57 protein-coding genes (1 of these 57 only partly in view) are annotated in these 56277 nt (G+C 72.7%); 36 read left to right on the forward strand and 21 right to left on the reverse strand.

Translation table 11 applies throughout. The features are described from left to right. The coding region (locus ACFY2B_RS31495) for a maltotransferase domain-containing protein (protein ID WP_390766465.1) at window positions 1–574 on the reverse strand (574 nt) is incomplete at its 3' end. A gap of 69 nt (window positions 575–643) precedes the next feature. Further along, the gene (locus ACFY2B_RS31500; protein WP_390766466.1) at window positions 644–943 is read right to left on the reverse strand and encodes a DUF5133 domain-containing protein; all 300 of its coding nucleotides are present in this window, start codon (window positions 941–943) and stop codon (window positions 644–646) included. Window positions 944–1245: 302 nt separating this feature from the next. On the opposite strand from ACFY2B_RS31500, the gene ACFY2B_RS31505 reads away from it, so the two are divergent. Together ACFY2B_RS31505 and glgX are read left to right on the forward strand one after the other, a co-directional pair. After that, window positions 1246–1758 (forward strand): pep a2, encoded by a 513-nt coding sequence (locus ACFY2B_RS31505; protein ID WP_390766467.1) that lies wholly within the window; start codon window positions 1246–1248, stop codon window positions 1756–1758. 23 nt (window positions 1759–1781) lie between these two features. Continuing rightward, window positions 1782–3902, forward strand: coding sequence for a glycogen debranching protein GlgX (glgX, locus tag ACFY2B_RS31510; RefSeq protein ID WP_390766468.1), 2121 nt, complete (start codon window positions 1782–1784; stop codon window positions 3900–3902). A 149-nt stretch (window positions 3903–4051) separates the two neighbouring features. On the opposite strand, the gene ACFY2B_RS31515 is transcribed toward glgX, so the two are convergent. Then, window positions 4052–4861, reverse strand: coding sequence for a VOC family protein (locus ACFY2B_RS31515; protein ID WP_390766469.1), 810 nt, complete (start codon window positions 4859–4861; stop codon window positions 4052–4054). Window positions 4862–4988: 127 nt separating this feature from the next. Here ACFY2B_RS31515 and ACFY2B_RS31520 point away from each other — a divergent pair, with 127 nt between their 5' ends. Next, window positions 4989–5303, forward strand: coding sequence for an ANTAR domain-containing protein (locus tag ACFY2B_RS31520; protein ID WP_390766470.1), 315 nt, complete (start codon window positions 4989–4991; stop codon window positions 5301–5303). 30 nt (window positions 5304–5333) lie between these two features. Here ACFY2B_RS31520 and ACFY2B_RS31525 read toward each other — a convergent pair whose 3' ends face one another. After that, window positions 5334–6122, reverse strand: a complete 789-nt coding sequence (locus ACFY2B_RS31525) for an RNA polymerase sigma factor SigF (RefSeq protein ID WP_390766471.1) — start codon at window positions 6120–6122, stop codon at window positions 5334–5336. Between the two features lie 348 nt (window positions 6123–6470). Here ACFY2B_RS31525 and ACFY2B_RS31530 point away from each other — a divergent pair, with 348 nt between their 5' ends. From ACFY2B_RS31530 to ACFY2B_RS31545, 4 genes are all read left to right on the forward strand, one after another. Continuing rightward, complete coding sequence (locus tag ACFY2B_RS31530; RefSeq protein WP_390766585.1) at window positions 6471–6899, forward strand: MarR family winged helix-turn-helix transcriptional regulator; 429 nt, start codon at window positions 6471–6473, stop codon at window positions 6897–6899. Continuing rightward, entirely contained in the window at window positions 6896–7756 is an 861-nt protein-coding gene (locus ACFY2B_RS31535; protein ID WP_390766472.1) for an ABC transporter ATP-binding protein, read from the forward strand. The genes ACFY2B_RS31530 and ACFY2B_RS31535 overlap by 4 nt, the downstream gene beginning before the upstream one ends. Next, window positions 7716–8576 (forward strand): ABC transporter permease, encoded by an 861-nt coding sequence (locus tag ACFY2B_RS31540; protein ID WP_390766473.1) that lies wholly within the window; start codon window positions 7716–7718, stop codon window positions 8574–8576. Before ACFY2B_RS31535 ends, ACFY2B_RS31540 begins: the two co-directional genes overlap by 41 nt. A 211-nt stretch (window positions 8577–8787) precedes the next feature. Next, window positions 8788–9312 carry a hypothetical protein gene (locus ACFY2B_RS31545; RefSeq protein ID WP_390766474.1) on the forward strand — a complete coding sequence of 175 codons (525 nt, stop codon included), beginning with the start codon at window positions 8788–8790 and terminating at the stop codon, window positions 9310–9312. Between the two features lie 31 nt (window positions 9313–9343). On the opposite strand, the gene hemC is transcribed toward ACFY2B_RS31545, so the two are convergent. The 5 genes from hemC to ACFY2B_RS31570 form a co-directional block, all read right to left on the reverse strand. Continuing rightward, complete coding sequence (gene hemC / locus ACFY2B_RS31550) at window positions 9344–10279, reverse strand: hydroxymethylbilane synthase (protein ID WP_390766475.1); 936 nt, start codon at window positions 10277–10279, stop codon at window positions 9344–9346. 176 nt (window positions 10280–10455) lie between these two features. Further along, complete coding sequence (locus ACFY2B_RS31555; protein WP_390766476.1) at window positions 10456–11232, reverse strand: NPP1 family protein; 777 nt, start codon at window positions 11230–11232, stop codon at window positions 10456–10458. 124 nt (window positions 11233–11356) lie between these two features. Next, a complete protein-coding gene (locus tag ACFY2B_RS31560; RefSeq protein ID WP_390766586.1) occupies window positions 11357–12310 on the reverse strand; it encodes an ATP-dependent DNA ligase in 954 nt (317 codons plus the stop codon). 460 nt (window positions 12311–12770) lie between these two features. Beyond that, window positions 12771–13577 (reverse strand): DUF2690 domain-containing protein, encoded by an 807-nt coding sequence (locus ACFY2B_RS31565; RefSeq protein ID WP_390766477.1) that lies wholly within the window; start codon window positions 13575–13577, stop codon window positions 12771–12773. A gap of 193 nt (window positions 13578–13770) precedes the next feature. Further along, complete coding sequence (locus ACFY2B_RS31570; protein WP_390766478.1) at window positions 13771–14241, reverse strand: SH3 domain-containing protein; 471 nt, start codon at window positions 14239–14241, stop codon at window positions 13771–13773. Window positions 14242–14475: 234 nt separating this feature from the next. Here ACFY2B_RS31570 and ACFY2B_RS31575 point away from each other — a divergent pair, with 234 nt between their 5' ends. The 3 genes from ACFY2B_RS31575 to ACFY2B_RS31585 all read left to right on the forward strand — a co-directional run bounded on the left by ACFY2B_RS31575 (window position 14476) and on the right by ACFY2B_RS31585 (window position 18125). Beyond that, window positions 14476–15000, forward strand: a complete 525-nt coding sequence (locus tag ACFY2B_RS31575) for a MarR family winged helix-turn-helix transcriptional regulator (RefSeq protein WP_390766479.1) — start codon at window positions 14476–14478, stop codon at window positions 14998–15000. Between the two features lie 260 nt (window positions 15001–15260). After that, complete coding sequence (locus ACFY2B_RS31580) at window positions 15261–15728, forward strand: peroxiredoxin (RefSeq protein WP_390766480.1); 468 nt, start codon at window positions 15261–15263, stop codon at window positions 15726–15728. Between the two features lie 54 nt (window positions 15729–15782). Next, window positions 15783–18125 (forward strand): SpoIIE family protein phosphatase, encoded by a 2343-nt coding sequence (locus ACFY2B_RS31585; protein ID WP_390766481.1) that lies wholly within the window; start codon window positions 15783–15785, stop codon window positions 18123–18125. Here ACFY2B_RS31585 and ACFY2B_RS31590 read toward each other — a convergent pair whose 3' ends face one another. Both ACFY2B_RS31590 and ACFY2B_RS31595 read right to left on the reverse strand, forming a co-directional pair. Beyond that, window positions 18126–18737 (reverse strand): DNA polymerase ligase N-terminal domain-containing protein, encoded by a 612-nt coding sequence (locus ACFY2B_RS31590; protein ID WP_390766482.1) that lies wholly within the window; start codon window positions 18735–18737, stop codon window positions 18126–18128. Between the two features lie 202 nt (window positions 18738–18939). Continuing rightward, a complete protein-coding gene (locus tag ACFY2B_RS31595) occupies window positions 18940–19773 on the reverse strand; it encodes an aldo/keto reductase (protein WP_390766483.1) in 834 nt (277 codons plus the stop codon). Window positions 19774–19857: 84 nt separating this feature from the next. Between ACFY2B_RS31595 and ACFY2B_RS31600 the strand changes: the two genes are divergently transcribed. After that, window positions 19858–20832, forward strand: a complete 975-nt coding sequence (locus ACFY2B_RS31600; protein ID WP_390766484.1) for a TauD/TfdA dioxygenase family protein — start codon at window positions 19858–19860, stop codon at window positions 20830–20832. A 1-nt stretch (window position 20833) separates the two neighbouring features. Here the strand turns inward: ACFY2B_RS31600 and ACFY2B_RS31605 are convergent, their stop codons facing one another. Together ACFY2B_RS31605 and ACFY2B_RS31610 are read right to left on the reverse strand one after the other, a co-directional pair. Beyond that, the gene (locus tag ACFY2B_RS31605) at window positions 20834–21862 is read right to left on the reverse strand and encodes an LLM class flavin-dependent oxidoreductase (protein ID WP_390766485.1); all 1029 of its coding nucleotides are present in this window, start codon (window positions 21860–21862) and stop codon (window positions 20834–20836) included. A 162-nt stretch (window positions 21863–22024) separates the two neighbouring features. Further along, entirely contained in the window at window positions 22025–22411 is a 387-nt protein-coding gene (locus tag ACFY2B_RS31610; RefSeq protein ID WP_390766486.1) for a DUF4440 domain-containing protein, read from the reverse strand. A gap of 263 nt (window positions 22412–22674) precedes the next feature. On the opposite strand from ACFY2B_RS31610, the gene ACFY2B_RS31615 reads away from it, so the two are divergent. Continuing rightward, the gene (locus ACFY2B_RS31615) at window positions 22675–25068 is read left to right on the forward strand and encodes a M4 family metallopeptidase (protein WP_390766487.1); all 2394 of its coding nucleotides are present in this window, start codon (window positions 22675–22677) and stop codon (window positions 25066–25068) included. Between the two features lie 65 nt (window positions 25069–25133). Here the strand turns inward: ACFY2B_RS31615 and ACFY2B_RS31620 are convergent, their stop codons facing one another. The 3 genes from ACFY2B_RS31620 to ACFY2B_RS31630 form a co-directional block, all read right to left on the reverse strand. Then, a complete protein-coding gene (locus ACFY2B_RS31620; protein WP_390766488.1) occupies window positions 25134–26333 on the reverse strand; it encodes a glycoside hydrolase family 64 protein in 1200 nt (399 codons plus the stop codon). Between the two features lie 153 nt (window positions 26334–26486). Then, on the reverse strand, window positions 26487–27242 hold the full coding sequence (locus ACFY2B_RS31625) for a dienelactone hydrolase family protein (protein WP_390766489.1): 756 nt from the start codon (window positions 27240–27242) through the stop codon (window positions 26487–26489). 124 nt (window positions 27243–27366) lie between these two features. Further along, window positions 27367–27987 (reverse strand): L-threonylcarbamoyladenylate synthase, encoded by a 621-nt coding sequence (locus tag ACFY2B_RS31630; RefSeq protein ID WP_390766490.1) that lies wholly within the window; start codon window positions 27985–27987, stop codon window positions 27367–27369. Window positions 27988–28336: 349 nt separating this feature from the next. On the opposite strand from ACFY2B_RS31630, the gene ACFY2B_RS31635 reads away from it, so the two are divergent. The 16 genes from ACFY2B_RS31635 (at window position 28337) to hypE (ending at window position 45304) form a co-directional block, all read left to right on the forward strand. After that, window positions 28337–29842 (forward strand): helix-turn-helix domain-containing protein, encoded by a 1506-nt coding sequence (locus ACFY2B_RS31635; RefSeq protein ID WP_390766587.1) that lies wholly within the window; start codon window positions 28337–28339, stop codon window positions 29840–29842. A 454-nt stretch (window positions 29843–30296) separates the two neighbouring features. Then, complete coding sequence (locus ACFY2B_RS31640; protein WP_390766491.1) at window positions 30297–32066, forward strand: hydrogenase maturation protein; 1770 nt, start codon at window positions 30297–30299, stop codon at window positions 32064–32066. Window positions 32067–32134: 68 nt separating this feature from the next. Next, a complete protein-coding gene (locus ACFY2B_RS31645) occupies window positions 32135–33223 on the forward strand; it encodes a hydrogenase expression protein HypE (RefSeq protein ID WP_390766492.1) in 1089 nt (362 codons plus the stop codon). A gap of 87 nt (window positions 33224–33310) precedes the next feature. Next, window positions 33311–35095 carry a nickel-dependent hydrogenase large subunit gene (locus ACFY2B_RS31650; protein ID WP_390766493.1) on the forward strand — a complete coding sequence of 595 codons (1785 nt, stop codon included), beginning with the start codon at window positions 33311–33313 and terminating at the stop codon, window positions 35093–35095. Continuing rightward, entirely contained in the window at window positions 35092–35640 is a 549-nt protein-coding gene (locus ACFY2B_RS31655) for a hypothetical protein (RefSeq protein WP_390766494.1), read from the forward strand. The genes ACFY2B_RS31650 and ACFY2B_RS31655 overlap by 4 nt, the downstream gene beginning before the upstream one ends. After that, complete coding sequence (locus ACFY2B_RS31660; protein ID WP_390766495.1) at window positions 35637–36290, forward strand: DUF5947 family protein; 654 nt, start codon at window positions 35637–35639, stop codon at window positions 36288–36290. Before ACFY2B_RS31655 ends, ACFY2B_RS31660 begins: the two co-directional genes overlap by 4 nt. Further along, window positions 36287–36967, forward strand: coding sequence for a DUF6084 family protein (locus ACFY2B_RS31665; RefSeq protein ID WP_376533728.1), 681 nt, complete (start codon window positions 36287–36289; stop codon window positions 36965–36967). Before ACFY2B_RS31660 ends, ACFY2B_RS31665 begins: the two co-directional genes overlap by 4 nt. Continuing rightward, window positions 36964–38388 (forward strand): hypothetical protein, encoded by a 1425-nt coding sequence (locus ACFY2B_RS31670; protein ID WP_390766496.1) that lies wholly within the window; start codon window positions 36964–36966, stop codon window positions 38386–38388. Before ACFY2B_RS31665 ends, ACFY2B_RS31670 begins: the two co-directional genes overlap by 4 nt. Further along, entirely contained in the window at window positions 38385–38921 is a 537-nt protein-coding gene (locus tag ACFY2B_RS31675) for a hydrogenase maturation protease (RefSeq protein ID WP_390766497.1), read from the forward strand. The genes ACFY2B_RS31670 and ACFY2B_RS31675 overlap by 4 nt, the downstream gene beginning before the upstream one ends. Window positions 38922–38958: 37 nt before the next feature. Next, entirely contained in the window at window positions 38959–39060 is a 102-nt protein-coding gene (locus ACFY2B_RS31680; protein ID WP_390766498.1) for a DUF6893 family small protein, read from the forward strand. Window positions 39061–39238: 178 nt separating this feature from the next. Further along, window positions 39239–39634 carry a hydrogenase maturation nickel metallochaperone HypA gene (locus ACFY2B_RS31685; protein ID WP_390766499.1) on the forward strand — a complete coding sequence of 132 codons (396 nt, stop codon included), beginning with the start codon at window positions 39239–39241 and terminating at the stop codon, window positions 39632–39634. Window positions 39635–39636: 2 nt separating this feature from the next. Continuing rightward, a complete protein-coding gene (gene hypB, locus ACFY2B_RS31690; protein ID WP_390766500.1) occupies window positions 39637–40389 on the forward strand; it encodes a hydrogenase nickel incorporation protein HypB in 753 nt (250 codons plus the stop codon). Further along, a complete protein-coding gene (hypF, locus tag ACFY2B_RS31695; RefSeq protein ID WP_390766501.1) occupies window positions 40386–42785 on the forward strand; it encodes a carbamoyltransferase HypF in 2400 nt (799 codons plus the stop codon). The genes hypB and hypF overlap by 4 nt, the downstream gene beginning before the upstream one ends. 35 nt (window positions 42786–42820) lie before the next feature. Next, window positions 42821–43123, forward strand: coding sequence for a HypC/HybG/HupF family hydrogenase formation chaperone (locus tag ACFY2B_RS31700; RefSeq protein WP_390766502.1), 303 nt, complete (start codon window positions 42821–42823; stop codon window positions 43121–43123). Beyond that, window positions 43120–44244, forward strand: a complete 1125-nt coding sequence (gene hypD, locus ACFY2B_RS31705) for a hydrogenase formation protein HypD (RefSeq protein WP_390766503.1) — start codon at window positions 43120–43122, stop codon at window positions 44242–44244. Before ACFY2B_RS31700 ends, hypD begins: the two co-directional genes overlap by 4 nt. Further along, window positions 44237–45304 carry a hydrogenase expression/formation protein HypE gene (gene hypE / locus ACFY2B_RS31710; RefSeq protein ID WP_390766504.1) on the forward strand — a complete coding sequence of 356 codons (1068 nt, stop codon included), beginning with the start codon at window positions 44237–44239 and terminating at the stop codon, window positions 45302–45304. Before hypD ends, hypE begins: the two co-directional genes overlap by 8 nt. Before the next feature lie 19 nt (window positions 45305–45323). On the opposite strand, the gene ACFY2B_RS31715 is transcribed toward hypE, so the two are convergent. Next, on the reverse strand, window positions 45324–45791 hold the full coding sequence (locus ACFY2B_RS31715; protein ID WP_390766505.1) for a hypothetical protein: 468 nt from the start codon (window positions 45789–45791) through the stop codon (window positions 45324–45326). A 521-nt stretch (window positions 45792–46312) separates the two neighbouring features. Between ACFY2B_RS31715 and ACFY2B_RS31720 the strand changes: the two genes are divergently transcribed. Then, window positions 46313–46753, forward strand: coding sequence for an Lrp/AsnC family transcriptional regulator (locus ACFY2B_RS31720; protein WP_390766506.1), 441 nt, complete (start codon window positions 46313–46315; stop codon window positions 46751–46753). Window positions 46754–46808: 55 nt separating this feature from the next. On the opposite strand, the gene ACFY2B_RS31725 is transcribed toward ACFY2B_RS31720, so the two are convergent. Further along, window positions 46809–47927 (reverse strand): PP2C family protein-serine/threonine phosphatase, encoded by a 1119-nt coding sequence (locus tag ACFY2B_RS31725; protein ID WP_390766507.1) that lies wholly within the window; start codon window positions 47925–47927, stop codon window positions 46809–46811. Window positions 47928–48193: 266 nt separating this feature from the next. Between ACFY2B_RS31725 and ACFY2B_RS31730 the strand changes: the two genes are divergently transcribed. Continuing rightward, window positions 48194–49108: a GNAT family N-acetyltransferase gene (locus ACFY2B_RS31730; RefSeq protein WP_390766508.1), complete on the forward strand. Its 915-nt coding sequence runs from the start codon at window positions 48194–48196 to the stop codon at window positions 49106–49108. A gap of 44 nt (window positions 49109–49152) precedes the next feature. Beyond that, window positions 49153–49491 (forward strand): hypothetical protein, encoded by a 339-nt coding sequence (locus ACFY2B_RS31735; RefSeq protein WP_390766509.1) that lies wholly within the window; start codon window positions 49153–49155, stop codon window positions 49489–49491. Window positions 49492–49793: 302 nt separating this feature from the next. Here the strand turns inward: ACFY2B_RS31735 and ACFY2B_RS31740 are convergent, their stop codons facing one another. Beyond that, window positions 49794–50681, reverse strand: coding sequence for a Gfo/Idh/MocA family protein (locus ACFY2B_RS31740; RefSeq protein ID WP_390766510.1), 888 nt, complete (start codon window positions 50679–50681; stop codon window positions 49794–49796). Window positions 50682–50848: 167 nt separating this feature from the next. On the opposite strand from ACFY2B_RS31740, the gene ACFY2B_RS31745 reads away from it, so the two are divergent. Then, window positions 50849–51667, forward strand: a complete 819-nt coding sequence (locus ACFY2B_RS31745) for an SAM-dependent methyltransferase (RefSeq protein ID WP_390766511.1) — start codon at window positions 50849–50851, stop codon at window positions 51665–51667. 56 nt (window positions 51668–51723) lie between these two features. Here ACFY2B_RS31745 and ACFY2B_RS31750 read toward each other — a convergent pair whose 3' ends face one another. Beyond that, window positions 51724–52644, reverse strand: a complete 921-nt coding sequence (locus ACFY2B_RS31750; RefSeq protein ID WP_390766512.1) for a helix-turn-helix domain-containing protein — start codon at window positions 52642–52644, stop codon at window positions 51724–51726. A 118-nt stretch (window positions 52645–52762) separates the two neighbouring features. Continuing rightward, on the reverse strand, window positions 52763–52993 hold the full coding sequence (locus tag ACFY2B_RS31755; protein ID WP_376533710.1) for a DUF397 domain-containing protein: 231 nt from the start codon (window positions 52991–52993) through the stop codon (window positions 52763–52765). Window positions 52994–53194: 201 nt separating this feature from the next. Here ACFY2B_RS31755 and ACFY2B_RS31760 point away from each other — a divergent pair, with 201 nt between their 5' ends. From ACFY2B_RS31760 to ACFY2B_RS31775, 4 genes are all read left to right on the forward strand, one after another. Further along, window positions 53195–53746, forward strand: coding sequence for a hypothetical protein (locus ACFY2B_RS31760; protein WP_390766513.1), 552 nt, complete (start codon window positions 53195–53197; stop codon window positions 53744–53746). 125 nt (window positions 53747–53871) lie between these two features. Beyond that, on the forward strand, window positions 53872–55638 hold the full coding sequence (locus ACFY2B_RS31765; RefSeq protein WP_390766514.1) for an ABC transporter ATP-binding protein: 1767 nt from the start codon (window positions 53872–53874) through the stop codon (window positions 55636–55638). Between the two features lie 113 nt (window positions 55639–55751). Further along, window positions 55752–55988: a DUF5133 domain-containing protein gene (locus ACFY2B_RS31770; protein ID WP_390766515.1), complete on the forward strand. Its 237-nt coding sequence runs from the start codon at window positions 55752–55754 to the stop codon at window positions 55986–55988. Between the two features lie 156 nt (window positions 55989–56144). Next, window positions 56145–56277, forward strand: partial view of a hypothetical protein gene (locus ACFY2B_RS31775; protein WP_390766516.1) — the 5' portion only. It continues 86 nt past the right edge of the window; the window shows 133 of its 219 coding nt (coding positions 1–133); it begins with the start codon at window positions 56145–56147; its stop codon lies beyond the right edge, outside the window.

Below are 56277 nucleotides of genomic sequence, written 5' to 3' on the forward strand. Positions count from 1 at the left end.
GGAGGGGCAGCGGGTCGGAGGCGGTGACCAGTTCCCGTAGCGGGTGGCGGGCCAGGACCTCGTCCACCTCCGGCGCCAGCGCCGCCCCCAGCCGCTCCCGCAGCGGGAGCGAGTCGTCGTCCAGGGACCGGGCGGCGGCCAGCACCCGGGCCCGGTCGGGCCCCTCCGGCACCCCGGCGGCGGCCCGCGCGTACAGCTCCGCGCCCTCCTCCAGGACCAGCCCCGTGTCGATGCCCGCCGGGATCTTGACACCCGCGACGCGCCGCCAGGTGCCCACGGGATCGCTCCAGCCCTCCACGTGGTAGGTCCAGTGGCCCATCGCGTCCGGGGTGACGTCCGCGCCCCAGCGGTCCGTGCCGGGGGCCAGCTCACGCATCGGCGTCCACGGACCGCGCCGGCCCAGCGGGTCGGTGAGCACCACGTTGGCGCCGAGGGCGTCATGGCCTTCGCGGAAGACGGTCGCGGAGACCTGGAACGTCTCCCCGACGACCGCTTTCGCCGGGCGCCTGCCGCACTCCACGGCCGGCCGGACGTCGCGTACCGGGATGCGGCCGATGGCCGGAGTCGCCTGCATGGGTCTCACCTCCGCCGTGCGTGAAGCCGGGCCCCGGGCCCGGCTGTGGATCCGGTGAACCGGGGAACTTCAGTGCCTCGCCACCCTGGAACGCCGCCCCGCCGGCGGCGCCCGCCGGACCCCGCCCTTGTGCCGTGGACGCGCGCCCCGCTCGCGCGGCCGGCCCTCCGTGCCGCCGCGCAGATAGTGTTCGGCGGCGTCCGCGGCCTCCCGGGCGCAGCGCTTGCCCATGAGTACGCAGAGGGTGTGGCCCGAGTCCTCGAACATGGCCCGCGCCGCCCGGTCGGACGGCGCCGCGAGCATGGCGCGTTCCCACGTCCGGTACCGCCGCAACTGCCTGGCCACCTCGGCCTCAGCGGGTAGCAGCATGGCCCTGTTCACCCTCCACGCTCTCGACTGGGCGCGTCTCCCGACGGTCGGGTGGACTCCGGGCACGGAGTGGCACGGGTCCGTTACGGCGATCGAGGCATTTCACTAATGGTGCACGGACGGACACGCAGCGTCTTGTTGGTTCTTCAACCACCCGGATGCGCTCGTGTTGCACGAATGGCGTAGTGCGGCCACTGTGGATCTGACTCAGAAGCGACCAGCGCTCGACGCTCCGTGATCGGGGCCCATGCCCATGGGGGGCGGTGACGAGCGGAGTCTCGCCGGCGAGGGAGCAAGCGACGATGAAGACCGCAGTGCCCTGCTACTACCACCTCGACGTGGAAGTCAGCCCCGAGCGTGTGGGTCAGGTCAGCCGGATCCTGGCCGCCCATCTCCGCCACTGGGACCTGGAGAACCTGGTGGCCCCCGTCCGCAGCGGCGCGGAACTGCTGCTGCGCGCCATCGACGAACACGCCACGGACAAACGCGCGTCGATCGAGATGTGGTGGAACGGTCAGCACCTCATCACGGCCGTCGGCGACGACGACCGTGATCTGCGTCCCGACCTGGATCTGCGGGCCTGCCTGGCACGCATCGCGGCGATGAGCGACGGCTGGGGGTGCTGTGCGTCGGAGACCGGCAGCAAGATCATCTGGTTCTCGCAGCGCGCCCGCGCCGGCGAACGCGTCCCGCTGGTGCCGACCGCCCCGGCCCCCAGCCTGCGCCACATGCGCAAGGTGCCACGCGCCATGCAGGTCCCCGCCCTGGCCACCCCGGCGGTCGCCGCGCAGGCCGCCCTGGCGGGCGCCCGGTGACGGCGAAGCGGTCCCGGAAAGGGGTGCCCGTGTGGAGCGGGCACCCCTACCCGTTGGGCGCCGCCTTCGACGGGCAGGGCACCAACTTCGCCCTCTTCAGCGAGGTCGCCGAACGCGTCGACCTCGTCCTGGTCGACGACGCGGGCGCCGAGACCCGGGTTCCGCTGACCGAGGTCGACGGGTTCGTGTGGCACGGTCATGTGCCCGGCGTCGGTCCGGGCAGGCGCTACGGCTACCGGGTGCACGGACCCTGGGACCCCGGCCTCGGCCACCGGTGCAACCCGGCGAAGCTGCTCCTCGACCCGTACGCACGCGCCGTCGACGGGCAGATCGACAACCACCCCTCGCTCTACGAACGCGCCCCCTCCGGCCCGGCCCCCGCCGACAGCACCGGACACTCCATGCTGGGCGTGGTGACCGACCCGTACTTCGACTGGGGCGAGGACCGCCCGCCGGGACGGCCGTACGCGGAGACCGTCATCTACGAGGCGCACGTACGCGGACTGACCCGCACGCACCCGGACGTCCCGGAGCGGCTGCGCGGCACCTACGCGGCGCTCGCCCACCCGTCGGTCGTCGAGCACCTGACCTCGCTGGGCGTGACCGCCGTCGAGCTGATGCCGGTGCACCAGTTCGTGCAGGACGGCGTGCTCCAGGACCGCGGACTGTCCAACTACTGGGGCTACAACACGATCGGCTACTTCGCGCCGCACAACGGCTACGCCGCGTTCGGCACCCGCGGCCAGCAGGTCAACGAGTTCAAGGCGATGGTGAAGGCGCTGCACGCGGCCGGACTCGAAGTGATCCTCGACGTGGTCTACAACCACACCGCCGAGGGCAACGAGCGCGGCCCCACGCTCTCCTTCCGCGGCATCGACAACGCCTCCTACTACCGCCTCGTGGACGGCGACTGGGCGCACTACTACGACACCACCGGCACCGGCAACAGCCTGCTGATGCGGCACCCCTACGTGCTCCAGCTGATCATGGACTCGCTGCGGTACTGGGTCACCGAGATGCACGTCGACGGCTTCCGCTTCGACCTCGCGGCGACCCTGGCCCGGCAGTTCCACGAGGTGGACCGGCTGTCGGCGTTCTTCGACCTGATCCAGCAGGATCCGGTGATCAGCCGGGTCAAGCTCATCGCCGAGCCCTGGGACCTGGGGGAGGGCGGCTACCAGGTCGGGAACTTCCCGCCGCTGTGGTCGGAGTGGAACGGCAAGTACCGGGACACCGTGCGGGACTTCTGGCGGGCCGAGCCGGGCGCGCTCGGCGAGTTCGCCTCGCGGCTCACCGGCTCCTCGGACCTGTACGCGCACAGCAGGCGGCGCCCCCGGGCCAGCGTCAACTTCGTGACCGCGCACGACGGTTTCACCCTGCGCGACCTCGTCTCGTACAACGACAAGCACAACGAGGCCAACGGCGAGGGAAACCGGGACGGCGAGAGCGTCAACCGGTCCTGGAACTGCGGAGTCGAAGGGGAAACCGACGACCCGGCCGTCCTCGAACTGCGCGCCCGCCAGCAGCGCAACTTCCTGGCCACGCTGCTGCTGTCGCAGGGCATCCCGATGCTGTGCCACGGCGACGAACTCGGCCGCACCCAGGGCGGCAACAACAACGCCTACTGCCAGGACAGCGAGGTGTCCTGGATCGACTGGCGGCTCACCGGCGCGCAGCGCGGCCTCGCGGACTTCACCCGGTACGTCGTCGGCCTGCGCGCCGCCCACCCCGTCCTGCGCCGGCGCCGCTTCTTCCGCGGTGACACGGCCACCCATGCCGGACAGCCGCTGCCCGACCTGGTGTGGCTGCTGCCCGACGCACGCGAGATGACCGACCGGGACTGGCAGCGCTCCGACGCGCACTCGGTCGGTGTCTTCCTCAACGGCGACGCCATCGCCGAACACGACCCCTACGGGCGGCGGGTGATCGACGACTCGTTCCTGCTGCTGCTCAACAGCTACTGGGAACCGGTCGGCTTCCGCCTGCCCGACGCCGCCTACGGCGAGCGCTGGACCACCCTGATCGACACCGCCGACCCCGACGGCATCCCGGACGAACGAGAGCGGAAGGCGAACACCGGACTGCGCGTGGAGGCCCGCAGCCTGGTACTCCTGTCCAGGCCCTCCCGCACCCCCACCGACTGAACCCGCCCCTCCGACCGCCCCTGCCCCCGACAGGCGCGCCCCGCCAGGGGCGCGGGGAACTGCGCGCCCAGCCACGATGCGCCCGCAGCCGAACACGAACCAACCACGCCAGGCGCCGCCCCACCCCACCCCAAAAGCGGAGCGCACCGTCACCGCTCACGCCGAGAGGTCACCGTGAACTGCGCCCCGTCCGGATCCCGCAGAATCGCCTCGGCCTCCTCCTCACGCAGCACGCTGCCCCCGTGTCTCTCCGCGTCCCGGCAGCAGGCCGCCACGTCGGCCACGAAGAAGTGGATCTGCCAGTGCGGCCGGACCGTGGGATCGGGCGCGGCCTCCACCGCGCCCGAGTCGATGCGCGCCACGACCGCACCCCGGCTGCGCAGCACGACCTCGCCGCCCTCGTACTCCACCTCGCAGCAGCCGGAGCGGTCCGAGGTCCAGTCGAGGATCTCACCGTAGAAGAGGGCCGCGTCGAACGCGTTGCGGGTGTGCAGCCGGATGAAGGTCGGTGCCGCCCGGCGCCACGACTCCCAGTTGGAGACCAGGTCGCCCGCCCAGATCCCGAAGGTCGCTCCGTCCCGGTCCGCGAGCAGCGCCGCCCGCCCCGGCGGCAGGGACAGCGGCCCGACCGCGGCCGTGCCACCGCGCTCCCGGGTCCGGCTCGCGACCACGTCCGCGTCCCGAACGGCGAAGTACGGCGTCCATGCCACCGCCATGTGCCACATGGAGGCGACCGCGGCGATCCCGGCGACCGGCACCCCGTTCGCCAGCGCGATCCGGAAGTGTTCGCCGAGCCGGACGCCACGCCACTGCCAGCCCAGCACCGCCGAGTAGAAGGCGGTCGTGGCGTGCAGGTCGCGGCTGGTCAGACTCACCCAGCACGGCGCACCGAACACGGAGCGGGTGGAGATGACGTTCTTCTTCTCCGGTCCGCCGGGGAGGGTCGTGTCATGGTTCATCGCGGTCGCGTCCTGATCTCGTGGACCGATGGACACCGGTCTGCCACCAGTGTCCAACCGGAGGCCGATCCCGTGCCTGTCGAGCACCCCGGTGGCAGGGGGCCGGTCGGGTGACGACGATGGATGGATGGGTGACCACGAACCTGACCGGTTCCTGGAGCTGCAGGAAGAAGTCGATCAGCTGAAGGAAGCCGTCACCTCCCACGCCGTCGTGGACCAGGCGATCGGCATGGTGGTCGCGCTGGGCCGGGTCACCCCCGACGAGGGATGGGCCGTGCTGAAGGAGGTCTCGCAGCACACGAACATCAAGCTGCGCCAGGTCGCCGAACTCATCCTCGTCTGGGGGCGTACGGGAGACATGCCCTCGGAGATCGGCACCGAACTGGAGGACGCGCTCGACCGGTACGGGCCGACCCAGATCCCGGGGGCACCCGTGGAGTGAGCCCCGGCCCGCGGGCCGGTCCGGCCGGGCTCAGCCCGGCTCGGAGAGCAGTTCCTCGCGCAGCCGGTCGCAGCAGCCGCTGATCAGCCGGGAGACGTGCATCTGCGAGATGCCGAGCTGACTGGCGATCCGGCTCTGCGTCATGCCGCGGAAGAACCGCAGGTACAGGATGGTGCGCTCGCGCTCGGGCAGCGCTTGCAGACAGGGCCGTACGGCCGCCCGGTCGACGACCAGGTCGAATCCCGGATCCGGCCCACCGAGGGTGTCGCCGAGACAGTGGCCGTCCACGCCGGGCGTCTCCGCGTCCAGCGACAGCGCCGAGAAGCACTCCAGGGCCTCCATGCCCGTGCGTACCTCCGCCTCCGTCAGCCGAGTGTGCTCGGCGATCTCGGCGATGGTGGGCATCCGCCCCGCCGTCGCCAGCTCCTTCACGGCACCGCGCACCCGGTTGCGCAGGTCCTGGACCCGGCGCGGCACGTGCAGGGTCCACATGTGATCGCGGAAGTGGCGTTTGATCTCGCCGGTGACGGTCGGCACCGCGTACGCCTCGAAGGCGCGGCCGCGCGCCGGATCGTAGTGGTCGACGGCCTTGACCAGGCCCAGCGACGCCACCTGGTACAGATCCTCCAGCGCCTCGCCGCGGCCACGGAAGCGGACGGCGATGCGTTCGGCCATGGGCAGCCAGACCTGGACCAGTTCGTCGCGCAGCGCCCGGCGCCGCGGGCCCTCGGGCAGTGCCGCGAGCCGTTCGAAGGCGGCCGCGGTGTCCGGAGCGTCATCGTGCGGATGGGACTTCGCCCTGGTGGTGGTACCCGTCATGGGTGCGCACCTCCCTCAGCGTGCCGGATGGACGGACAGCGTGGGGAGACGCGCGTTCGGACCGATCGGAGGGTTCCGGGGCGGTCCGGAGCACCATCCCCCACGGACGTGCCTCCTGTCCGAAGCACTTCCCTCCCGATTCCCGTCACCCGGCACGACCAAACAAATCAGCCTAAAGAGTGATAAAAGGTGCGGCTCTCTTGACTTGCCCTTGGAGTTTTCGTGGGAGAAATACCTCTGTAGCAGAGATAATCTTTCTGCGTGGAAACGGATCACCCAGAAACGGATCGCCCGGAAACGAATCACGAGCAGGCGGACCGCGCCGCGGCAGAGTGCCTCTCCGAGGAGCTGGGCAGCGCTCTGGGCGGGATCCAGCGACTGATCCGGCGCCGGCTGCGGAGCGGGACGAGCGGCCCCCGCCTGCGCGGTGCCGAGGTGGAGCTGCTCCGCCTGGTCGAGACCCGGCCAGGCATCGGCATCAAGGAGGCCGCCCGGGAACTGCACCTGGCGGGCAACTCCGTGTCAACCCTGGTCAACCAGCTCGTCAAGGACGGCCATCTGGTCCGGGAGACCGACCCGTCCGACCGGCGGGCCGCCCGCCTGCGGCTCACCGAGGCGGCCGGCAACCGGCTGCGCGACTGGCAGCGCCGCCGGGTCGCCCTGGTCGACCGGCACGTCTCCCGCCTGACCGAGGCGGAGCGCGACGCCCTGCGCGCCGCGCTCCCGGCCTTGCGCAGGCTGGCCGTCACCCTGCACGAGGAGGCAGAGGAAACATGACGCGCGACACCATCGCCGGCCCCGCCGAGGCCATCACCTGCACCGGACTCACCTACACCTTCGGTGAGACCAAGGCGGTGGACGGGCTCGACCTGTCCGTGGGGGAGGGCGAGGTCTTCGGGCTGCTCGGCCCCAACGGCGCCGGAAAGACGACGGCGATCCGCTGCATCATCACACTCCTGCCGGTGTCCGCCGGCATGGTCCGGGTCTTCGGCCACGATCCGGCCGCCGAACGGATGGCGGTGCGCCGCCTGCTCGGCTACGTCCCCCAGCAACTGTCCGCCGACAGCAGCCTCACCGGCCGGGAGAACGTCGCCCTGTTCGCCAGGGTCTTCGACATCCCCCGCCGCGAGCGCGCCGAACGGGTCGCCCAGGCGCTGGCCGCCGTCGACCTCGCCGACGCCGCCGACCGGCTGGCGCGCACCTACTCCGGCGGCATGGTCCGCCGGCTGGAACTGGCCCAGGCCCTGGTCAGCGCGCCCCGGCTGCTGATCCTCGACGAGCCGACGATCGGTCTCGACCCGATCGCCCGCACCAGCGTGTGGGAGCACATCAACGCCGTCCGTGCGGTCACCGGCATGACCGTCCTGGTCACCACCCACTACATGGACGAGGCCGACCAGTACTGCGACCGCATCGGCCTCATGCACCGCGGCCGCGTCCAGGCCCTCGGCACCCCGGCCGAACTGCGGCAGGGGCTCGGCGAACGCCGTCGCGCCGAGGGCGCGCCGGCCACGGACACGCTGCCCACGCTGGAGGACGTCTTCCGGGACGTCGCGGGCAGCGGTCTCGACGACCAGTCAGGAGGTTTCCGCGATGTCCGAAGCACCCGCCGCACCGCCGGCCGTCTCGGCTGACCGAGCGCTCGACGCCGGCACCAGTCTGCTGCTGCGCCCGCCGCAGCCCCGCGCCGGCTGGCGGCTGCTGCCCGCCCGGGTCGTCGCGATGTGCGCCGTCGAACTGCAGAAGCTGGCCCACGACCGCACCGAGCTGTACACCAGGGCGATCCAGCCCGCCCTGTGGCTGCTGATCTTCGGCCAGACGTTCACCCGGATCCGGGCGATACCCACCGGCGGCATCCCCTACATCGACTACATGGCGCCCGGCATCATCGCCCAGTCCGCGATGTTCATCGCCATCTTCTACGGCATCCAGATCATCTGGGAACGGGACGCCGGCATCCTGAACAAGCTCCTGGTGACCCCGACCCCGCGCTCGGCACTCGTCACCGGCAAGGCGTTCGCGTCCGGCGTGAAGTCCCTGATCCAGGCCGTCGTCGTCATCGTCATCGCCGCGCTCCTCGGGGTCGGGCTCACCTGGAACCCGCTGAAGCTGCTCGGCGTCGCGCTGGTCGTGATCCTCGCCTCCGCCTTCTTCTCCTGCCTGTCGATGACCATCGCGGGCATCGTGCTGAGCCGGGACCGGCTGATGGGCTTCGGGCAGGCGATCACGATGCCGCTGTTCTTCGGCTCCAACGCCCTCTACCCGGTGTCCGTCATGCCCGGCTGGCTCCAGGCGGTCAGCAAGGTGAACCCGCTCAGCTACGAAGTCGACGCCCTGCGCGGCCTGCTGCTGGGCACCTCGTCCCACGTGGCCCTCGACTTCGGGGTCCTGGCGGTCGCCGGCGCCGCCGGCATCACCGCGGCCTCGTCCCTGCTGGGCCGACTGGCCCGCTGATCCGTCCGGCCGCGCCGATCTTGCGTCCGACGTGATGTACGGCACGCACGGCCGGGCACCCCGCCACCCGCCGCGGGGGATTCCTCCTGTCCAACGCTTGATCAATGATCAAAGGGTGCGAATCGCCTGGCCAAGGCGCATTCCGCTCATTTGACAGTGTGCTCAGCGCACAGATAGACAGCAGCTCTCCGGGGTGGTCGAGAGGGGCACTGTGTACGAGCCGAACGTGGTCGGGGACTGGCACGAGTACGACGAGCATGCCGGTCTGCGGGTCCGCGTCCACCGTCTGGAGGCGGTGGAGCCCCCGCACGGACGCGACGAGGCAGCCGCCGGGCTGACGTACTTCAGTGTCCGGGTGACCGTCGAGAACCGCGGCGAACAGCACTGCTCCGTACAACTGGAGGACGGCCAGCTCGACGTCCGGATCGGCCCCGACGGGGAGGGCGCGTTCGTCGACTGGCGGAACTCGCGGTTCATCGAGGGTTTTGACGTCTATCCGCTGCGCCGTGCCACGGCCGTGCTGTACGCGGCCGGTCAGGAGGCGTGCCTGTCACAGGTGGACGTCCAGGTGCAGCTGCGGGTCGACGACGAGTGGACCGACCGCCGGCTGTGGACGGGCGGCATCGGACTGGCGGAGGGGCCGGCCGCGGCCCCCGCGGCCGGTGCCGCACCGGGCGGCCTGGCTCATCAGGTGACCGTGTTCCTGCGGGACCAGGCGGAGCCGGACACCGCCTGAGCGGCGTCCCGGCGATCCGGTGCGGGTGCGGTCAGTGCGGGATGCCGTCGATGATCTCGCGGGCGCCCTGCCGCAGCAGGGACACCGCGACCGAGGTGCCCAGCGTGGCGGGATCGAGCCGGCCGGCCCACTCGTGGGCGTTCAGCCGGGTCTTGCCGTCGGGGGTGAACACGCAGGCCCGCAGGGACAGCTCGCCGCCCCGGTCCGCGTGCGCGTGACCGGCGATCGGGCTGTTGCAGTGGCCTTGCAGGACATGCAGGAACATGCGCTCCGCCGTGGCCTCGCGGTGGGTGTCCGGGTCGCCGAGCGCGCCGACGGCGTCGATCAGGCCGGTGTCGTCCTCGCGGCACTGCAGGGCGAGGATGCCCGCGCCGATCGGCGGCATCATCGTCTCCGGCGACAGCACCTCGCTGATCACGTCGGACCGCCCGATCCGTTCGAGACCGGACACCGCCAGCAGCAGCGCGTCGGCCTCTCCGGCAGCGAGCTTCGCCAGCCGCCGGTTGGCGTTGCCGCGGAACGGCACGCACTCCAGGTGCGGGTGGGTGGCGGCCAGCTGGGCGATGCGGCGCACCGCGGAGGTGCCGACGCGGGTGCCCGCCGGGAGTTCGTCGAGGGTGAGGCCGTCCGGATGGACGAGGGCGTCCCGGATGTCGTCGCGCTTCAGGAACGCGGCGAACACCGTGCCCGCCGGCAGCGGCCGGTCGGCCGGCACGTCCTTGACGCAGTGCACCGCGAGATCGGCCTGACCTGCCAGCAGAGCGGCGTCCACTTCCTTGGTGAACGCACCCTTGCCCTCGACCTGGGAGAGGACGCCCAGCCACTTGTCACCGGTCGTCTTCACCGGTACGACCTCGGTGCGCACCTGCGGATACCGCGCCGTCAGCTCGGTGCGGACGCGTTCCACCTGGGCCAGCGCCATCGGTGAGTCACGGGAGACGATACGGATGAGTTCCGGGACGGCCATGGAGACACGATAGACCCTCCTGGCGGGCTCCCCTGCCCGCCGGCCGCCGGGCGAGGCGGCACCCGGCCACGGACGTGGGCGTGGGCCGGGCGGATTCGGGCGCCGCGCGAGAACGTCCCGCCCGGCCAGGCCCTGGCTCCCGCCCGGACGGGAGCCAGGACCCGCCGACCGGACGCTCAGGCGTTCGGGTCGAACGCGATACCGGACGGCTTGGCCGAGGCGAGGTGCGAGGCGAAGGCGCTGTCCTTCAGGCCGAAGTTGGCGCTGCCGAAGTCGTACGCGCTCAACTTGTCGCGCAGGCCCGCCGGGTAGCCGTTCCAGCCGACCAGCGGCGGATACTGCCAGGTGCCCTTGTGGTTCTCCGGCGGCTCGTCGTTGGTGTTGGCCAGCCGGAAGCAGTGGGTGCTCGCACCGTCCTTGTGGTAGACGATCTTCGCGTGCGTGCCCTCGAAGCGGACCTCGGAGGCCGGGTGCACGGTGAACGAACCGTGGTTGGACGTCGACACGTACTGCACCTGGCCGTTCTGCACCCACACCGCGACGTGCTCCCAGTCGTGCCGGTGGCCGCCGAGACTGATGCCGGGGATCGCCTGGTCCTTCTCGAAGTACAGGCCGTACAGGTAGGCGCACCAGCCGTTGTTGCACTTGTAGCGCGAGTACGTGTTGGTGTCGTCCAGGTCGGAGGCGTCGCGGCAGTTGCCGTTGAGGGCGCCCGTCGGGTTCAGGCCGGGGTTGACGGTGCCGTCCGGGCCGATGGCGGCCGTCGAGTAGCAGCCGTCGGTGTCGTAGTCGAAGGCAGGCTGGAACGTGAACTCCGCCGCCTCCGCGTTGGCGGGCAGCGCCGGCGGCGGGGCGGCGAAGGCGACGGCGGGGAAGGCGATCACGAGGGCGGCGGCACCGGCCAGCCCGGCCAGCCAGCGCCCGGGCCCGGTACGGAACGTCCGTGACGACACTGCGTCCTCCAACTGCGATATGAAGTGGGGGAGTTCAGGATCCTGGCCGCCCGGCACCTTGCCAAGACGGCCCGGGCGTCCCGGTGGTGAAGCCCCGCCCAACACTTGCCTCCCGGCACTCCCGTCACTCGGCGTCGCCGGGCAGGTCGGCCGCCGACTCCTCGGGCGCGAGGTCCGGGCGCAGCCGGTACCAGGACGGCTGGCGCAGCAGCCCCGACCGGGTACGGGTGCTGTAGCCGACCTCGCCGACCAGCCGGGGCAGCACCCAGTGGGCCCCGGCGATCCGCGGGACCGGGTCGAAGGGGCACACGCCGGTCTCCGCGGCCCGCAGCAGCGCGGCCAGTTCCGTCCGTTCGGCGTCGCTCCAGCCGGTGCCCACCCCGCCGACGTAGCGCAGCCGCCCGGCGGCACGCTGACCCACGAGCACCGCGCCGGGCAGGCCCGCGAGCCGCCCCTTGCCGGGCAGCCAGCCGCCGACGACGACGTCAGCGGTGCGCAGGTTGCGGATCTTGATCCAGGCGCGGGAGCGCACGCCCGGTTCGTACACCGAGTCCAGCCGCTTGCACACCAGCCCCTCCAGGCCGTGCTCCCGGGTGGCGCGCAGCGCCTCGGCGCCGTGCCCGACGACGGCGGCCGGGGTGGACCAGTGCGGTCCCTCCAGTCCCGACTCCGTCAGCAGGCTCCGGCGCTGCGCGTACGGCAGCGTGAGCAGGGGACGGTCCAGGTGCGGCAGGTCGAACAGCACGAGGTGGACGGGGACCTGGGCCGCCCGGCGCGCCGCCCGGGCCGGGGCGTGCGCCAGACCCATGCGGCTCTGCAGCAACTGGAAGTCGGCGCGCCCGTGTTCGTCGAGGGCCAGTACCTCGCCGTCCAGGATCGCCGGGATCGTGCCCAGGGCACCGGCCAGCGGGCGCAGTTCGGGATAGGCGCCGGTGATGTCCTCGCCCGAGCGGGCGCGCAGCAGGAGGGTGCCGTCGCCGGGCAGGTAGGCCATGACGCGCTGGCCGTCCTGCTTGGTCTCGTAGGCCCAGCGGGAGTCCTGGGCGGCGGGCGGCAGCTTGCCGGGAGTGGCGAGCATCGGCGGGATCACCGGGAGGGTCGCGGTCACGGCAGAAGGTGTCGACCGCGCCCCGTGCGCTCACGCGCCTTTCCCCGCCGGTTCCCCTGAACGGGCCCGGCTCGGTGCCGCCTCCGGCGCTCCGCCGGGCCGGGAGGGTGCCTCGGGTGCGGCGCCGGGGCGGTCTCCCGGCCCGGCGCCGCACCCGAGGACGGCGCCGGCCCCCGTCCCCACGGGTCCGGCACCCGGGACCGCCGCCGCTCAGGACGGCCCCGGCTTCGGGACGCCCACGGCGGAGCTGCCGTGGGCGGGCGCGTCGGCTCTGCTGTCCGGCCCGGCGGGAGCCCGTGCGCCGGGCGGGCAGGGGATCCACCGCGGAAGGAAACCCCCTGCCCGGAGGTGTCTTGCGTGAGTCAGGCAACCCTATGTGGCTTACTTGAGTCAAGCAAGCGAATGCTCCCGCTCGGGCGGTCGGGATCGGTCATCGCGGCGCCGGGAGGTCCGCGTCCTCCCCGGGTTCCTCGGCGTACAGGCCCGTGCAGGCCAGTCTGCCGTCCACCTCCGCGCACGCCTCCACGCCCCGGGCCGACGGCACCGCGAGCATCGGGCTGGTGTACCCGGCGGGGTCCGCGGCCGAATAGGTCGCCGACAGCACGTCCTGGCCGGCCCGCACGGACACCTCCCGGGTGTGTGGGGAGCGCACCCGCACCTCCGACCAGGCGGTGCCGCAGGCGGGTGAGTAGCGCAGCCGGACGTCGTAGGCGAGGCCGGACACGGCGCTCTCGGTGCGCGCGTCCCGTGCGCAGGCCGACGCGTCGGGCAGGACGCCCCGGCAGGACGTCGCGTGGCAGCCGGGGGCCGCCGCCACGGTCCGCGCCCCCGCCGGTCCGGTCCGGCCGGACATGGCGAAGACGGCGGCCGTCGCGGCGGCCACGGCGAGCAGCGCGAGCGCGGACAACGGCAGTCCCGGCGACCGGGTCCACGGCGGGCGGGACCGGCCGGCCGCGGCGGGTGCCGCGGGCGCCTCCGGGGCCGGCGGGCCCTCGGCGGACGCCCACAGGGCCACGACGGGTCCGGGGTCGGTGCCGGCGAGCCGGGCGAGCGCTTCGACGGCCGAGCGGGGCGGGCGCTGAACGCCGGTCAGGTACCGGTGCCAGGCGGACTTGCTGTACGGGGTGCGGGCGGCCAGCGCCGCCAGGCTCAGCCCCGTACCGTCCTTGAGCGCGCGCAGCCGCACCGCCAGCGGCTCGTCGTCGGAGATGGGTCCGGGGGATGGCGGCTGCCGCATGGTGCGTTCCTCGACTCCCTTGCCACTATGGGCGGTTCGCCCCTGTTGTCGGAATGGCTTCCCGGGTGGGGCACGGCCCAACCGGTGGTGAAGACAGGAGAAAGGTGAGGCGGCGACAGGTCGAAGGCCCGTTCGGGAACGCGTGGCTCCCGAACGGGCCTCGGGGATCAGGGCCTACGGCGGACCGGCGGCGTCAGCACCACGGCAGCGCGGCGCCGCTCCGCACGTAGCGGGCGGAGACGTAGCCCCTGTGGTGCGCCAGCCGGTACCAGGTGCGGGTGCCGAGCACCCGTGAACCGCGCGTCCGGCAGACGAGCCGCACGAGCCGGTTGCCGTGGCGGTGGCCGACCACGCGGTAGCCGGTGCCCGGGCCGGAGCGGACGTTCAGCCGGACGTGGTGCGTGATCACACGCCCCGTGACGGGCGTACGGCGCGTGCTGCGCCCCGGGACGGCCGGTCCCCGCCGGTGCGTGGCGCGGTGCTTCGCCGGCGTGTGCCGGACGGGGGCGGGCAGCGGTGCGGGGAGGGTGTACTGGGGGGCCGCGGCGGTGGGCGCGGGGAGCGGTGCGGTCTGGCCCGCCTCGGCGGTAGAGGCCGCCGCGGGCAGGAGTGCGAGCGCCGCGACCGTGGCCAGCAGGCCGTTCTTCACGGTCCGTCGGATCATGGAAACCTCCGGGCATTCGTTCTCGTGACCACGGGGCGTGATCACGACAGCCAGCGTTTCCGTGGTGAGGGGCCGGAAAGCCGTTCCCGCGTCCCGCGGGACACCCGGGACGTGCCCGGGACGGACCGCCCGTCGACGGCCTGTCGTCCGGCGGGTCCGCACCCGGCGTGGACAGGGCCGGACGGACAGGTCCAAATTACTTGAGTTACGCAACGATGTGCTAAAGTGGCGAACATGTCCTCGAAACCGCCGCCCCTCCCCCCGGCGGCCTCTGCGGAGGTCGTCGAGATCGAGCGCGCGCTCTCCCGCATCACGTATCTGAGCACCCGGACCCGGCAGCACGACCGGATGATGGCGGTGGCCGGGGTACCGCTGGACCGTGCCGCGGTGGCGCTGCTGCGGCAGATCGCGGACTCCGAGCCGCTGCGACCGGGAGAACTGGCCCAGCGGCTGGGCGTCGAGGCGTCCCACGTGACGCGTACGGTGCAACAACTGCAGAGGTTCGGTTACGTCAGCCGGGTTCCGGACCCGGAGGACCGCAGGGCCCAGCGGATCGAGCTGACCGACGAGGGCCGGGAGGCCATCGGGCGGGTCCGGGACGCGGGGGCGCGGGGCATGCAGCTCGCCCTGTCCGACTGGAAGCCCGAGGACCTGCGGCAGCTGGCCACCCTCTTCCACCGCATGGTCGACGACTTCCTCGCCCGCTCCCAAGAGGACGAGCCCGGCCAGGAGAGCGGCCCCTCGCCGGCCCCGGCCTGAGCGCGCCGCGCCTTCCCGGTGCCCGCCCCCGCGGCTCTCCTCGCCGGGGAGTCGCGCGCGAACGTGGGGCGGACCGCGGACCGCGGACCGGCGCCCCGCCCCGCCGGCGGCCGTCGCCCCGCGCGAAGGCCCGCCGAACCCGTCGGCCGCCCCGGTCCCGCGGCGTCGCCCGCACCGCGGACAGCGGCCGGAGACCGGACGGAGAGATGACCAGTGGAACTACCAGCGGAACTGCCAGTGTGACAACCGGAGGGACGACGATGACGGACCGAGTGCGCGCCGGCGACACGATCGAGGACTTCGCGCTGCCGGACGAGACCGGCACGGTGCGCCGGCTGTCCGAGCTGCTCGCCGACGGGCCGGTGGTGCTGTTCTTCTACCCGGCGGCACTGACGGCCGGCTGCACCGCCGAGGCGTGCCACTTCCGTGACCTGGCCGCCGAATTCGCCGCGGTCGGCGCGCGCCCGGTGGGCATCAGCGGCGACTCCGTCGAACGCCAGCAGGAATTCGCCGGACGTCACACCCTCGGCATGCCGCTGCTCGCCGACCCCGACGGCGCGGTCCGCGAGCGGTTCGGCGTCCTGCGCGGCTTCACGCCGGCCCCCACCCGGCGGGTCACCTTCGTCATCGCCCCGGACCGCACCGTCGTCGAGGTGGTCCGCAGCGAGCTGCGCATGAACAGCCACGCCGACCGCGCCCTGGCCGCGCTGCGTGCCCTCCGGGCGTGAGGCCGCCCCGCCCCGCGCTTGAAGCACGGGGACGATGGGATCATCCTGGGGCATATGGAGCATCTCGCGGCCACGGCGGTGGTCGACGCCCTCGGGACGGTGACGGGGTGGAGCGAGGGCGCGCAGAAGCTGACCGGTCATCCGGCCGCGGAGATCGTGGGCAGACCTGCCACCCGGCTGCTCGCCGAGGAGATACCGCCCGGGACCGTCGAGGCGCAGACCGGAGTCGTCGCCCTCCGCCACCTTGACGGCCACCGCGTCGAGGTGGCCCTCACCGCCTGTCCCGTACTCGGCCCGGCCGGGCGGCCCGCCGGATTCGTGATCACCGCCGACCCGCCCGAGCCGGCCGGTCCGAGCCTGGCCGAGCAGGCGTTCCAGCAGGCGTCCATGTCGATGTCGGTCTACGACACCGGGCACCACTACCTCCGCGTCAACGAAGTCGCCTGCAAGGTCCTCGGCCTGCCCGAGGAGGCACTGCTCGGCCGGTACTACCTGGACAGCACGGAGGAGTCCGGGTACAACTGCGGCTTCCTGCGCCATCTGCGCCAGGTCGTGGAGACCGGCGAACCGGTCCGCTACGAGACCTTTTCGAGCACGCCCGGCCTGGCCCAGCAGCAGGCGTGGAACATCGAGATGTGGCCCCTCACGGACGGTGAGGGCGAGCCGAGCGCCGTGGCGCTGGCCGCGTTCGACAACAGCGAGGAGTACTGGGCACGGCAGCGACTGGCCCTGCTCAACGAGGCGGCGGCCAGCATCGGCACCACTCTGGACGTCGTCCGCACCGCTGAGGAACTGGTGGAACTCCTGGTCCCGCAGTTCGCCGACTTCGCCAGCGTGGACCTGCTCGACTGGGTGCTCGGCACGGACCAGCAGCCGCCCGCGATGCCGGACGGCGCGTTCGTGCTGCACCGCGTCGCGCACATCTCCGTCACCGAAGGCACCCCCGAGGCCGTCGTCGAGCCCGGCGACCAGGACCCCTGCCCGGAGGACTGCCCACCGGCCCGGGCCCTGCGCGAGGGCCGGGTGGTGTTCAGCAAGGAGGGCGATCCGGACCTGGTCCGGTGGCTCGAAGAACGCAACGCGCGCTCCCCGGACCGCGGCGGCTACCGCCAGGGCGTCCACTCGATGCTCGCGGTGCCGCTGCGGGCGCGCGGCACCGCGCTCGGCGTGATGGTCGCCGTGCGCCGGCAGCACCCGAAGAACTTCGGCGGCGACGACGCCGCGTTCGGGGAGGAACTGGCGAGCCGCGCCGCCGTCTGCATCGACAACGCCCGCCGTTTCGCCCGCGAACGCGGCACGGCCCTCGCTCTCCAGCACAGCCTGCTGCCCAGCGGCCTGCCCGACCAGGCGGCGGTCGACGTGGCCCACCGCTATCTGCCCTGCGGGTCGCTGGCTGGCATCGGCGGCGACTGGTTCGACGTGATCCCGCTCTCCGGCAGCCGGGTCGCCCTGGTCGTCGGCGACGTGGTGGGCCACGGCATCCAGTCCTCGGCCACCATGGGCCGGCTGCGTACGGCCGTACGGACCCTGGCCGACGTGGACCTGCCCCCGGACGAACTGCTGACCCACCTGGACGACCTCGTCACCCACCTCGCGGCGGACGGGGACGACGGCGAGGTCGCCGAACTGGGCGCGACCTGCCTGTACGCCGTCTACGACCCCGTCTCGCGCCGCCTGTCGCTGGCCGCCGCGGGCCACCCGGTACCGGCTGTCCTGCGGCCTGGCGCCGACGCGGAACTCGTGCGGATGACGGCGGGCCCGCCCCTGGGCGTCGGCGGCCTGCCGTTCGAGGCGACGGAACTCGAACTGCCGGAGGGTTCGGTCGTCGCCCTCTACACCGACGGCCTCGTGGCGGACCGTGCCCTCGACGTGGACCGGGGGACCGGTGAGCTGCTCCAGGCCCTGAACACCCCCGCGGACTCGCTTGACACCCTCTGCGACACCCTGCTGAAGGCGGCCCTGGACGAGCAGCCCGGCGACGACGTGGCCCTGCTGCTGGCCCGCACCCGGGCACTGGGCGCCGACCGGGTGGCCACCTGGGACGTGCCGCCCGACCCCGCGCACGTGGCCACCGCCCGGCAGGCGGCGACCGACCAGCTGGCCGTCTGGGGACTGCAGGAGGCTGCCTACGTCACCGAGCTGGTCGTCAGTGAACTCGTCACCAACGCGATCCGCTACGGTGAGCCGCCCTTCCGGCTGCGGCTGATCCGTGACCGCGCGCTCATCTGCGAGGTCTCCGACGGCAGCTCCACATCGCCGCATCTGCGCCGGGCGCACGCCTTCGACGAGGGCGGCCGGGGGCTCCTGCTGGTGGCCCAGCTCACCCAGCGCTGGGGCAGCAGGCAGACGGCCGGCGGCAAGACGATCTGGGCGGAACGGCCACTGCCCGGGGAATGATCAGTGGACCGGGCCGTCGTCCGCGGCGGCGACCTGGGCGAGGGTCCGTCCGGTGCGGACCGAACGCGCCCGGCGCGGGTCCGGGGTGCCGTGCCCGCCGGACCGGCCCGGACCCGTCCGGACCAGCAGCCAGGCGTACTCCCCGTCACGGCCCCGGAACCGGGTCAGGGCGTACTCGCCCCGCAGCTTGGCGCCGTACAACCGGAACGTGGCGTGTCCGTCGGCCAGCGACCTGGCGAAGTCGACCGGCCGGCCGGCGCGGTCGTGGCTGAGCGGCTCGTACGTCCCCCGGTCCCAGACGATCACCGTCCCGCCCCCGTACTCGCCCCGCGGGATCACGCCCTCGAAGTACTCGTATTCCAGCGGGTGGTCCTCGGTGGGCACGGCCAGCCGTCTGTCCCCCGGATCGGCGGACGGGCCCCTCGGCACCGACCAGGACTTCAGCACGTCGCCCACCTGAAGCCGGACATCGAAGTGCAGCCGGCGGGCGTCGTGGATCTGCACCACGAACCGGGGCCCGCCCGCCGTGCGGGCCGCCGCGCCGGACGGCTCACGGGTCCGCCGGAAGTCCCGCTTGCCGCGGTACGTCCGCAGCCGGTCGTCGGTACCCACGTGCGTCTCCCTCCGTCCGGCCGTCCCGCGGCCCGGGTACCCTGCCCGGCCAGGCCGACGCACCGGGCGGACGGATCGGCCGGCGCCCCGCCGCCGGTCCGTCCGGCTCGGCGGCTGCCGGTGCACGGTGCGTCGCAGCGTGCCCGGGCCGGACCGGGACGCCTCGCGGCGGCACGTGCGGGAGCGGTGGCCGAGCGGCGGCTCAGAACTCCTCGTGGGTCCCGGGGTCCCCGCCCAGGCGCCGGTGCGCGCGGTCCGAGAGCGCGGACATCTGGGTGTCGTCCAGCTCGAAGCCGAACACGTCGAGGTTGTCGCGCTGCCGGCCCGGGTCGGCCGACTTCGGGATGGGCACCGCGCCCAGCTGGACGTGCCAGCGCAGCACCGCCCGGGCGGGCGTCACCCCGAGCGCTTCGGCGACCGACACCACGGCCGGGTCCGTGAGCAGCAGGCCCCCGTCCCGGCCGAGCGGGCTCCAGCTCTCGGTGACGATGCCCTTGCCCGCGTGGAACGCGCGCAGCTCGTCCTGCGGGAAGAGCGGATGCAGCTCGATCTGGTTGACGGACGGCAGCACGCCCGTCTTCTCCTCCAGCTGCCCGATGTGCTCGGGAGTGAAGTTGGAGACCCCGATGGATCGCACGAGACCGTCCTCGCGCAGCTTGATCATCGCCCGCCACGAGTCGACGTACTTGCCGACGCGGGGGAGCGGCCAGTGGATCAGGTACAGGTCCACGTACTCCACCCCCAGCCGCCGCCGGGACTCCTCGAAGGAGGCCAGGGTCTCCTCGTAGCCGTGGTGGCGGCCCGGGAGCTTCGTGGTCACCACGACCTCCTCCCGGGGCACGCCGCTGGACGCGATGCCCCGGCCGACGCCCGTCTCGTTCCGGTAGTTCGTCGCGGTGTCCACCAGGCGGTAACCGGCCGACAGCGCCTCGCGCACGGCCGGCTCGGCCTGCGCGTCGCTCATCGGCCAGGTGCCCAGACCGACGGCGGGCAGCGCCGTACCGTCGTTGAGCGTGTGCGTCGGAATACTGATCACGGTGGGACCTTTCCTCGGCTGTGTCCTGCTCCCAGCGTCATGGATAGGGTGAGCGGTGATCAACCTGACGGGCGGGACGGTGCCATGACGACGGACAGGGACACGGGACGGCGGGCACAGCCGGTGGCCGGGGTCGAGGTACGGCCGGTCGCCGGGCACATCGGTGCCGAGATCACCGGCGTCGACCTCTCCGACGGCCTCGACGAGGCGGTGGTCGCCCTGATCCGGGCGGCGGTGCTGCGCTGGAAGGTGGTGTTCTTCCGCGGGCAGCGCTTGGACCACGCCGGCCATGTCGCCTTCGCCCGCCGCTTCGGCGAGCCGGTCGTCCTCGGGCGGCGCGGCAGCGCCTCGCCGCCGGACCATCCGGCGGTGGAGACCACCGCCGACCGGCTGGAGCTGGGCGGCCGCTACGGCATGGAGCGCGAGGAGTGGCTGGAGCGCCGCCGGCACACCTTGCTGCGCGGCTGGCACTGCGACCACGGCACCCGGATCGACCCGCCCGCCGCGACGATCCTGCGGGCCGAGACCGTCCCGCCGTACGGCGGCGACACCACCTGGTCCAACCTGGCCGCCGCCTACGCCGGACTGTCCGCACCGGTGCGGGCATTCGTGGACGGACTGCGCGCCGAGCACCGGCTCGGCGTCGGCTACCAGTCCCGGCCGGGTGACGACGCCTATCTGCGTCATCTGCTGGACCATCAGGTGGCCTCCGTGCACCCGCTGGTGCGGGTCCACCCGGAGACGGGCGAGCGGGTGCTCTACGTCAACGGCTACTACGTCGAGCGGATCGTGGACGTCACCCGGCCGGAGAGCGCCGCGCTGCTCGAACTCCTGCTGGCCCAGGCGGTCCGGCCCGAGTACACGGTCCGCTTCCGCTGGGAGCCGGGCAGCGTGGCCTTCTGGGACAACCGGGCCACCATCCACCTCGCGCCGTCCGACAACGCCCACCTGGACTTCCCGCGCACCATGCACCGGGTCATGCTCGCCGGTGACGTGCCGGTGGGCGTGGACGGCAGGCCGTCCGAGCCGGTCACCGGCACCCGGGCGGGCCGCTGGTGAGTCAGACGGCGGCCGGCCGGCCGAGCGCCGGGCCCAGCAGGGCCGCCATGTCCGTGAGGATCTGCACGTAGTCCTCGTGCTCGAACGTGAACGGCAGCGCGAACGCCACCTCGTCGACCTCACGGAACGCGGCGTGCGCGTGCAGCCGTTCGGCGATCTCGGCCGAGCTGCCCACCAGGTCCGGCGCGAACAGCAGCCGCGCCGGACCCTGCGGGGAGGCGGTGCGGGGCAGCCGCTGTGCCGCGTACGCCGCGTACTTCGCGCGCTGCTCGGGCGTCGCGGAGTCGGTGGGGATCACCACCAGGCCCTGGGAGACCCGGGCCGCGTCGCGGTCGGGGTGATGGGCACGGAACTCACGGATGTGCGACAGCTGGATCTCGGCGAAGTCCCACGGCCCGGCGGGTTCCTCCGCCTTGACGACGCTGCTCGTCAGGAAGTTCATCCCGTGCTCGCCCGCCCAGCGCGCCGAGCGCAGGCTGGCCCCGCCGTACCAGAGGCGGCGGCCGAGCCCGGGGGAGTGCGGCTGCACGGTCGGTGAGAACACCTCGAAGCCCTCGGTCCCGGCGAAGCCGGTGGCGGGCTCGCCGCGGACGAAGTCCACGAGCCGGCGCACCCGTTCGTAGCCAAAGTCCTCGGTGTCCGCCGTGTCCGGGTACAGGGCGTCCTTCACCTGGTCGTAGTGGTTCGGCGGGCCCACGCTCACCCCCGGGTTGAGACGGCCGCCGGACAGGACGTCGACGGTCGCCAGGTCCTCGGCGAGCCGCAGCGGGTTCTCCCAGCCGAGCGGGATGACCGCGGTGCCGAGTTCGATGCGGCTGGTGCGCTGCGAGGCGGCGGCCAGCACGGCGACCGGGGAGGAGATGCCGTACTGCAGATGGCGGTGGCGCACCCAGGCGCTGTCGAAGCCCAGCCGCTCGCCCAGTTCGATGATCCCCAGCGTGGACTCGTGGCCCCGCCCCGGATCGGCCGCGTCGAACAGACCGATGGTGAGGAAGCCCAGCTTGCGCAGCGGACGGGGGGTGGGCGGCACGGGCTCCTCCGGCGGTCGTACGTCAGTTCTGTCCCGATTGTGGCAGGCGAACATTGCGGGCGTGTGATCGGTTCGCCCGCCCGCACCAGGTGGCCGACCCGGCCGCCGGACAGCCGCCCGCACGTCCCCGCGCCGCTCTGCCGATCACCGCGCCCGGTCCGCTCAGTTCACGTCGGCCGGTACCCGGGTGGCCTGGTGGTAGTACATGCGCAGACCCGTATCCCCCGGTCCCCTGCGCCAGATCGAACTGTGCCTGGTGCGGCGCTCGCCGAGCACGGTCTCGAACGTCAGGTGCACCAGGCCGGGCGCGAGCCGTACCCCGGATATCTCCCCGGGCTCGTAGCGCGGGCCGTCCGGCGAAGCGCCCGGAAGGTCCGGCAGTTCGGCGAGCGTCGACGCGTACGTCCAGCGCCGCCCGGATCCGCCGACCTCCACGAACTCCGGGTCGAGCAGCCGCGCGGCACGCTCCCGCGAGGCACGCACCCGCGGATCCATCAGTTGCAGCTCGCCGGCGATCGCCTGGCGGACCTCGTCGCTCGTGTCGTCCATGGCCGTATTCTCACCCGGCCTTCGAGGGTTAGGGGTGTCCCGCAGGCCCGCCGTGACCTGCGGATAGGGAAAACCCTCGAATGTCGAAGCCGTAGTGACATGGTCGGGTCACAACTGAAATCCTCCCCTCGCCCCCCGCGCGGATCCCCCATGGTCCTTTCGTGACCACGGTCCCGCACAGCTCAGCTCTCTCCGGACAGCACATCCCGTCTGCCCGGACTGTCACCGGCCGCGACCAGGCGGCCGCAGCAGGAGGAGTACGAGTGAGACCCCTTCCCCACAGACGGTCCACGGTCGGAGCCGCTCTGGTCTCCGCCGCCGCGTTCCTCGCCGTCGGCATGCAGTCCGTTCCGGTGTCCGCCCAGCCCGCCGCCCCACATCCCGGCGCCCTGCGCACGGGTGCCCTGGAGACCAAGCTCAGCGCGGCCCAGCGCACCGCACTGATCAAGGACGCCCAGGACAAGACCACCGAGACGGCCCGCACCCTCGGCCTCGGCGCCAAGGAGAAACTGGTCGTCAAGGATGTCGTCAAGGACAACGACGGCACCGTGCACACCCGTTACGAGCGCACCTACGCCGGCCTCCCCGTCCTCGGCGGCGACCTCGTCGTGCACACCCCGCCGGCCTCCCTGGCCGCCGGCACCCTGAGCACCACCTTCAACACCAAGCGCACCATCGCGGTCGCCTCCACCACGCCGGCCTTCGCCAAGTCCGCCGCCGAGACGAAGGCGCTCAAGGCCGCCCGCTCCCTCGACGCGCAGCAGCCCAGCACCGACAGCGCCCGCAAGGTGATCTGGGCCGGCAGCGGCACACCGAAGCTCGCCTGGGAGACGGTGATCGGCGGCCTCCAGGACGACGGCACGCCCAGCCGGCTGCACGTCATCACCGACGCCACGACCGGCCAGGAACTCAACCGGTACCAGGCGATCAAGACCGGCACCGGCAACACCCAGTACAGCGGCACCGTCTCGCTGAACACGACGCTGTCCGGTTCGTCGTACCAGCTGTACGACACCACCCGCGGCGGTCACAAGACCTACAGCCTCAACAACGGCACCTCCGGCACCGGCACCCTGATGACCGACGCCGACGACGTCTGGGGCACGGGGTCCGGCTCCAACACCCAGACCGCGGGCGCCGACGCCGCGTACGGCGCCCAGGAGACCTGGGACTTCTACAAGAACACCTTCGGCCGCAACGGCATCGAGAACAACGGCGTGGGCGCCTACTCCCGCGTCCACTACAGCTCCAACTACGTCAACGCCTTCTGGGACGACAGCTGTTTCTGCATGACCTACGGCGACGGTTCGGGCAACACCCACGCCCTGACCTCGCTGGACGTGGCGGGCCACGAGATGAGCCACGGCGTCACCTCGGCCACCGCGAACCTCACGTACTCCGGTGAGTCGGGCGGCCTGAACGAGGCGACCTCCGACATCTTCGGCACGGGCGTGGAGTTCTATGCCAACAACTCCACCGACGTCGGTGACTACCTCATCGGCGAGAAGATCAACATCAACGGCAACGGGACCCCGCTGCGCTACATGGACCAGCCCAGCAAGGACGGCGGGTCCAAGGACAGCTGGTACTCGGGCATCGGCAGCCTGGACGTGCACTACTCCTCGGGCCCGGCCAACCACATGTTCTACCTGCTGTCCGAGGGCAGCGGCACCAAGACCATCAACGGCGTCACGTACAACAGCCCGACCTCCGACGGCGTCGCCGTCACCGGCATCGGCCGGGCCGCGGCCCTGCAGATCTGGTACAAGGCGCTGACCACGTACATGACGTCAAGCACCAACTACGCGGGGGCCCGCACCGCCGCCCTCAACGCGGCCGGCGCCCTCTACGGCACCAACTCCGCCCAGTACGCCGGGGTGGGCAACGCCTTCGCCGGCATCGGCGTGGGCAGCCACATCACTCCGCCCGCGAACGGCGTCTCGGTGACCAACCCGGGCAGCCAGTCGTCCACCGTGGGCACCGCCGTGAACCTGCAGATATCGGCGAGCAGCACCAACGGCGGAGCCCTCACGTACTCGGCGACCGGGCTGCCGGCCGGCCTGTCGATCAACGGCTCGACCGGCCTGATCTCCGGCACGCCCACGACGGCGGGCAGCAACAGCACCACCGTCACGGTCAAGGACTCCACGGGCGCCACCGGTACGGCCTCCTTCACCTGGACGGTGAACTCCACCGGCGGCGGCACCTGCACCTCGGCGCAGCTGCTCGGCAACCCCGGCTTCGAGTCCGGCAGCACCACCTGGACCTCGACCACCGGCGTGATCACCAACGACACCGGGGAAGCCGCGCGCACCGGTTCGTACAAGGCGTGGCTGGACGGCTACGGCACCACCCACACCGACACCCTGTCCCAGTCGGTGACCATCCCGGCCGGCTGCAAGGCGTCGTTCACCTTCTACCTGCACGTCGACACCGCGGAGACCGGCAGCACGCAGTACGACAAGCTGACGGTGACGGCCGGTTCGACCACCCTGGCGACGTACTCGAACGTCAACGCCGCCTCCGGCTACAGCCAGAAGACCTTCGACCTGTCCTCCTTCGCGGGCTCGACGGTCACCCTGAAGTTCTCCGGAGTGGAGGACTCCTCCCTCCAGACCAGCTTCGTGGTGGACGACACCGCCGTCACGACCAGCTGACGCACCGCGCACCGCACAGGGCGTCCCGCACGCGGAACCACTCCGCGTGCGGGACGCCCGTCGCGTCAACTGAGCGGGTCCAGCGTGAGGTACGCCTCCTGCGGGTCGCCGTCGTGCACCAGCGACTCCTGGTTGCCGACGTCGTCGAAGGCGAACGCGTACGCCTTGCCGTCGGCCATCTGCCCGTGGATGACACGGGCGTAGTGGTTGGTCACCGCGTCCTGGTAGAAGCCCGCCGGATTGTTGTCCGGCTGGTTCGCGCTGGTCAGCAGCGTGGAGCGGTTGAACCCGGCGCAGAGCGTGCGGGAGATCGGCCCGCGCACCGCGTCGTTGGGCGCGTCCAGCAGCTTGTGGCAGCCGAACACGCTGTCCGCGTCCGGTTTCTGGAAGCTCGTCACCACCGCGCCCGAGCCGTCGGTGAAGTTCATGACACCGCCCGAGACCCGGCCGTAGAACTTGGTGTTCGGCTGGTCGCCGAAGGGCGTGACCGTGAGCGTCTGCGTGGTGTACCTGTCCCAGACCCGGTTCACGTAGTCGTCCATGGCGGACGCCGGGAGCGCACCGGTCTCCAGGCCGTGCCCGGGCGAGAGCGCCCGCAGCACCGTGCCGTCGGAGCGGGTCTGGATCAGGCCGCCCCAGCCGCCCGACTGCGCACGCAGCGCGCTGAACGCCGCGCCGTAGCCGCCCGGTTTGAGGTGTCCGGTGGTGCCCGTGCTCCCGTCCGCCCGCCGCACGCCGACCGCGTACGGCACGGAGAACATGTCGACCTGGGTGCTGTTCAGCCACAGCCCCGCGTCGTTGAGCGTGTACTCGGACCAGTTGAAGAGGATGTCCCGGTTGGGGTCGCTGGGATTCTGCACCGCAGGCTGCACCAACCCGCCGGTGGCCAGCTTGAACACCAGCTTCTGGCCGTAGGAGAAGTAGATCCGGCCGGAGAACTTGGGGATCCGGATCGTCTTCGACTGTCCCGCGGCGGGGCCGGGGATGGCCGCGTCGGGGGCCGGAGTGGGCGGGTTGCCGCCCGCGGGCCAGGCGTGGAACGTGCCGTTCGCGTCGGCCCAGCCCTGCTGCCCCGTGGACAGCTGGGTGCCGAGGTCGTAGAGGTACACCGGGTCGCCGCGGCCGGAGTTGTTGGTCACCGTCAGGGCGATCGTGTCCGGCACCGCGGCGTCGGCCGGGTCGGGTGCGCCGAGTGCGAGCAGCGCGCCGACCAGGGCGGTCGCGGCCGTCAGGGGCAGCGCGCGGCGTGTGAGTCGTACGAGCACTCTCCACCTCCGTGTGGGGGTCGGGGCCGTACGGACCGTGGTCCGTACCTGTCTGAGAGCGCTCTCAGCGTTGCGTCAAGGCGCGTGCATGTCAATGTGATGGACGGAGTCCGTGGGGTGCCCGTGGCGGCACGGGCACCCCACGGCGCGGTGTCAGAAGGTGCGCTCCAGCAGGTCGAGCAGCGCGGTCCAGTGCCGCTCGTACGCCTCCTGGTCGTAGGCCGGGGTGTCGGCCTGCGTGTATCCGTGGTGGGCGCCCTCGTAGACCTCGCACCGGTGCCGCACGCCCGCGGCGGTGAGGGCTTCCTCCAGCCGCTGGATCTGCTCCGGCGGCAGGGAGGCGTCCTGGTCGGCGTGGCCGAAGTACACCTCGGCGGTGACGCGTCCGGCGACCAGGTGCGGGCTGTCCGGCTCCTCGGTGGCGAGCTGCCCGCCGTGGAACCCGGCGACGGCGGCGACCCGGTCCGGACAGGTGCCCGCGGTGAGCAGCGCCAGCCGGGCGCCCATGCAGTAGCCGGTCGTCGCGACCGGACCGTCGGCCACCAGCGGGCTGTCGGCGAGGAAGCGCAGATAGGCGCCCGCGTCACGCATCGCGAATTCGGGCGTCAGCGCCTTCATGACCGGCATGATCTGCTGCCAGGTGTTCGGGTTGGCGGCCGGGTCGATGAACTCGGGCAGGTCGAACACGGGCACCCGCCCGTTGCGGTAGAACACATTGGGCAGCAGGACCGTGTAGCCGGCCTCGGCCAGCCGGTCGGCCATCGACCGCAGATGCGGGCGCAGCCCGAACGCGTCCTGGTAGAACAGGACGGCCGGACGGGGACGCTCGTCACCGGGATGGACGAGGTAGGCGTCGGCGACACCGTCCTCGGTCGGGATGTCCACGGTGGCTCCCTGTACGGCGGTCATGGCGTGGTGCCTCTCTGCGGAGGGAGCGTCGGGGAACAGGCGTGCCCTCGACGGTCGGTGGATGGGTCATGCTGTCACGCAGGATCCCGGCCCGCGCACCGGGACTTGCCTCCCACGGCCGGCCTCAGACGAAGCGGGCCGGGTCGCCCGCTCCGAGCCGTACGATCTCGGCCTCGCCGCCGGAGAAGTCGACGACGGTGGTCGGCTCGGTACCGCAGTCCCCGGAGTCGACCACCGCGTCCACCACGTGATCGAGGCGGTCCTTGATCTCCCAGCCCTGCGTCAGCGGCTCCTCCTCGTCGGGCAGCAACAGGGTGCTGGACAGCAGCGGTTCGCCCAGCTCGGCCAGCAGCGCCTGGGTGACCACATGGTCCGGGATGCGCACGCCGACGGTCTTCTTCTTCGGGTGCAGCAGCTTGCGCGGCACCTCCCTGGTCGCCGGGAGGATGAACGTGTAGCTGCCCGGCGTCGACGCCTTGACGGCGCGGAACACGTCGTTGTCCACGCGTACGAACTGACCGAGCTGCGCGAAGTCCCGGCACATCAGGGTGAAGTGGTGCCGGTCGTCGAGGTGCCGGATCGACCGGATCCGCTCCATGCCGTCACGGCTGCCGAGCCGGCATCCCAGGGCATAGCAGGAGTCGGTCGGGTACGCGATGAGGGCCTCGGAGCGCACGGCATCGGCGATCTGCGCGATGCTGCGCGGCTGCGGGTTCTCGGGGTGCACATCGAAATACTTCGCCATCCGCCGAGCCTATGCCGTCCGGGAGACGGACGCCGCACGCGTGCGGCACGCCGCGACCGGCCGCCCCGTGCGGCGCCCGCGGCCCGGCCGGCCCCAGGCGGCCCGAATCCGCCGGCATGAACCCGGCCTTTCGGGGAAGCCGACGAGCCAGCCGGCCGGTGCTCTTCCCCCGGGCCCGAGCCGGCCGTCACCGCCGGCGACCCGTCCCCCGGGGCCGCCGGCGGTGACCTGCGCCCTCGTGCCGGTGCGGCCGTGTCCCGGCCGCCGCCGGGCGAAACCCGGGCCGCGCGTCCGGTAGCGTCCCTCTCCACACACCTAGGGCAACCGGATGAACGAGGAGAAGCGCGAGATGGCCGGCCTGGTGGACAAGGGCCCCCGCACCCGGATACCGCGCGCCGCGGACACCGCATGGGCCGAGGAACTCCTCGACCACCTGCGGCCCGGCGCACGCGAGCTGCGCAGGGTGGTCGACTGGCTCGCCCGGGCCGTGGACGGCGCCGTGTGCGTGCGGGACGACACGGGAGCCGTACTCGAAGGCGCCCCGGTGCCGCTGGCCGACACGCTGGTCACGGACGTGGTGACCGGGCGGATCTCATCGGCCGCGGTGGAGGACGACGGGCGGTACGTCCGCCTGGTCGCGGTGCGCCACTACGGACCGTTCCAGGCGTCGACGGGCGTGCTGGCCGTCGCCCGGGCCGCCCCGTTCGACCGGCGGGCGGCGGAGATCGTGACCCGCACCGCCCCGGTCGTCGAACTCCTGCTGCGCGAAGGCGAACTGACGGCCGCCGGGCAGCGCCTGAGACGGGCCACCGCCGACCTGCGGCTGGCGATCCTGCAACTGCTGATGGTGGAGGACACCATCGCGGCCCGCCGGGTCGCCGCGGGCCTGTGGCCCGGCCTGCTCGACACCGACACCGCCAGCGTGTACGTCGTCGAAGGGGCCGCCGAGAAGCGGGACAGACTCATCGACGAGTGCATCGAGGCGACCGGTGGCCGGGCTCTCGTCGTGCGCTGTCCCGCGATGGACCGGCACATCATCGTCGTCAGCCCCACCGCGGCGGCGGGGGAGCGGCTGCGCTCGCTCGTCGACAGCCGCCCCGGGATCTATCTCGGCGGCAGCGTCCGGCAGAGCCTCGCCCGCACCTCGCTCGCCTACGGCCAGGCCATCAGCGCCCTCGCCGTCGCCCACTTCCGCCCCGACCAGACGGCCGTCTACGCGGAGCGCACCCATCCGCAGACGCTGATGGACCTCACCGCCCTGCGTGCCTGGTCCACCGACGTGCTCCGGCCGCTCGACACCCTGCCCCACCACACCAGGGCCGAACTGTTCGCCACCACCCGACTGGGACTGGAGTACACCGCGGTCAACGCGGCGAAGGTGCTCGGCGTCAGCCGCAACACCGTCCGGGCCCGCATGGACCGCGTCGAGGCGCTGCTGCGCACCGACTTCTCCGACCTCGCGGTCCGCGCCACCGTCCACCTCGCGCTGAACACCCAGGCGGGCTGTGCCGCACCCGGCACCCACGGTCCGGCCGCCGAGCCGGCCGCCGTCCGGCTCGGCGGCCTGCTCGCCGGGACCGCGATCCGCGCCTGGGCCCACGACCTCCTCGGCCGCCTGGTCCACGACGGACGCGACCTGCGCGGCACGCTGCGTGCCTGGATCGCCGCCGGCGGGAACGCGGAGCGGGCCGCCCAGGACCTCGGGGTCCACGCCCAGACCGTCCGCGAGCACGTCCGCAGCGCGGAACCCGTCCTGGAACGCCAGCTCCTCGCCGCGGGCAGCGATCTCTACGAGGTCGTGCTGGCCCACCTGGTCGTCGGTGATCTCGCCGAGCCCGTGCTGCGCCGTACGTAGCAGGGGTATGAACCGGGCCAAACGGACTTGACTGTGCACAGGTGAGTCCTCGCGGCGCGTCGGCGGGCACCGGCGCGATACCCCCACGGCCCGCTCCGCGCATAGGTTCAACAGTCGGTGGGGGCACGACCGGTACGGGGGTCCGGTCGCGCCCCCACGTCGCGCTCCGGGCGCGGCCCCGCCGCGGCGCAGCGGAGCTTGATGAACGCCCACGACACCGGACACTCCCGCGCCGACGGAGCGCCGCCACGGGCACGAACCGGGCCGGCGCGGCCCGGCAGGCGCAGGCCGCCGGGGTGGCGGTGCGGGCAGGGGGCAGGCGGCCGGGTGGCGGTGCGGGCGTCCGCTTTCGGGTGACCCGGACAGCCGGTCGCCGGGGCGCCGGGCGGCGTGTGTCCGACGATCGCATCGGCCGGGCGGGCCGGCCCGCGTCTCCGTCCGCCGGGAGTACACCGTGCACATCCTGCTCGTGGCCAGCGCCTTCAACAGCCTCACCCAACGTGTCCACGCCGAACTCCGCGACCGCGGGCACACCACCGCGGTGGAACTCGCCGTTCCCGGCCACCGGCTGGCCGAGGCGGTCCGGCGGCACGACCCCCGGCTGGTCGTCGCACCGATGCTGACGACGGCGATCCCCCGTGAGGTGTGGACGGCGTGGCCCTGTCTCGTCGTGCATCCCGGCCCCCCGGGGGACCGCGGGCCGTCCGCGCTGGACTGGGCGATCCAGGAAGGCGCCGAGGACTGGGGAGTCACGGTCCTCCAGGCGGAGGAGGAGATGGACGCCGGTGCCGTATGGGCGTCGGTGCGCTGCCCCGTGCCCCCGGTGGGCAAGAGCGACCTGTACCGGGGCGAGGTCGCCGACGCCGCGCTGGCCGCCGTCGTCCTCGCCGTCGAGCGCTTCGCGTCGGGCTCGTACACGCCGGAACCGCAGCGGGCCTGGCGGGCCCGTCCCTACCTCGACCAGAGCGTCCGGCGGATCGACTGGAGCGCGGACCCCACCCGGACGGTCGTCCGCAAGCTGCGCGCCGCGGACTCCCGGCCCGGCGTGCTGGACGTCCTGTACGGCGAGGAGTGGTACCTGCACGGTGGCCACCCCGAACACCGCCTGCACGGCGCCCCGGGGGCCCTGCTGGCCACCCGGGCCGGCGCGGTCTGCCGGGCCACGGCCGACGGCGCGGTGTGGATCCCGGAACTGCGCCCCAGACGGCTGCCCGGCCAGGCGCCCGCGGTCAAGCTGCCGGCCGTGACGGCCCTCGGGGACCGGCTGCCCGGCCTGCCCGAGTTCGCGCCCGCACCGACGGCGGACGCGAGCCGCCGCGGCTGGACCGACCTCGGCTATCGGGAGGAGGGTGACGTCGGCTTCCTGGAGTTCGCCTTTCCCGGCGGTGCCATGAGCACCGCGCAGTGCCGGCGCCTGCTCGCCGCCTACCGCGAGGCGTGCGCCCGCCCCACCGGCGTGCTGGTGCTGGGCGGCCGGCGCGACTTCTTCTCCAACGGCATCCACCTCGGCGTCATCGAGGCCGCCGCGGACCCCGCCGCCGAGTCCTGGGCGAACATCAACGCCATCGACGACCTGGTGGAGGCCGTCCTGACGACCACCGACCGGCTGGTGGTCTGCGCCCTCGGCGGCAACGCAGCGGCCGGCGGGGTGATGCTCGCCCTGGCCGCCGACGAGGTGTGGTGCCGGTCCGGGACCGTGCTGAACCCGCACTACCGGCTCATGGGTCTGTACGGATCGGAGTACTGGACGTACTCGCTGCCCCGCCGGGTGGGAGCGGCGGCGGCCGAGCGGCTGATGCGGGAGGCCCTGCCGGTGAGCGCCGCGGGCGCCCTGCGGACGGGCCTGGCCGACCGGGTGATCGAGTGCGCGCCCGGGGACTTCCCCGCGCAGGTGGCCCGGCTGGCGGCCCGGCTGGCGGCGGTGCCGGGGACGCCGTCCCGGATCGCGGCCAAGAAGGCCGAACTGGACCGCCAGGAGGCGGTCGAACCGCTGTCCGCGTTCCGGGACCGGGAGCTGGCCCGGATGCGCCGCACCTTCGACGACCCGGACGCCCCGTACCACGCGCTGCGCCGGGCCTTCGTACGCAAGCAGCGCCCGGCCGGCACGCCGCCGCACCTCACCCGCGCCGCGGGCGCGCGCGTGGCCGCCGAACCCGGCGGCCGGTCCGCGCCCCGTGTCACTGGAACGGACCAGGCAGACCTCTCACCGTCCCCGGACGCCTGATACGAAGAAACACGAAAAGCAGTTGGAATGTCTGCTTTTGTTCCCTACCTCCCCGAGGAGGCGGTCGCATGACTCCGGCCACGCCCAGCAGTGCCGAGACGACGGACGCCGGCGGCACCCCCGCCGGCGAGACGCCCACGATCCACATCCTCTGGATCAACGCCGGGCTGAGCTGCGACGGCGACTCGGTCGCGCTGACCGCCGCCATGCAGCCGAGCATCGAACAGATCGCGCTCGGCGTGCTGCCGGGGCTGCCGAAGATCGAGGTCCACTGGCCGCTCATCGACTTCGAGTGCGGTCCGGTCGGCGGCGCCGACACGTTCATCGAGTGGTTCTTCAAGGGGGAGCGGGGCGAGATCGACCCGTTCGTGCTGGTGGTGGAGGGATCCGTACCGAACGAGGCGATCAAGCCCGAGGGCTACTGGTGCGGCTTCGGCGACAACCCGGAGACCGGCCAGCCGATCACCACGAGCGAGTGGATCGACCGGCTCGCGCCCAAGGCCCTCGCCGTCGTCGCCATCGGCACCTGCGCCACCTACGGCGGCATCCACGCCATGGCGGGCAACCCGACCGGCGCGATGGGCGTGCCCGACTACCTCGGCTGGGACTGGAAGTCCAAGGCGGGCATCCCCATCGTGTGCGTCCCGGGCTGTCCCATCCAGCCCGACAACTTCGCCGAGACGCTCACCTACCTGCTCTACCAGGCGGCGGGTTCCGCCCCGATGATCCCCCTGGACGACAAGCTCCGCCCGGCCTGGCTGTTCGGCGCCACCGTGCACGAGGGCTGCGACCGGGCCGGCTACTACGAGCAGGGCGACTTCGCCGACACGTACGACTCGCCCAAGTGCCTGGTCAAGATCGGCTGCTGGGGCCCCGTGGTGAAGTGCAACGTGCCCAAGCGCGGCTGGATGAACGGTATCGGCGGCTGCCCGAACGTCGGCGGCATCTGCATCGCCTGCACCATGCCCGGCTTCCCCGACAAGTTCATGCCGTTCATGGACCAGCCCCCCGGCGCGACGCTGTCCACCAAGGCCAGCGGCGCCTACGGCGCGGTGATCCGCCGGCTCCGCTCGGTCACCCAGCACACCGTCGACCAGGAGCCCAAGTGGCGCCACACCGGCGGCAAGCTCACCACCGGATACCGGCCGCCGTGGTGACCACCGTGAGCAGCTCCGCCCCGTCCCGCACCCCCTCCCGTCCGCACCCCCCGCACCTCCCGCTCGCAGAAGGGCACGACTGACACCATGGCACCGACGAGCAAAGCGGCCCGCGACGGCAGCGGCCTGATCGAGATGTCCTGGGATCCGATCACCCGGATCGTGGGCAGCCTGGGCATCCACACGAAGATCGACTTCAAGCAGAAGCGGGTCGCCGAGTGCTACAGCACCTCGTCGGTCTTCCGCGGCTACAGCGTGTTCATGCGCGGCAAGGACCCGCGCGACGCGCACTTCATCACCAGCCGCATCTGCGGCATCTGCGGCGACAACCACGCCACGTGCTCGGTGTACACGCAGAACATGGCCTACGGGGTCAAGCCCCCGCACCTCGGCGAATGGATCATCAACCTCGGCGAGGCCGCGGAGTACATGTTCGACCACAACATCTTCCAGGAGAACCTGGTCGGGGTCGACTACTGCGAGAAGATGGTCAAGGAGACCAACCCCGGCGTCCTCGACCTCGCCGAACGCACCGAGGCACCGCACGCCGCGGACCACGGCTACCGCACCATCGCCGACATCATGCGCTCCCTGAACCCCATGGAGGGCGACTTCTACCGCGAGGCGCTCCAGGTCAGCCGCTACACCCGGGAGATGTTCTGCCTGATGGAGGGCCGCCACGTGCACCCCTCCACGCTCTACCCGGGCGGCGTCGGCACCAACGCCTCCGTCCAGCTCTTCACGGACTACCTCAGCCGTCTGATGCGGTACGTGGAGTTCATGAAGCGCGTCGTCCCGCTCCACGACGACCTGTTCGACTTCTTCTACGAGGCCCTGCCCGGCTACGAGGAAGTCGGCCGGCGGCGCGTCCTGCTCGGCTGCTGGGGAGCGCTCAACGACCCCGATCACTGCGACTTCACCTACGCCAACATGACGGACTGGGGACGGCACATGTTCGTCTCCCCGGGCATCATCGTCGACGGCAAGCTCGTCACCACCGACCTCACCGAGATCAACCTCGGCATCCGCATCCTGCTGGGCAGCTCCTACTACGAGGACTGGGCGGGCCGGGAGCAGTTCGTCACCCACGACCCGCTGGGCAACCCGGTCGACCCGCGCCACCCCTGGAACCAGCACACCATCCCCGCCCCGCAGAAGCGGAACTTCGAGGACAAGTACAGCTGGGTGATGTCGCCCCGCTGGTTCGACGGCAAGGACCACCTTGCCCTGGACACCGGCGGCGGCCCCCTCGCCCGGCTCTGGTCCACCGCCCTGGCCGGCCTGGTCGACACCGGCGGGGTGAAGTCCACCGGGCACAGCGTCGTCATCAACCTGCCGCGCACCATGACCCGGCCCGAGACCACCTTCGAGTGGAAGATCCCGAAGTGGAGCAACGCCCTGGAACGCAACCGGGCGCGCAGCTACTTCCAGGCGTACACCGCCGCCCTCGCGCTGCACTTCGCCGAGAAGGGCCTCGAAGAGGTCCGCGCCGGACGCACCCAGACCTGGGAGAAGTTCGAGGTGCCGGACGAGAGCATCGGTGTCGGATTCACCGAGGCCGTCCGCGGAGTCCTCTCCCACCACATGGTGATCCGCGACGGCAAGATCGCCAACTACCATCCGTACCCGCCCACCCCGTGGAACGCCAGCGTCCGGGATCCCTACGGCACGCCGGGCCCCTACGAGGACGCCGTGCAGAACACCCCCATCTTCGAGGAGAACCCGCCGGACAGCTTCAAGGGCATCGACATCATGCGCACCGTGCGCAGCTTCGACCCCTGTCTGCCGTGCGGTGTCCACATGTACGTCGGCGACGGCCGGACCGTGGAGAAGATGCACGTACCCACCGGCCTGAGCGGACTCGGCGGATGACCGCCACCGCCACTCCGGCGCACGCGGAACGGGCCGGCCGGCGCATCGAGGAGGTGCTCGACCGGCTCTCCGCCACCGGGGACCCGGCCGCCGTCGCGGCGGCCGAGGAACTGGTGCGCTCCCTCATGGAGTTCTACGGCGCGGGCCTCGCCCGGATCCTGGAACTGCTCTCCGCCCCCGAGGACCGTCCCCGCGCCGAGGCCCTGTACGGCGACGGACTCGTCGCGAGCCTGCTGCTCCTGCACGACCTGCACCCCGAGGACCTGAACGCCCGCATCGGCCGCGCCCTCGACAGCATCGACGGCGCCGGCCCCGACGCGCTCGAAGTCCTCGGTCTCGACGAGGCGACCGGAACGCTGCGGCTGCGCGCCGCGTCCGGCGGGGGCGGGGGCTGCGGCTGCGCCGCGGGCGCCCCGGACCTGCGACAGGCCGCCGAGGACGTGCTCTCCTGCTTCGCGCCCGAGGTCACGGCCGTCGAGGTGCGGCCGAGCGCCGGCGAGCCCGCGCTCCTGCAGATCGGCACCCGCCCCGGGACCGGTGCATGAGCGCGACCCCGGACCTGCCGACCCGCACCGGCCGCGGCCTGCGCCGGTTCCTGACCGAACGCCAGCCGCAGCCGGAACGCTGCGGACTGTGCGCGACCCCCGTGGCGGACACGGACCACCGCCACCTCGTCGACACCGAGCGGCGGGCCCTGGTCTGCGCCTGCGTGTCCTGCTACCTGCTGATGGAGCGGCCCGGCGCGGGCGGCGGCCGCTTCCGCGCGGTCCCGGCCCGCTTCCTCACCGACCCGGACCACCGTCTCGACGACCGTGCCTGGGACACCCTGCGCATCCCGGTCGGCGTCGCCTTCTTCTTCCGCAACGCCGCCCTGGACCGGCTCGTCGCCCTCTACCCGAGCCCGGCCGGAGCCACCGAGAGCGAACTCGAACCGGCGGCCTGGATGGCGGTGCTCGGCGAGAGCACCCTGGCCGGCCTGCTCGAACCCGACGTGGAGGCACTGCTGGTGCGCCGCACCGACGACGGCTGCGGCTGCTACCTGGTGCCGATCGACATCTGCTACGAACTCGTCGGCCGCATGCGGCTCCTGTGGCAGGGCTTCGACGGCGGGGCCGAGGCCCGGGCCGCCCTGGACGCCTTCTTCGCGCACGTCGAGGACCGGGCCCGGCCCGTCGGCACGCAGGAGGGCCCATGAGCCGGCTCTCCTTCGCCTGCACCGGAGTGCGCGCCGACCGCTACGCGGCCGGCCCCACCCTGGTGTTCCGGCTGCGGATCACCACCCCCGACGACGAACCCGTGCACGCCCTGGCGCTGCGCTGCCAGATCCGTGTCGAACCCGCCCGGCGCGGCTACGACCGCGCCGAGACCGACGGACTCGTGGACCTGTTCGGCGAGCCCTCCCGCTGGGGCAGCACCCTCCAGCCGGTGCAGTTCGCCCAGGTCCCGCTGGTGGTCCCCGGCTTCACCCGGGAGACCGAGACGGACCTGGTCGTGCCCTGCACCTACGACATGGACATCGCCGCCACCCGCTATCTCGACGCGCTCGACGGCGGTGACGTACCCCTGCTGATGCTGTTCTCCGGAACAGCGTTCACCGGCGCCCGCGGCTTTCGCGTCGAACCCGTCCCGTGGGACCGGGAGGCCACCTTCCGGATGCCGGTCGCCACCTGGCGCGAGATGGTCGAACAGCACTTCCCCGGCTGCGGCTGGATCCGGCTGCCCCGCGACACCATGGACGCCCTGCTGGCGTTCCGCTCGGGCCGGGCGCTGCCCTCGTGGGAGGCGACCGTACAGGCCCTGCTCGCGCGGGCGCAGGGCGCGCCCGCACCAGGACCCGTCCTCACCCGCACGACCGGAAGGACCGCTCCGTGAGCGTGACCGGGTTCGCCCCCGAGACCGAGGCGCGTCTCGCCGTCGCCCGGAAAGTGGCCGACGCCGTCCTCTTCGAGGGCTATGTGCTCTACCCCTACCGGGCCTCGGCCGCGAAGAACCGGCTGCGCTGGCAGTTCGGCGTGCTGGTGCCGCCCGGCTGGGGCGCCGAGTGCGAGGAGCACTCCTTCCAGCACACCGAGTGCCTGCTGGAACCCAAGGCGGGCGCCGCGCTCGCCGTCGAACTGCGGTTCCTGCGCGCCCGCCGCCGCACCGTCCAGCAGGCGGTCGCGGACGGCAGGTTCGAGACCGTCCCCGAACTCCGCCTCGCGGACCGGGTGCTGGTCCCCTGGGACGAAGGGGTGGAGGAGCGCGTCACGGCCCTCGTACCGGTCGCCGACCTCCTCGCCGGAGACGTCACCGTCGACATCGACCGGCCCGCAGGCACCGACCACGAGACCGCCCTCGACGCCGACGGCCGTCCGGCGGGCCGCACCGTCCACCGGTACGAGCCGCTGACCGGCCGGCTGCGGCTGACGGCAGCCGAACTCGACGGCCCCTACCGGGTGCTGCGACTGACCGCGGTCGCCGAGAACACCAGCGACTGGACCCCGCCCGCCGGGCACGCCGCCGACCGGGACGCGGCCCTGCCGCGCTCCCTGGTGGCCGCCCACCTCCTGCTGGCCGTGGACCGCGGCTCGTTCCTGTCGATGACCGACCCGCCGCAGTGGGCGAAGGGCGCGGTCGCCGCCTGCCGCAATCTGCACACCTGGCCGGTCCTGGCCGCCGAGCCCGGCCGCACGGACGTGGTGCTGTCCTCGCCGATCATCCTGGAGGACCACCCGGCCATCGCCCCCGAGAGCCCCGGCGCCCTGTACGACGCGACCGAGATCGACGAGATCCTCGCGCTGCGCACCGCCGCCCTCACCGACGAGGAGAAACGCGAGGCGCGGGGCACCGACGAGCGGGCCGCCGCCGTGATCGACCTGGCCGACTCGCTCCCGCCCGAGGTGCTGGAACGCCTGCACGGCGCGGTCCGCGGCCTGCGCGAGGCGACCCGGCCGCACACCGGGCCCGGCTTCCCCGACGAACACGGCGTGCCGCGGCCGGACACCCCGTGGTGGGACCCGGCCGCCGACGCCGGTTTTGACCCCGGCCACGACAGCGTCCTTCTCGACGGCCGGCCGGTGCGCGCGGGCAGCCGCCTCGTGCTGCGCCCCGGCGCGCGCCGCACCGACGCCCAGGACCTGTTCCTGCGCGGCACCGGTGCCACGGCCGAGGCCGTGCTGCACGACGTGGACGGCGTGGTGCACGTGGCGGTCACCGTGGACGGCGACCCGGGCGCCGACCTGCGCCGCGAACAGGGCCGCTTCCTGTACTTCCAGCCCGACGAACTCGCCTGGCCGCAGGACGGCGGCGGATGAGCGCGCCCACCGCGGACGGCCGGGTCCTCGTCGCCGGCATCGGGAACGTCTTCCTCCGCGACGACGCCTTCGGCGTGGAGACCGCCCGAGCCCTGGCCGGCCGCCCGCTGCCCGGCCACGTCGAGGTCGTGGACGTCGGGGTGCGCGGCGTGCACCTCGCCTACCAACTCCTCGACGGCTACGACACCCTGATCCTGGTGGACGCCACCGCACGCGGCGGATCCCCGGGCACCCTCTACGTCATCGAGCACGAGGACGCCGGCCGCGCCGAGGCGGCGGGCGTCCCGCTCGACGGCCACCGCATGACCCCGGACGCTGTGCTCGCCCTGCTCGGCACCCTCTGCGCCGGCACCGGCACCGCACCCCCGCGCCGCACCCTCGTCGTGGGGTGCGAACCGGCCTCGGTGGACGAGGGGATGGGGCTGAGCGCCCCCGTCTCCGCGGCGGTGCCGCAGGCCGTCCGGCTCGTCGAGGGCCTGCTGGCCGCGTCCCCGGCACCCGAACCGTGTCCACCGGCCGACGCTGTGAAATGAACGGCCGAAGCCGCGAAGCGAAGTGAGGAGAGACCCCATGAAGAAGATCGTCGTCGGTGCACTGGCCGCCGCGGTCGCCACGGTCGTCGTGCAGTCCCTGCCCGACCTCCGGCGCTATCTGAGGATCCGCAGCATGTGAGCCCCGTCCCGCGCTGCACCCCGCCTCGGCGGGGCGCTGCGGCAAACGACGTACGTGGCCCGGCCACGGCGGCGTGCCGGGCCGGCGGCCCGGCACCCCGCACCTCTAATGGGAGACGGCCGTCCGCTCACGAACGGCCCGCTCCGTGTGCACGTACGGCCCGTCGGGACGGAGGCAGATGCACGAGATGTCCATCGCGCTGGCGGTGATCGAGCAGGTGGCGGAGGCGGCCGAACGGGCCGGTGACGTCACCGCGGTGCGCTCGGTGCGGCTCCAGGTGGGCGAACTGGCCGGCGTCGTACCCGACGCCCTGGCCTTCTCCTTCGAACTGGCCTGCGCCGGAACCCTGCTGGAGGGCGCCGAACTGGTCACCGAACCCGTGCCCGGGCGGGCCCGCTGCGCGCCCTGCGGCCACGAATGGGCGGTCGGCATGCCGCCCCGGCTGAGCTGCCCGCGGTGCCGGGGCGCCAGCACCGACCTGCTGTCCGGCCGCGAACTGCGCATCACCGGGGTGCGCTGGGAGGACGGGACGACGACGGCACCCCCTTGTGAACCGAGCGTCGAGGAGCGCTGAACATGTGCCGTGCGGTGGATCTCCAACAGTCCGTGCTCGCCCGCAACGACGAGTCCGCGCAGGCCCTGCGCGCGCGCCTCGCGGCCCACGGCACCACGGTCGTCAACCTGCTCTCCAGCCCGGGCAGCGGCAAGACCGCCCTGCTGGAGCACGAACTGACCCTGGCCCGTGAGCGGTCCGTGCCGGCCGCCGCGCTCACCGCCGACCTCGCCACCGAGAACGACGCGGCCCGGCTCAAGCGTTCCGGGGTCCCGGTCAGACAGATCCTCACCGACGGGCTGTGCCATCTGGAGGCCGGGATGCTCGCCCGGCACATCGAGGACTGGCTGCCGGAGCCGACGCGGCTGCTGTTCGTGGAGAACGTCGGCAACCTCGTCTGCCCGGCCTCCTACGACCTCGGCGAGAGTCTGCGGGTGGTCCTGGCCTCTGTGACGGAGGGCGAGGACAAGCCGCTGAAGTACCCCACCGCCTTCGGCCTCGCCCACCTGGTGGTCGTCACCAAGACCGACATCGCCCAGGCCGTGGGCTTCGACGAGGAGGCGTTCCGCGCCCACGTCGAGCAGGTCAACCCGGGCGTCGAGGTGGTGCTGACGTCGGTGCGCGGACAGCAGGGGCTTGGCATCCTCCTGGAGCGGGCCCTGGCCGCCGCCGACGGCACCCCGCCGCACACCCCGGTGATGGCCCGCCGCCCGCACGAGCACGCCGGGCACTCCCACGGCGGTCACACCCACGCCACGGTCCCGTCGCACTCGTGAGCGTCACCGGGGCCGCCGAGGGGACGGCGCTGCGCCGCCGGGTCGTCGTCCGCGGTGTGGTGCAGGGCGTCGGCTTCCGGCCCTACGTCCACGGCCTTGCCACCTCGCTCGGCCTGACCGGGCACGTCACCAACACCCCGGACGGGGTGGTCGTCGAGGTCGAGGGCGCCCCGGACACCGTGGGCCGGTTCTGCGCCCGGCTCGCGCCGGACGCCCCGCCGCTGGCCCGCGTCGACGGCGTCGACCACCAGGACGTGCCGGTCGCCGGCGACGGCGCGTTCGCCATCCTCGCCTCCCGCACCGGCGGCCCGGCCGGCGCCCTCATCCCCCCGGACACCGCGACCTGCGCCGCCTGTCTGCGCGAACTCGCCGACCCCGCCGACCGGCGCCACCGCCATCCCTTCGTCAACTGCACCCACTGCGGCCCCCGCCTCACGATCGTCACCGGCCTGCCCTACGACCGGCCGCACACCACCATGGCCCGCTTCCCGATGTGCCCCGGCTGCGCCCGCGAGTACGCCGACCCCGCCGACCGGCGCTTCCACGCCCAGCCCGTCGCCTGCCCGGACTGCGGTCCACGGCTGCGCCTGCTCGTCCGCCGCCCGCACCCCGGCGCCGCCCCCGAGGAGGTCGCCGAGGCGGACCCGGTGACCGAGGCGCGGCGGCTGCTGGCGCGGGGCGCGGTCCTCGCGGTGAAGGGGCTCGGCGGCTACCACCTGGCGTGCGACGCCACCGATCCCGGGGCCGTCGCACTGCTGCGGCAGCGCAAGGCGCGGGGTGACAAGCCGTTCGCGCTGATGGCCCGCGGCCTCGACGACATCGCGCACCTGGTGTCGCCGGACGAAGCGGAACGCGAACTGCTCGCCGGCCCGGTCCGCCCCATCGTGCTGCTGCGCCGCCGCGCCGGCACCGCGCCCACCGGTCCGCGCCCGGCGGACCAGGTCGCCCCCGGCAGCCCCGACCTCGGCGTGATGCTGCCCTACACGCCGCTGCACCACCTCCTGCTGGGCCTGCCCGGCGACCCCGAGGGCCCCCGGCTGCTGGTCATGACGAGCGGCAACGTGTCCGGTGAACCGATCGTCACCGACGACGGGGAGGCCCTGGAACGCCTCGCCGGCCTGGCCGACGCCTGGCTCACCCACGACCGGCCGATCCATGTGCCCTGCGACGACTCGGTGGTGCGGGTGTGCGACGGGCAGCCGCTGCTGGTGCGCCGCGCCCGGGGCTATGCGCCGCTGCCCCTGGACCTGCCCCTGTCGGTGCGCCCGACGCTCGCGGTCGGCGGCGACCTGAAGAACGCGTGCTGTCTCGGCGTGGGACGGCGGGCCTGGCTGTCGGCGCACATCGGGGACATGGACGACCTGGCCACCCAGCGCGCCTTCGGCCGCGCGGTGGCCCAACTGGAGTCGATCACACCGGTGCGGCCCGAGCTGCTGGCGGCCGACCGGCACCCGGGCTACCGCTCCGCCCGGTGGGCCGTCCGCAATGCCGCCGGACGGCCGGTGGTCCGCGTCCAGCACCACCACGCGCACATCGCCGCCGCGATGGCCGAACACGGACTGGACGGCGGCAGGCCGGTACTCGGCGCGGCATTCGACGGCACCGGACACGGCGACGACGGAGCGGTGTGGGGCGGGGAGTTCCTGCTCGCGGACTACGCCGGTTTCACCCGCGTCGGACACCTGGCCTACGTCCCCCTGCCGGGCGGCGACGCCGCGGTGCACCGGCCCTACCGCATGGCCCTCGCGCACCTGCGCGCGGCCGGCCTCGACTGGTCCGCCGACCTGCCCTGCGTGACCGCCTGCCCGCCGGTAGAACGCGGCGTGCTGGCACGGCAGTTGGAGCGCGGCATCGGCTGCGTGCCCACTTCCAGCATGGGCCGTCTCTTCGACGCGGTGTCGTCCCTCGCCGGCGTGTGCCACCAGGCCGGGTACGAGGCCCAGGCCGCCGTCGAACTGGAGGCCGCCGCGCTGTGCGCCCCCGCCGCGGACACCGCTGCCTACGCCTTCGCCGTGCGCGCGGCGAAGGCCGGTGACGGGCAGCCCGGTGACGGACCGCTGCGGGCCGACGCGGCGCCCGTCCTGGCGGCGGTCGTCGACGACCTGCGGGCGGGCGTGCCCGCGGCGACCGTCGCGGCCCGCTTCCACCGGGCCGTCACCGGACTCGTGCACCGCGTCTGCCTGTTGGCCCGGGACCGGCACGGCGTGGACACCGTCGCTCTCACCGGCGGCGTGTTCCTCAACTCCCTGCTCTCCTCGGCCTGCGCCGCGGTCCTCGCGGCGGACGGCTTCACCGTGCTGCGCCACCGCCTGGTCCCGCCCGGCGACGGCGGCCTGGCTCTGGGGCAGCTGATGGTGGCCGCCCGGGCGGCCGGCCCCGGCGACACGACCCCCTGACGACCGACGCACCACCCCACAGCGAGGAGAGGCCCATGTGCCTGGCGGTACCCGGCAGAGTGCTGGACATCGACGAACGGGACGGCACCCGGGTGGCCACCGTCGATTTCGGCGGCGTGGTCAAGGAGGTGTGCCTGGAGTACCTGCCCGACCTGAAGGTCGGCGAGTACGCCATCGTGCACGTCGGTTTCGCGCTGCAACGGCTCGACGAGGAATCGGCCCGCAAGACACTCGAACTCTTCGCCGAACTCGGCATGCTCCAGGAGGAGTTCGGCGACCCCTGGGAGGCCGCCGCGGACGCGGGCACCGCACACACCGGCGAGGAGGCACGGCAGTGAAGTACATCGACGAGTTCCAGGACCCGGAGCTGGCCCGCCGGCTCCTCGACGAGATCCACGCGACGGTCACCAGGCCCTGGGCGCTGATGGAGGTCTGCGGCGGGCAGACGCACTCCATCATCCGCCACGGCATCGACCAGCTCCTGCCCGAGCAGGTCGAGTTGATCCACGGTCCGGGCTGCCCGGTCTGCGTCACACCGCTGGAGGTCATCGACAAGGCCCTGGAGATCGCCTCCCGGCCCGAGGTGATCTTCTGCTCCTTCGGTGACATGCTCCGGGTGCCCGGGACGGGCCGCGACCTGTTCCAGGTGCGCGGGCAGGGCGGCGACGTACGCGTCGTCTACTCGCCGCTGGACGCCCTGCGGATCGCCCAGCGGCACCCGGACCGCGAGGTGGTGTTCTTCGGCATCGGCTTCGAGACCACCGCGCCGCCCAACGCGATGACCGTCCACCAGGCCCGCAGGCTCGGCATCCGCAATTTCAGCCTGCTGGTCTCGCACGTCCGGGTGCCTCCCGCCATCAAGGCGATCATGCGCTCGCCGAGCTGCCGGGTCCAGGCGTTCCTCGCCGCCGGGCACGTGTGCACCGTCATGGGCGTCGACGAGTACCCGGAGCTGGCCCGGCGCCACCGCGTGCCCATCGTCGTCACCGGCTTCGAACCGCTGGACATCCTCGAAGGCGTACGCCGCACCGTGACGCAGCTGGAACGCGGCGAGCACACCGTCGAGAACGCCTACCCGCGGGCCGTCCGCGCCGAGGGCAACCCCGCGGCCAGGGCCATGCTGGAGGACGTCTTCGAGGTCACCGACCGGCCCTGGCGGGGGATCGGCGTGATCCCCGGCAGCGGCTGGAGGCTGTCCGAGAAGTACCGCGCCTACGACGCCGAACTGCGCTTCAGGGTCGACGGCATCCGCACCCTGGAGCCGGCCGAGTGCCGCAGCGGCGAGGTCCTGCAGGGCCTGCTCAAACCCCACCAGTGCGAGGCGTTCGGCACCCGCTGCACCCCGCGCACCCCGCTCGGCGCCACCATGGTCTCCAGCGAGGGCGCCTGCGCCGCCTACTACCTCTACCGACGCCTGCAGAACACGCCCGCGCCCCGGGAGGCGAGCCCCGTTGCCTGACACCACCGACACCCTGGACGTGACCGGCTGGACCTGCCCGGCCCCGCTGCGCGACCAGCCCCGCGTCGTCATGGGCCACGGCGGCGGGGGCACGCTCTCCGCCGAACTGGTCGAGCACGTCTTCGCGCCCGCGTTCGGCGGGGCGGCCCTCGCCGAGCTGGGCGACGCGGCCGCGCTGTCCCTGGGCGGTGTCCGGCTGGCCTTCTCCACCGACTCCTTCGTGGTGCGGCCGCTGTTCTTCCCCGGCGGCAGCATCGGCGATCTCGCCGTCAACGGCACCGTCAACGACCTTGCCATGAGCGGCGCCGAACCCGCCTACCTCTCCTGCGGATTCATCCTGGAGGAAGGGGTGGAGATCGCCACCGTGGCCCGGGTGGCCGAGGCGCTCGGCGCCGCCGCGCGCACGGCGGGCGTGGAGGTCGCGACCGGCGACACCAAGGTGGTCGAGTCCGGGCACGGCGACGGGATCTTCGTCAACACGGCCGGCATCGGACTGATCCCGGCGGGCGTCGACCTGCGTCCGGCCCGGGTGGTGCCCGGCGACGTGGTGATCGTCAGCGGGCCGGTCGGCGTGCACGGCGTGGCCATCATGAGCGTGCGCGAGGGCCTGGAGTTCGGCGTGGAGATCGTCAGCGACTGCGCGGCGCTCGGCGGTCTGGTCGCGGACATGCTCGCCGTCACCCCGGACCTGCATGTGCTGCGCGATCCCACCCGCGGGGGACTGGCGGCCTCGCTCAACGAGATCGCGGCCGCCTCGGGCACCGGTGTCGTCATCACGGAACGCGAGGTGCCGGTCCCGCCGGCCGTGGCGGGCGCCTGTGCCGTCCTGGGCCTCGACCCGTTCTACGTCGCCAACGAGGGCAAGCTCGTGGCGTTCGTGCCGCGCGAGCACGCCGACGCCGTACTGGCGGCGATGCGCCGGCATCCGCTGGGCGCGCAGGCCGCGATCATCGGCGAGGCGGTGGCGGACCACCCCGGCATGGTGGTGGCCCGCACCGGCCTGGGCGGCACCCGGGTGGTCGACATGCCGCTGGGGGAGCAGTTGCCGCGGATCTGCTGAGCGCGTCGGGCCGCCGGGTTCACGCGGACTTCGGCGGTCCGAGGACGGCCAGGGTGCCGTGTGCCTGGCGCAGGGCCACCTCCACCGCGGTGGGCGCGTGCAGCGCGCCGGAGCCGTCCGGCGGGACCAGCCATTCCATGAGCCCGGCCGGACGGTACGGCGGCGGCACCGCGACCCACGCGCCCTTGCCCGCGTGCCGCAGCCCGGCCCCGACCCACCGGCTGCCCGGGTCGGGCGGCAGGAAGAACCCGACCCGGCGGGATCCTCCGTCGGCGAGCGTGGGGCCCGGCACCGGCAGGGCCGGACTCCACAGCAGGTCGAGGGCGAGCATGCCCAACTCGTCGGGGACGCTGAGCACATCCCAGTAACGCCCCGCCTTCAGCAGCGCGACACCGTCGCCCTGGTCCCACTCCCGCTTGCAGGCCCGCGGGTCGCAGGAGGCCGCCGCCAGCCACTCCACGCCCCGCATCCACATCGCATCCGCCATCTGCTTCTCCGGATGCCGGGTGCACGAGGTGACCGCACGGTGCGGCACACCAACCCGGCATATGCATCCTGGTAGATATTTCTAGGCCGGGTAGGGGCGGTGTGCCCGGCGATTCAACGAATGAGCCGGTTGACACGTGAATCGATGATCCGATCAATTGATTCAGTCGCATGCTGGGATTGAGGCGAATGATTCGGTCGTAGGCTTCCCCTATTCCGTCGCCTCCTCGTTCGGAGTACGTCATGGACCGCACTCGTCCGCGTCACCTCGTCGCGCGGGGGCGCGCGGAGGCCCGACGGCGCAATCCCGTGGGAACACGTGCTCACCGACGACGCGTCCGCCCGGATGACGAAGCTGCCCGAGCGGCTCGCGGCGGGCGGCGCCCGGGCGCCGCCCCGAGACCACCGGACAGGACGTGGACACCCGTACCGAGGTGTTCGCCGCCTCCCTCGCCGAACTGACCGACCGAGACCCGCCGTTAAGGTGGGCCGGAGCCGGGCCGACGGCGGGAGAGGACGAACGTGGACGAGATCGACCGGGCCATCCTGCGCGAACTGCAGACCGACGGACGCATCGCGTATGCCGACCTGGGCCCCAAGGTCGGCCTGTCCGCCTCGGCGGCCCGGCAGCGCCTGCAACGGCTCCTGGACTCCCGGGCCGTCCAGGTCGTCGGCGTCACCGACCCGATGGCCATGGGCGGCCAGGCCATGGCCCTGCTCGGCATCGGCGTGGACGGCGACCCGCGCGCCCTCGCCGACGCGCTGGCCGCACATCCCGAGGTGATCTACTCCGTGCTCACCTCCGGCGGCTTCGACCTGTTCGCCGAGGTGATCACCCCCGGTCCGAAAGAGCTGCTCGACTTCGTCAACGACGTCGTGCGGCCGATCGACGGTGTCCGCCAGATCCAGTCGTTCCCGTACTTCGGCATCCACACCCAACGCTTCCTGCGCGACGTGGGCTGAGCCGTCCGGGGCGGCGTGGACCGGCGGCGGCGCGTGGGCGAACGCCGTGCGCCCGTCAGCCGCCGCCGGCGATGGCCGGCAGCGGGGTGAGGACGAGCATGGTGGTGTCGTCCCGGATCGCTCCGCAGTGCTCCAGGAGGTCGGCCCACAGCCGGGCGGTCAGCACGGCCGGGTCCTCGGCCGCGAGCCCGCGCAGCCGCTCGGCCAGCGGATAGAAGGCGCCGGACGTGTCCCGTGCCTCCCACACCCCGTCCGAGGCCAGGAACAGCCGGTCGCCGGGACCCAGCTCGACCGTGGCCTCCTTGGGCGGCCGGACACCGAACGGATCCACGCCCAGCGGAATACCCGGTATGACCAGGATCTCGCCGGCCTGCCCGTCGCGCAGCAGGATCGGCGGCGGATGCCCGCGGACCGCGATCCGCACCGTGCGGACGTCGCCGGAGAACTCCAGCAGCACGGCCGTGGCGAACAGCTCGGCGCCGCGCGGCCCCACCGCGTCCGCCGTGAGCCGCCGGTCCATGCGCGCCGCGACCCCTTCCAGGTCCGGCTGGTCGAGCACCGCCTCCCGGAAGGCGCCCAGCAGCGACACCACGGTCGGCACGGTCGTGAGCCCGTGCCCCTGGACATCGGCCATCACCGCCCGGACCCCGTACGGGCCGTCGCGCACGTCGAAGAAGTCGCCCCCGACCAGAGTCCCGCTCTGGGCCGCCCGGTACAGCCCCCAGCACCCGACGTCCCCGACCCGGTCCGGCAGCGGCGGGACGACGGCCCGCTGCACGGCCTCCGCGACCGTCTGCTCGGTGACCAGCTGGGCGTCGCGGTGACGGGACACGTAGGCGACGAACACACTCAGTACGGCGACGAAGACGATGGTGAGCAGATCGGTGTTGCCCGGCTGGTTGAGATGCGTGGCCGGCACATTGAGCACGATCACCACCAGAGCGCCCATCACCGCCGTGAGCAGCGGCCCGTACGACAGGACGGCGAGCGGCGGGATGGCCCCCAGCAGGAAGCCGATGTCGAGCGCGTTGTGGCTGAGCAGGGTGGCCGTGGTCACACCCGCGAGCAGCACGACGGGCAGCACCCGCACCCAGCGCGGCGGCGGCGCTCCCCGCAGCCACCCACGCTCCTCCCGGTACCGGCGCCACCGCCGGACTCGGACCGTCGTCGTCACACGCCCACGCTACGCCCCGCGCCGCGGTACCCGGTCGCCCGCGAGGTGCCACGGACGGGCCGGCCGGGCAGCCGCCACCGGCGGAAAAACAGTGGACGCGGACCGACGCCCGCCCCTAGCTTGGGCCCCGCACGCCCAAGGAGACCACGGAAGGAGGCGAGAGCCATGCGGTTCACCGTCACCCAGCGCTCCCTCCCCGTAGCCCCGGCGTGCCACGTCTGACCTGACCGGGAGCGCTGCCTCAGCCACGCATCCCGGAGGAATCCATGACCGATCCGGTCATCCAGACCCTCGACGAGCACACCGTCCACCTCTTCGACGCCCTTCCCGATCCGCTGCACGCGGCCGAGGCGCACCGGCAGACCCGGCACCGCCCCGACTGGAAGCGGGTGGCCCTGCGCGACGGCACGGTCGTGGCGCGAGCCGCCTGGTGGGGCGGACCCGACGACCCCCGGCCCCGCACCGTCGACTGGTTCGACGTGGCCGAGGGGGAGGAGGCGGCGGGGGCCGAACTGCTGCGGTCCGCGCCCTGGCCGGTCGACGACCTGGAGTTCAGCCTGCCGGCCGGCTGGCGGGACGAACCCGCACAGCGGACCGCCGCCGAGACCCGCTTCGCCGCCGCGCGGGCGGCCGGCTACCGGCACCTGGTGGACCGTTACGTCTACCGCTGGACACCCCGGTGCGGCCTGCCCGAACGGCCGGGGCGGCTCGTCCACCGCGCCGAACCCGACGACGCGGTGTTCTTCGACGCCCTGCGCCGTATCCACTCCGTCACCCTGGACGCCCACGCCCGCAGGGCCGTCGCCAAGGGGGGAGTGGAGCTGGCCGCCCAGGAGGAGATCGACTTCTTCCGTTGGTGCCCGTCGCCGCGCGAGTGGTGGCAGGTCGCCCACACCCCGCAGGGAGAGCCCGTCGGCATCCACATTCCCGCGCACAACCCGGAACGGCCCTGCATCGGCTTCATCGGAGTCCTGCCGGAACAGCGCGGCCACGGCTACGGCTACGACCTGCTCGCCGAGTGCACCCACTTCCTCGCCGAGCGGGGCGCCGACACCATCGCCGCCGCGACCGACCAGGGCAACCTTCCGATGGCCGGGCACTTCGCCCGGGCCGGATACCCCGTCCTGCGTGAACGGGTGCATTTCCAGATCGACACCGCAGTCGTTGGCAGGGGCGAGTGACAGCCTGACGGCGGGCTAATCGGTGACGGACGGCGGAGGCGGGCATGGGGTTCGAAGGCGATGTCTGGTACGTGCGCAGCGGGGACGAGTCCGTCGGTGAGATCCTGATCGACGACGCCGACTTCCCGTGGCTGTCCGGTCGCTTCGCCCCCGGCCCCGCCTTCGCCCGCGTCCGGGAGCTGTTCGCCCGCGAACTCGCCCTGGCCGACGCGGACGGCGAGTGGCACCGGGAGCAGTGGGAGAGCGTCCAGCAGGAGATCCGCCGACAAGTGTCTCTCGTCTCCCCGGACGGCCCGGTCCCCGAGTTCCTGCTGCACATCGCGGGGGGCCGGGCCTGGTTCCGGTGGAGCGACGAGCCGTTCGCGGCGGCGCACGGCGGCTAGCGCCGAGCAGGGCGTCGCGGATGTAGCCGCGGCCGGTGGGGGAGGCCATCTCGTCGAGGAACTCTCCGGCGCGAGTTCTTGTACGGCGGTGTGCACGGCTGCCTGGACCCGGGCACTTCGCCCACCGGGGCGCACCATGTGCCGCCGCCGGCGTCCTGGCCGCCACCTTCCTCATCCGCCTCGCCCCCGCCCCCACGTCACCGTCTACGTTCGCCCGGCGGTCCTCCTCGCCGCCCATTCGATCGCGATCATGTTCACCGCGCAGACGGCCCGCCCGCGCAGCCAGCCCGGGGCCGGGCCGGTCAGCCGGCCCGCTCGGCCAGCAGGGATTCGGCGGAGCTGAGGATCTCGGTCGCCCGGAGGGCGAAGGCTGCGTCGCACGGATGCGGCCGGCCCGTGCGCGCCGCTTCGTGCAGCGCGTCGATCGCCCGGCCGAACGCCGGGAGGCCGCCGTCCGCGCTGCTCGGCAGTTCCGTCACTCCGGCCTCCCCGCGCAGTTCAACGGTGGTGCCGGCCGCCGCTGTCGGGGCCGTGAGGCTCAGCGTCAGCGTGCTGGAGGCACCGCCGAGGTGATCGAGGACCACATGCGCGGTGTCCCCCGGCCCATGGGCCGCGGCGGTCACCTTTCGTACGTCACCCAGCACCGGCAGCAGCACGGACAGGGCATGCGGCCCGACGTCCCAGAGGGCGCCCTTCTCCTTCCGCCACGGCGACGCCCCGAACGGGCTGTCGGTCCGGAACACCGAACCCAGCCACTGCGCCCGCGCGGTGAACCAGCCGCCCTTGTCCGCCTGCTCCGTGATCCAGGCGTCGATCTCGGGCTGGAACCGGGAGGTGAAGAACACCACGGAGGCGACCTCGGACTCCCGGGCCGCCGCCACGACCGCCGCGCCGTCCGCCACCGTGGTGGCCAGCGGCTTGTCGAGCAGCAGATGACACCCGGCGCGGGCGGCCCGCACGGCGAGCGGCGCCTGGACGTCCGGCGGCAGCGCCACGGCGACCGCGTCCGAGTCGGCCAACAGGGCGTCCACATCGTCGTAGGCCCGGGTGCCGTGCTGCCCCGCGAGTTCCGCGGCGGCGTCCGCGCGCCGCCCCCACACTCCGGTGAACTCAACCTCGTCGTGCCCGCTCAGGGCGGGGGCGTGGACCATCTGGGCCCAAGGGCCGGTGCCGAGCAGTCCGATGCGCATCGCGCTGCCTTTCCAGGGTGCCGAACGTGACGACCGGCGCGGACCGCCGATCTCGGGTGAGGGTTTCACAGATCGTCCGTTCGTGGGCTACCACGAGGACCCGCCCGGTCCCTAGGATGTGTCCCTTGCGGTCACGGCCGACCGACGCGGGTACGCATGGGGGAGCGATGAACACGGGGAACAAGCCGTCCAGGGAGATCGACCCCACCGTACCGACGGCCGCGCGCATGTACGACCACTACCTCGGCGGCAAGGACAACTACGCGGCCGACCGCGCGGCGTGCGAAGCACTCGACCGGGTGGTGCCCAGCACCCGGCGGCTCGCCGTCAACAACCGCCGCTTCCTGCGGCGCGTCGTGCGGACGCTGGCCCGGGACTACGGCATCCGGCAGTTCCTCGACCACGGGTCCGGGCTGCCCACCCAGGACAACGTGCACCAGGTCGCCCAGTCCGTCGACCCCGCGTCCCACGTCGTCTACGTCGACAACGACCCCATGGTGCTGGTCCACGGCCGGGCACTGCTGGAGCAGGACGAGCGCACCGCCGTCATCCAGGCGGACATGCGGGACACCGACGGGATCTTCGCGCACCCCGACACCCGGCGGCTCGTCGACTTATCCCAGCCGGTCGCCGTGCTGTTCGTGTCGGTCATGCACTGCCTGCCGGACAGCGACACCGACGGTCCGCGGGCCCTGTCCCGCCGGGTGGCCGAGCGCCTCGCCCCCGGCAGCTTCCTGGTGATGTGCCAACTGGTCAGCGAGGACGCCGAAGTCCGCAGATTCGTCACCGACTTCATGGACCAGACCACTCAGGGGAACTGGGGCCGGGTGCGGCAGGAGAAGGACGTCGCGGAACTCTTCGAGGACCTGGAGATCCTCGAACCGGGCCTCGTCGAGGTGTCGACCTGGCGGCCCGACTCGGAGGTGGCACCCCGCCAGCTCACACACGAATGGATCGAGTTCGGCGGCGTGGGCCGCATCGGCTAGGCGTTCCGCGGCACGAGGGCGGGCGGTGCCCGTGCGGCCCCGTCCGCCCGGTGCGTTCAGGTTCCCGAGTAGCGCCGCGCCAGGATCAGGCTCAGCAGGTCGACGGACTGCCGCGGCTGCAACGCCTCGTCGGCGAGCCGGTCCAGGACGACCCGGTACTCCTCGGTCTCGTCCCGGTCCTCAAGGAAGTGCGCGCTCCTGATGTGTTCCAGATAGACCACGTCGGGCAGGTCCGTCCCGCCGAACCGCAGATAGGTGACCGGGATCGCGGGCGCCGAGGCGTTCGTCACGTCCAGCGGGACGATCTGCAGGGTGACATGGGGCCGCTGCGCCATCCGCAGCAGGTGCTCCAACTGCTCGCGCATCACCTCGGGGCCGCCGAGGACGCGCAGCAGCACCGACTCGTCGATGATCACCCATAACCGGGGCGCGTCCGCACGTCCCAGCAACTCCGCCCGGCGCATCCGCAGTTCCACCCGACGGCGCACCTCTGTCTCGGACGCCGTGGGAAGGCCGCGCCGCACCACCGCGCGGGCATAGGCGGGAGTCTGCAACAGGCCGGGAACGTACTGGATCTCGAACGTACGGATCGCGGCGGCGGCCTCCTGCAGGCCGACCAGCCGGTCGAACCACTCCGGCATCAGCCGCTTGTCGTACCGCTGCCACCAGCCTGGCTCCCCGGCCCGCCGCGCCAGCCTGAGCAGCACCGAAGCCTCGTACGCGTCCGTGCCGTACAACGTCAGCAGGGCCCGGACATCGGCCTCGGACGGAGGCCGCCGACCCTTGCCCGCCTCGATGCGGGACAACTTCGCCGCACTGAAGCCGAGCCTCCGCGCCGCCTGTTCCTGGGCGAGCCCCGCGTCCTCACGGAAACCCGCCAACTGGACGCCGACCAGCATCTTCAGCAAGGTCGGGGCGGGCTCGGACCGGTTCAGATACGGTTCCAGGCGGGAGACGCGAGGGGACTCGGCTGACATCCATGCTCCCGGCAGACCGTCGGCGAAGACCGCCACAGTAACGCAGCGGCGCACCGTGGCCCATGTCCACGACATATGTGGGACGTCCGGTTCCGCGGCGGTGCGCCGCCGGGAGCGCCTACAGCAGGTGGTCGAACTCGCCGTCCTTCGCGCCCGCCAGGAAGGCCGCCATCTCCGCGGGTGTGTAGACGAGCGCGGGCCCGTCGGGGTCGCGGGAGTTGCGGACCGCGACGTCCCCGTCGGGCAGCGCCGCGAACTCCACGCAGTTGCCCTCGGCATTGCTGTGCCTGCTCTTGATCCACCGGGCGTCCAGCGAACTGGCGCGCACCCCGTTCGGCACCGATGACACCACAGCCTCCTTGCGTGTTCGCATCCCGCGGCGGGGCCGGCGGCCCGGGCCACGAGGGCGCCGGGAAAGGTTCCCTGTCTCCTACCCACTTTTCGTGCAATTTCCCGTGCAATTGCATCCAGGCGTTGTTGACGTGGATAATAACTAGGACGTCAACCCCCTTGCCCTCGTTGTCGTACGACTGTTGATCAGGGAGATGTGGTGTCCTCGCCTGCGCCCCGGACCGACCCCTCCAGCCCCTGGCGGACCGACCCCGCGCCACCACCACCGCGGGCGGCCGGAGCCGCGCCGCTGACGACCCTCCGCGAAGTGCCCTGGCACGAGATCAAGGACTCCACCGGGTCCGCCGCTGGCATCCCGGCACTGCTGCACACCATCGCCCGCGGCGACCACGACCGGGCCCGACAGGCCCTCGGCCACCTGCGGGAACGAATCTGCCAGTACGGCTTCGTGGTGGAGCAGGCGACGGCCGCCACCGTGCCCTTCCTGTGGGAACTGGCCCAACTGCCGTACGTCGCCTGCCGCGCCCAGATCATCGAACTCCTCGGCAGCATCGCGGCGGCCCGGCAGTGGGAGGACACCGCGGCCGTCTACCCCAAGCTGCTCAACCACCCGGAGAACCACGTGGTCTGGGAGCGCGAGGCCCGGGAGGCGGTGCGCGCCCGCAGGGGCCTCATCCGCCACCTGGCGCCGGGCGGCAGCCCCGAGATAGCCCGGGCCGCCCGGGAACTCGCCCGCACCCTGGGGGAGTAGCCGCCCCGCCCGCCGTGTCCGGCCCGTGGAGCACTGGGTCCCCGCGGGCGGATCGACGTAGGCTCCCGGCAGATGGGTAGAGAGCGCTTGCCCACCAACCGGTCACTGGGGAGGAAACACCGTCGATGGCCTCGTCGCTGGAGAGACCGCTCGACCACCGCTACCGCGACGAACACCCGCTGCGCACACTGGCCTACCTGCTGCGCGCCGACCGCGGCAGGCTGGCCGTGGCCGTGCTCGTGTTCATCGTCAAGCACAGCCCGGTCTGGCTGCTGCCACTGATCACCGCGTCCATCATCGACACCGTCGTACAACACCAGCCGATCGCTCGCCTGTGGTTCAGCACCGGCGCCATCCTGCTGATCCTGCTGCTCAACTATCCGCTGCACCTGCTCTACGTCCGTCTGCTCTACGGAAGCGTCCGCCGCATGGGCACCACCCTGCGCTCGGCGCTGTGCACCCGCATGCAGCAGCTCTCCATCGGCTACCACTCCCGGGTCAGCGCCGGCGTGCTGCAGGCCAAGGTCGTGCGGGACGTGGAGACCATGGAACAGATGGTGCAGCAGACCGCGGAGACCGGACTCGGGGCGCTGACCGTACTGGTCGGCGGACTGGCCATCATCGCCCTCCGCACACCCGAGTTCGTCCCCGTCTTCCTGGTCGTCGTGCCGGTCGCCTCGCTGCTGGTCGCCCGGCTGCGATCCCGGCTGCGCTCGCACAACGAGCGGTTCCGGCACGAGGTGGAGACCCTGTCGACGCGGGTGACCGAGATGGCCCGTCTCATCCCGGTCACCCGCGCCCACGGACTGGAGAACAAGGCGCTGCACCGCATGGACGGCACGCTCAGCCGCCTGCTGACCTCCGGCATGCGGCTCGACCTGGTCAACGGCCGGTTCGGCTCGCTCGCCTGGGTCGTCCTCAACGCCGTCGGCGTGCTCGTGCTGGCCAGCGCCGCGCTGATCTCCTACTACGGTTTCTGGGGGGTCTCGGCCGGCGACGTCGTCATGCTGAGCGCGTTCCTGACCACCCTGACGAACTCCACCACGACGCTTGCCGCGCTCGCCCCCGTCCTCACCAAGGGGCTCGAATCGGTGCGCTCCGTCGGCGAGGTGCTCCAGGCCCCCGAACTGGAGGACAACGAGGGTAAGAAGCGGGTCACCGCGGTGCGCGGCGCGGTCACGTTCCAGAACGTCGGCTACGCCTACGACGACGGGCGGCCCGCCGTACAGGACTTCGACCTCGCCGTGGCGCCCGGCGAGACGATCGCCCTCGTCGGGGCGTCCGGTGCCGGCAAGTCCACCGTCCTCAACCTCGTCATCGGCTTCATCCGGCCGACCTCGGGCCGGCTGCTGCTCGACGGGCAGGACATGAACGGCCTCGACCTGCGCACCTACCGGAAGTTCGTGTCGGTCGTGCCCCAGGAGTCCATCCTGTTCGAGGGCACGGTCCGGGAGAACGTCGCCTACGGCATGGACGACGTCGACGAGGAGACGGTGCGCACCGCGCTGCGCGACGCCAACGCGCTGGAGTTCGTCGAGCGCATGCCCCGCGGCCTCGACACCATGGTCGGCGAGCGCGGTGCCCGGCTCTCCGGAGGCCAGCGTCAGCGGCTCGTCATCGCCCGTGCGCTGATCAGGGACCCCCGGGTGCTGGTCCTGGACGAGGCGACCTCGGCGCTGGACACCCAGTCCGAGGCCCTGGTCCAGCAGGCTCTCGCGCGGCTGCTGCACGGCCGTACCACCTTCGTGGTGGCGCACCGCCTGTCCACCGTGCGCGGCGCCGACCGGATCGTGGTGATGGGGAGCGGCGCGATACGGGAGATCGGTGGGCACGAGGAACTTCTGCACCGGGGCGGTGCCTACGCCGCGCTGCACCGCGGACAGGTCGCCTGACCGTGCGGGGAGGGGGCGGGAGGGGGTGATGTGCGTCCCGGGAAGCCGCGAAGAGGAATGAACTCCGGTTTCCCGGGCATACGCAGCGCATAAAACGAGAAAGGGGCATTCACGTGCCGGTCCTGGACCCCATGGTCGTCAGACAGCTGCTGACCCGCTACGCCTCGTTGCGGATCGCCCAGGCGGAACGGCCGACACCGTCGGCGGCGCGCGAACTGGCGGACGTGAGTCGCAGCCTGTGCGCGGCGACGGGCACCGCGCACGTCCGCGAGGCCATCGCCCGAGCCGATGCCCTGCTCTCCCGGGCCCGCCGGGACGGCGACGAGAGCGGACTTCCGCTCGCCGGATGACGGCAGCGGCAGCCGTCGGCGCCGCCCCACGTCGCACCGCAGTCAAGAACTGTGGTGTCAAGCACTGTCCGGAACTCCCACCTCGTCCGTCATGGTTCCTTAAACTCGTCGTCTGTGCCCATGTCCATGGGCCGGGCTCGAAAGGCGCTTTGACGGGTGTTCCAGGATTCCCCCATCTACGACCGGCTCGTCGCGGAACGCGGCGACGTACCCGCAGGAGTGCGGAGAGAGGCCGACCGCCTGCGCAGGGAGGTGGAAGCGGTCATACCGCCGCCACGGTCGCCGGGGG

The organism is Streptomyces sp. NPDC001270 (assembly GCF_042896695.1).
Classification (GTDB): domain Bacteria; phylum Actinomycetota; class Actinomycetes; order Streptomycetales; family Streptomycetaceae; genus Streptomyces.

Bases quoted from the DNA above. Each gene is read 5' to 3' on its own strand.
- ACFY2B_RS31745 (WP_390766511.1), top strand. From the start codon at position 50,849: ATGAACACGGGGAACAAGCCGTCCAGGGAGATCGACCCCACCGTACCG.
- ACFY2B_RS31610 (WP_390766486.1), bottom strand. From the start codon at position 22,411: ATGGACGACACGAGCGACGAGGTCCGCCAGGCGATCGCCGGCGAGCTG.
- ACFY2B_RS31580 (WP_390766480.1), top strand. From the start codon at position 15,261: ATGACGGACCGAGTGCGCGCCGGCGACACGATCGAGGACTTCGCGCTG.
- ACFY2B_RS31700 (WP_390766502.1), top strand. From the start codon at position 42,821: ATGTGCCTGGCGGTACCCGGCAGAGTGCTGGACATCGACGAACGGGAC.
- ACFY2B_RS31575 (WP_390766479.1), top strand. From the start codon at position 14,476: ATGTCCTCGAAACCGCCGCCCCTCCCCCCGGCGGCCTCTGCGGAGGTC.
- ACFY2B_RS31730 (WP_390766508.1), top strand. From the start codon at position 48,194: ATGACCGATCCGGTCATCCAGACCCTCGACGAGCACACCGTCCACCTC.
- ACFY2B_RS31735 (WP_390766509.1), top strand. From the start codon at position 49,153: ATGGGGTTCGAAGGCGATGTCTGGTACGTGCGCAGCGGGGACGAGTCC.
- hypB (WP_390766500.1), top strand. From the start codon at position 39,637: ATGTGCCGTGCGGTGGATCTCCAACAGTCCGTGCTCGCCCGCAACGAC.
- ACFY2B_RS31660 (WP_390766495.1), top strand. From the start codon at position 35,637: ATGAGCGCGACCCCGGACCTGCCGACCCGCACCGGCCGCGGCCTGCGC.
- ACFY2B_RS31750 (WP_390766512.1), bottom strand. From the start codon at position 52,644: ATGTCAGCCGAGTCCCCTCGCGTCTCCCGCCTGGAACCGTATCTGAAC.
- ACFY2B_RS31520 (WP_390766470.1), top strand. From the start codon at position 4,989: ATGGGTGACCACGAACCTGACCGGTTCCTGGAGCTGCAGGAAGAAGTC.
- ACFY2B_RS31565 (WP_390766477.1), bottom strand. From the start codon at position 13,577: ATGCGGCAGCCGCCATCCCCCGGACCCATCTCCGACGACGAGCCGCTG.
- ACFY2B_RS31540 (WP_390766473.1), top strand. From the start codon at position 7,716: ATGTCCGAAGCACCCGCCGCACCGCCGGCCGTCTCGGCTGACCGAGCG.
- ACFY2B_RS31515 (WP_390766469.1), bottom strand. From the start codon at position 4,861: ATGAACCATGACACGACCCTCCCCGGCGGACCGGAGAAGAAGAACGTC.
- ACFY2B_RS31665 (WP_376533728.1), top strand. From the start codon at position 36,287: ATGAGCCGGCTCTCCTTCGCCTGCACCGGAGTGCGCGCCGACCGCTAC.
- ACFY2B_RS31630 (WP_390766490.1), bottom strand. From the start codon at position 27,987: ATGGCGAAGTATTTCGATGTGCACCCCGAGAACCCGCAGCCGCGCAGC.
- ACFY2B_RS31675 (WP_390766497.1), top strand. From the start codon at position 38,385: ATGAGCGCGCCCACCGCGGACGGCCGGGTCCTCGTCGCCGGCATCGGG.
- ACFY2B_RS31585 (WP_390766481.1), top strand. From the start codon at position 15,783: ATGGAGCATCTCGCGGCCACGGCGGTGGTCGACGCCCTCGGGACGGTG.
- ACFY2B_RS31740 (WP_390766510.1), bottom strand. From the start codon at position 50,681: ATGCGCATCGGACTGCTCGGCACCGGCCCTTGGGCCCAGATGGTCCAC.
- ACFY2B_RS31600 (WP_390766484.1), top strand. From the start codon at position 19,858: ATGACGACGGACAGGGACACGGGACGGCGGGCACAGCCGGTGGCCGGG.
- ACFY2B_RS31560 (WP_390766586.1), bottom strand. From the start codon at position 12,310: ATGCTCGCCACTCCCGGCAAGCTGCCGCCCGCCGCCCAGGACTCCCGC.
- ACFY2B_RS31765 (WP_390766514.1), top strand. From the start codon at position 53,872: ATGGCCTCGTCGCTGGAGAGACCGCTCGACCACCGCTACCGCGACGAA.
- ACFY2B_RS31680 (WP_390766498.1), top strand. From the start codon at position 38,959: ATGAAGAAGATCGTCGTCGGTGCACTGGCCGCCGCGGTCGCCACGGTC.
- ACFY2B_RS31525 (WP_390766471.1), bottom strand. From the start codon at position 6,122: ATGACGGGTACCACCACCAGGGCGAAGTCCCATCCGCACGATGACGCT.
- ACFY2B_RS31500 (WP_390766466.1), bottom strand. From the start codon at position 943: ATGCTGCTACCCGCTGAGGCCGAGGTGGCCAGGCAGTTGCGGCGGTAC.
- ACFY2B_RS31505 (WP_390766467.1), top strand. From the start codon at position 1,246: ATGAAGACCGCAGTGCCCTGCTACTACCACCTCGACGTGGAAGTCAGC.
- ACFY2B_RS31625 (WP_390766489.1), bottom strand. From the start codon at position 27,242: ATGACCGCCGTACAGGGAGCCACCGTGGACATCCCGACCGAGGACGGT.
- ACFY2B_RS31650 (WP_390766493.1), top strand. From the start codon at position 33,311: ATGGCACCGACGAGCAAAGCGGCCCGCGACGGCAGCGGCCTGATCGAG.
- ACFY2B_RS31570 (WP_390766478.1), bottom strand. From the start codon at position 14,241: ATGATCCGACGGACCGTGAAGAACGGCCTGCTGGCCACGGTCGCGGCG.
- hemC (WP_390766475.1), bottom strand. From the start codon at position 10,279: ATGGCCGTCCCGGAACTCATCCGTATCGTCTCCCGTGACTCACCGATG.
- ACFY2B_RS31655 (WP_390766494.1), top strand. From the start codon at position 35,092: ATGACCGCCACCGCCACTCCGGCGCACGCGGAACGGGCCGGCCGGCGC.
- ACFY2B_RS31635 (WP_390766587.1), top strand. From the start codon at position 28,337: ATGGCCGGCCTGGTGGACAAGGGCCCCCGCACCCGGATACCGCGCGCC.
- ACFY2B_RS31645 (WP_390766492.1), top strand. From the start codon at position 32,135: ATGACTCCGGCCACGCCCAGCAGTGCCGAGACGACGGACGCCGGCGGC.
- ACFY2B_RS31715 (WP_390766505.1), bottom strand. From the start codon at position 45,791: ATGGCGGATGCGATGTGGATGCGGGGCGTGGAGTGGCTGGCGGCGGCC.
- ACFY2B_RS31685 (WP_390766499.1), top strand. From the start codon at position 39,239: ATGCACGAGATGTCCATCGCGCTGGCGGTGATCGAGCAGGTGGCGGAG.
- ACFY2B_RS31535 (WP_390766472.1), top strand. From the start codon at position 6,896: ATGACGCGCGACACCATCGCCGGCCCCGCCGAGGCCATCACCTGCACC.